The 56,451-nt window shown below is 61.6% G+C and carries 57 protein-coding genes (2 of these 57 only partly in view); 35 read left to right on the forward strand and 22 right to left on the reverse strand.

Features of this window, described 5'->3' with window-relative positions:
* Positions 1–1,028, forward strand: partial view of an FtsW/RodA/SpoVE family cell cycle protein gene (locus HOC_RS06330; protein ID WP_241766923.1) — the 3' portion only. It extends 124 nt beyond the left edge of the window; 1,028 of the gene's 1,152 nt are visible here — the last part of the coding sequence; its start codon lies off the left edge, out of view; it ends in the stop codon at positions 1,026–1,028.
* A complete protein-coding gene (locus HOC_RS06335; RefSeq protein ID WP_035536818.1) occupies positions 1,021–2,121 on the forward strand; it encodes a UDP-N-acetylglucosamine--N-acetylmuramyl-(pentapeptide) pyrophosphoryl-undecaprenol N-acetylglucosamine transferase in 1,101 nt (366 codons plus the stop codon). The genes HOC_RS06330 and HOC_RS06335 overlap by 8 nt, the downstream gene beginning before the upstream one ends.
* Here HOC_RS06335 and HOC_RS06340 read toward each other — a convergent pair.
* On the reverse strand, positions 2,118–2,606 hold the full coding sequence (locus HOC_RS06340) for a DUF3291 domain-containing protein (RefSeq protein ID WP_035536820.1): 489 nt from the start codon (positions 2,604–2,606) through the stop codon (positions 2,118–2,120). The two genes, HOC_RS06335 and HOC_RS06340, sit on opposite strands and share 4 nt — an antisense overlap.
* Positions 2,607–2,794: 188 nt before the next feature.
* On the opposite strand from HOC_RS06340, the gene murC reads away from it, so the two are divergent.
* Together murC and HOC_RS06350 are read left to right on the forward strand one after the other, a co-directional pair.
* Positions 2,795–4,216, forward strand: coding sequence for a UDP-N-acetylmuramate--L-alanine ligase (gene murC, locus HOC_RS06345; RefSeq protein ID WP_035536916.1), 1,422 nt, complete (start codon positions 2,795–2,797; stop codon positions 4,214–4,216).
* 121 nt (positions 4,217–4,337) lie between these two features.
* Positions 4,338–5,855 carry an MFS transporter gene (locus tag HOC_RS06350; protein ID WP_241766925.1) on the forward strand — a complete coding sequence of 506 codons (1,518 nt, stop codon included), beginning with the start codon at positions 4,338–4,340 and terminating at the stop codon, positions 5,853–5,855.
* A gap of 68 nt (positions 5,856–5,923) precedes the next feature.
* Here the strand turns inward: HOC_RS06350 and HOC_RS06355 are convergent, their stop codons facing one another.
* From HOC_RS06355 to HOC_RS06365, 3 genes are all read right to left on the reverse strand, one after another.
* The gene (locus HOC_RS06355; RefSeq protein ID WP_035536823.1) at positions 5,924–6,535 is read right to left on the reverse strand and encodes a TadE/TadG family type IV pilus assembly protein; all 612 of its coding nucleotides are present in this window, start codon (positions 6,533–6,535) and stop codon (positions 5,924–5,926) included.
* 3 nt (positions 6,536–6,538) lie between these two features.
* Positions 6,539–7,099, reverse strand: a complete 561-nt coding sequence (locus HOC_RS06360; protein ID WP_084146167.1) for a TadE/TadG family type IV pilus assembly protein — start codon at positions 7,097–7,099, stop codon at positions 6,539–6,541.
* 134 nt (positions 7,100–7,233) lie between these two features.
* Entirely contained in the window at positions 7,234–7,677 is a 444-nt protein-coding gene (locus HOC_RS06365; RefSeq protein WP_035536824.1) for a pilus assembly protein N-terminal domain-containing protein, read from the reverse strand.
* Positions 7,678–7,939: 262 nt separating this feature from the next.
* Here HOC_RS06365 and HOC_RS21720 point away from each other — a divergent pair, with 262 nt between their 5' ends.
* From HOC_RS21720 to HOC_RS06405, 9 genes are all read left to right on the forward strand, one after another.
* Entirely contained in the window at positions 7,940–8,104 is a 165-nt protein-coding gene (locus HOC_RS21720) for a Flp family type IVb pilin (protein WP_084146169.1), read from the forward strand.
* Between the two features lie 162 nt (positions 8,105–8,266).
* A complete protein-coding gene (locus HOC_RS06370) occupies positions 8,267–8,782 on the forward strand; it encodes an A24 family peptidase (RefSeq protein ID WP_035536825.1) in 516 nt (171 codons plus the stop codon).
* Positions 8,783–8,882: 100 nt separating this feature from the next.
* Positions 8,883–9,725, forward strand: a complete 843-nt coding sequence (gene cpaB, locus HOC_RS06375) for a Flp pilus assembly protein CpaB (protein WP_051624584.1) — start codon at positions 8,883–8,885, stop codon at positions 9,723–9,725.
* 2 nt (positions 9,726–9,727) lie between these two features.
* Positions 9,728–11,296, forward strand: a complete 1,569-nt coding sequence (locus HOC_RS06380; protein WP_035536827.1) for a type II and III secretion system protein family protein — start codon at positions 9,728–9,730, stop codon at positions 11,294–11,296.
* An 11-nt stretch (positions 11,297–11,307) separates the two neighbouring features.
* Positions 11,308–12,018, forward strand: coding sequence for a CpaD family pilus assembly protein (locus tag HOC_RS06385; protein ID WP_051624585.1), 711 nt, complete (start codon positions 11,308–11,310; stop codon positions 12,016–12,018).
* 33 nt (positions 12,019–12,051) lie between these two features.
* Positions 12,052–13,449, forward strand: a complete 1,398-nt coding sequence (locus HOC_RS06390) for a CpaE/TadZ family protein (RefSeq protein ID WP_035536828.1) — start codon at positions 12,052–12,054, stop codon at positions 13,447–13,449.
* A 23-nt stretch (positions 13,450–13,472) separates the two neighbouring features.
* A complete protein-coding gene (locus tag HOC_RS06395) occupies positions 13,473–14,963 on the forward strand; it encodes a TadA family conjugal transfer-associated ATPase (protein ID WP_035536830.1) in 1,491 nt (496 codons plus the stop codon).
* A 3-nt stretch (positions 14,964–14,966) separates the two neighbouring features.
* Positions 14,967–15,995 (forward strand): type II secretion system F family protein, encoded by a 1,029-nt coding sequence (locus tag HOC_RS06400; protein WP_241766927.1) that lies wholly within the window; start codon positions 14,967–14,969, stop codon positions 15,993–15,995.
* Between the two features lie 12 nt (positions 15,996–16,007).
* Positions 16,008–17,036, forward strand: a complete 1,029-nt coding sequence (locus HOC_RS06405; RefSeq protein WP_035536832.1) for a type II secretion system F family protein — start codon at positions 16,008–16,010, stop codon at positions 17,034–17,036.
* An 80-nt stretch (positions 17,037–17,116) separates the two neighbouring features.
* Here the strand turns inward: HOC_RS06405 and HOC_RS21085 are convergent, their stop codons facing one another.
* A complete protein-coding gene (locus tag HOC_RS21085) occupies positions 17,117–18,085 on the reverse strand; it encodes a tetratricopeptide repeat protein (protein ID WP_051624586.1) in 969 nt (322 codons plus the stop codon).
* A gap of 116 nt (positions 18,086–18,201) precedes the next feature.
* On the opposite strand from HOC_RS21085, the gene HOC_RS06415 reads away from it, so the two are divergent.
* Complete coding sequence (locus HOC_RS06415) at positions 18,202–19,566, forward strand: leucyl aminopeptidase family protein (protein WP_035536834.1); 1,365 nt, start codon at positions 18,202–18,204, stop codon at positions 19,564–19,566.
* Here HOC_RS06415 and HOC_RS06420 read toward each other — a convergent pair.
* Positions 19,554–20,228, reverse strand: a complete 675-nt coding sequence (locus tag HOC_RS06420; protein ID WP_035536835.1) for a tetratricopeptide repeat protein — start codon at positions 20,226–20,228, stop codon at positions 19,554–19,556. The two genes, HOC_RS06415 and HOC_RS06420, sit on opposite strands and share 13 nt — an antisense overlap.
* Positions 20,229–20,289: 61 nt before the next feature.
* On the opposite strand from HOC_RS06420, the gene HOC_RS06425 reads away from it, so the two are divergent.
* Complete coding sequence (locus HOC_RS06425) at positions 20,290–21,144, forward strand: SDR family oxidoreductase (protein WP_035536837.1); 855 nt, start codon at positions 20,290–20,292, stop codon at positions 21,142–21,144.
* On the opposite strand, the gene HOC_RS06430 is transcribed toward HOC_RS06425, so the two are convergent.
* Positions 21,134–22,783: a diguanylate cyclase gene (locus HOC_RS06430; protein ID WP_162174810.1), complete on the reverse strand. Its 1,650-nt coding sequence runs from the start codon at positions 22,781–22,783 to the stop codon at positions 21,134–21,136. The two genes, HOC_RS06425 and HOC_RS06430, sit on opposite strands and share 11 nt — an antisense overlap.
* Before the next feature lie 405 nt (positions 22,784–23,188).
* Here HOC_RS06430 and HOC_RS06435 point away from each other — a divergent pair, with 405 nt between their 5' ends.
* Entirely contained in the window at positions 23,189–24,925 is a 1,737-nt protein-coding gene (locus HOC_RS06435) for a tetratricopeptide repeat protein (protein WP_206741544.1), read from the forward strand.
* Here the strand turns inward: HOC_RS06435 and HOC_RS06440 are convergent.
* Positions 24,922–25,677, reverse strand: a complete 756-nt coding sequence (locus HOC_RS06440) for an alpha/beta hydrolase (protein ID WP_035536840.1) — start codon at positions 25,675–25,677, stop codon at positions 24,922–24,924. The genes HOC_RS06435 and HOC_RS06440 overlap by 4 nt on opposite strands.
* A gap of 58 nt (positions 25,678–25,735) precedes the next feature.
* Here HOC_RS06440 and HOC_RS06445 point away from each other — a divergent pair, with 58 nt between their 5' ends.
* From HOC_RS06445 to HOC_RS06510, 14 genes are all read left to right on the forward strand, one after another.
* On the forward strand, positions 25,736–26,896 hold the full coding sequence (locus HOC_RS06445) for a glycosyltransferase family 4 protein (RefSeq protein ID WP_035536842.1): 1,161 nt from the start codon (positions 25,736–25,738) through the stop codon (positions 26,894–26,896).
* Positions 26,897–26,913: 17 nt separating this feature from the next.
* A complete protein-coding gene (locus HOC_RS06450; RefSeq protein WP_241766928.1) occupies positions 26,914–27,951 on the forward strand; it encodes a glycosyltransferase family 9 protein in 1,038 nt (345 codons plus the stop codon).
* Between the two features lie 97 nt (positions 27,952–28,048).
* Positions 28,049–28,588, forward strand: a complete 540-nt coding sequence (infC, locus tag HOC_RS06455; RefSeq protein ID WP_035536844.1) for a translation initiation factor IF-3 — start codon at positions 28,049–28,051, stop codon at positions 28,586–28,588.
* Entirely contained in the window at positions 28,585–28,950 is a 366-nt protein-coding gene (locus HOC_RS21090) for an I78 family peptidase inhibitor (protein WP_051624587.1), read from the forward strand. Before infC ends, HOC_RS21090 begins: the two co-directional genes overlap by 4 nt.
* 117 nt (positions 28,951–29,067) lie before the next feature.
* Positions 29,068–29,994, forward strand: a complete 927-nt coding sequence (locus tag HOC_RS06465; protein ID WP_035536846.1) for a hypothetical protein — start codon at positions 29,068–29,070, stop codon at positions 29,992–29,994.
* A 469-nt stretch (positions 29,995–30,463) separates the two neighbouring features.
* A complete protein-coding gene (gene rpmI / locus HOC_RS06470) occupies positions 30,464–30,667 on the forward strand; it encodes a 50S ribosomal protein L35 (protein WP_034741433.1) in 204 nt (67 codons plus the stop codon).
* A 42-nt stretch (positions 30,668–30,709) separates the two neighbouring features.
* Positions 30,710–31,072 carry a 50S ribosomal protein L20 gene (gene rplT / locus HOC_RS06475; protein WP_035536848.1) on the forward strand — a complete coding sequence of 121 codons (363 nt, stop codon included), beginning with the start codon at positions 30,710–30,712 and terminating at the stop codon, positions 31,070–31,072.
* Between the two features lie 125 nt (positions 31,073–31,197).
* Positions 31,198–32,274: a phenylalanine--tRNA ligase subunit alpha gene (pheS, locus tag HOC_RS06480; RefSeq protein ID WP_035536849.1), complete on the forward strand. Its 1,077-nt coding sequence runs from the start codon at positions 31,198–31,200 to the stop codon at positions 32,272–32,274.
* Complete coding sequence (locus HOC_RS06485; RefSeq protein ID WP_206741545.1) at positions 32,271–32,750, forward strand: ASCH domain-containing protein; 480 nt, start codon at positions 32,271–32,273, stop codon at positions 32,748–32,750. Before pheS ends, HOC_RS06485 begins: the two co-directional genes overlap by 4 nt.
* Positions 32,747–35,140, forward strand: a complete 2,394-nt coding sequence (pheT, locus tag HOC_RS06490; protein WP_035536850.1) for a phenylalanine--tRNA ligase subunit beta — start codon at positions 32,747–32,749, stop codon at positions 35,138–35,140. Before HOC_RS06485 ends, pheT begins: the two co-directional genes overlap by 4 nt.
* 33 nt (positions 35,141–35,173) lie before the next feature.
* Positions 35,174–36,028: an ion transporter gene (locus HOC_RS06495; protein WP_051624588.1), complete on the forward strand. Its 855-nt coding sequence runs from the start codon at positions 35,174–35,176 to the stop codon at positions 36,026–36,028.
* 29 nt (positions 36,029–36,057) lie between these two features.
* Positions 36,058–36,891, forward strand: a complete 834-nt coding sequence (gene dapB / locus HOC_RS06500; RefSeq protein ID WP_035536852.1) for a 4-hydroxy-tetrahydrodipicolinate reductase — start codon at positions 36,058–36,060, stop codon at positions 36,889–36,891.
* A 99-nt stretch (positions 36,892–36,990) separates the two neighbouring features.
* Positions 36,991–37,395 (forward strand): PTS sugar transporter subunit IIA, encoded by a 405-nt coding sequence (locus tag HOC_RS06505; protein ID WP_034741666.1) that lies wholly within the window; start codon positions 36,991–36,993, stop codon positions 37,393–37,395.
* Entirely contained in the window at positions 37,395–37,700 is a 306-nt protein-coding gene (locus tag HOC_RS06510) for an HPr family phosphocarrier protein (protein WP_241766929.1), read from the forward strand. Before HOC_RS06505 ends, HOC_RS06510 begins: the two co-directional genes overlap by 1 nt.
* Before the next feature lie 28 nt (positions 37,701–37,728).
* Here the strand turns inward: HOC_RS06510 and HOC_RS21095 are convergent, their stop codons facing one another.
* Entirely contained in the window at positions 37,729–38,340 is a 612-nt protein-coding gene (locus HOC_RS21095; protein ID WP_051624589.1) for an EF-hand domain-containing protein, read from the reverse strand.
* A 199-nt stretch (positions 38,341–38,539) separates the two neighbouring features.
* Here HOC_RS21095 and HOC_RS06520 point away from each other — a divergent pair, with 199 nt between their 5' ends.
* Complete coding sequence (locus tag HOC_RS06520; RefSeq protein WP_241766930.1) at positions 38,540–40,990, forward strand: sensor histidine kinase; 2,451 nt, start codon at positions 38,540–38,542, stop codon at positions 40,988–40,990.
* A gap of 4 nt (positions 40,991–40,994) precedes the next feature.
* Here the strand turns inward: HOC_RS06520 and HOC_RS06525 are convergent, their stop codons facing one another.
* The 3 genes from HOC_RS06525 to HOC_RS06535 all read right to left on the reverse strand — a co-directional run bounded on the left by HOC_RS06525 (position 40,995) and on the right by HOC_RS06535 (position 43,899).
* Positions 40,995–41,819: a GGDEF domain-containing protein gene (locus HOC_RS06525; protein ID WP_156950403.1), complete on the reverse strand. Its 825-nt coding sequence runs from the start codon at positions 41,817–41,819 to the stop codon at positions 40,995–40,997.
* 264 nt (positions 41,820–42,083) lie between these two features.
* Complete coding sequence (locus tag HOC_RS06530) at positions 42,084–42,902, reverse strand: methyltransferase domain-containing protein (protein ID WP_051624590.1); 819 nt, start codon at positions 42,900–42,902, stop codon at positions 42,084–42,086.
* Between the two features lie 25 nt (positions 42,903–42,927).
* Positions 42,928–43,899: an oxidoreductase gene (locus tag HOC_RS06535; protein ID WP_035536854.1), complete on the reverse strand. Its 972-nt coding sequence runs from the start codon at positions 43,897–43,899 to the stop codon at positions 42,928–42,930.
* Positions 43,900–44,054: 155 nt separating this feature from the next.
* Here HOC_RS06535 and HOC_RS21100 point away from each other — a divergent pair, with 155 nt between their 5' ends.
* Entirely contained in the window at positions 44,055–44,654 is a 600-nt protein-coding gene (locus tag HOC_RS21100; protein WP_156950404.1) for a tetratricopeptide repeat protein, read from the forward strand.
* 4 nt (positions 44,655–44,658) lie between these two features.
* Here HOC_RS21100 and HOC_RS21105 read toward each other — a convergent pair whose 3' ends face one another.
* Positions 44,659–45,168: a bactofilin family protein gene (locus HOC_RS21105; RefSeq protein WP_051624592.1), complete on the reverse strand. Its 510-nt coding sequence runs from the start codon at positions 45,166–45,168 to the stop codon at positions 44,659–44,661.
* A 155-nt stretch (positions 45,169–45,323) separates the two neighbouring features.
* Here HOC_RS21105 and HOC_RS06550 point away from each other — a divergent pair, with 155 nt between their 5' ends.
* A complete protein-coding gene (locus tag HOC_RS06550; RefSeq protein ID WP_051624593.1) occupies positions 45,324–45,998 on the forward strand; it encodes a GH25 family lysozyme in 675 nt (224 codons plus the stop codon).
* Positions 45,999–46,025: 27 nt separating this feature from the next.
* Here the strand turns inward: HOC_RS06550 and ilvC are convergent, their stop codons facing one another.
* From ilvC to miaA, 6 genes are all read right to left on the reverse strand, one after another.
* Entirely contained in the window at positions 46,026–47,045 is a 1,020-nt protein-coding gene (gene ilvC / locus HOC_RS06555; protein WP_035536856.1) for a ketol-acid reductoisomerase, read from the reverse strand.
* A gap of 52 nt (positions 47,046–47,097) precedes the next feature.
* On the reverse strand, positions 47,098–47,751 hold the full coding sequence (locus tag HOC_RS06560) for a hypothetical protein (protein WP_035536859.1): 654 nt from the start codon (positions 47,749–47,751) through the stop codon (positions 47,098–47,100).
* Positions 47,748–48,314, reverse strand: a complete 567-nt coding sequence (gene ilvN / locus HOC_RS06565) for an acetolactate synthase small subunit (protein ID WP_034741467.1) — start codon at positions 48,312–48,314, stop codon at positions 47,748–47,750. The genes HOC_RS06560 and ilvN overlap by 4 nt, the downstream gene beginning before the upstream one ends.
* Complete coding sequence (locus tag HOC_RS06570; RefSeq protein ID WP_035536862.1) at positions 48,311–49,048, reverse strand: hypothetical protein; 738 nt, start codon at positions 49,046–49,048, stop codon at positions 48,311–48,313. Before HOC_RS06570 ends, ilvN begins: the two co-directional genes overlap by 4 nt.
* Positions 49,048–50,844, reverse strand: coding sequence for an acetolactate synthase 3 large subunit (locus HOC_RS06575; protein ID WP_035536864.1), 1,797 nt, complete (start codon positions 50,842–50,844; stop codon positions 49,048–49,050). The genes HOC_RS06570 and HOC_RS06575 overlap by 1 nt, the downstream gene beginning before the upstream one ends.
* A 172-nt stretch (positions 50,845–51,016) precedes the next feature.
* On the reverse strand, positions 51,017–51,967 hold the full coding sequence (miaA, locus tag HOC_RS06580) for a tRNA (adenosine(37)-N6)-dimethylallyltransferase MiaA (protein ID WP_035536867.1): 951 nt from the start codon (positions 51,965–51,967) through the stop codon (positions 51,017–51,019).
* A gap of 56 nt (positions 51,968–52,023) precedes the next feature.
* Here miaA and serB point away from each other — a divergent pair, with 56 nt between their 5' ends.
* Both serB and HOC_RS06590 read left to right on the forward strand, forming a co-directional pair.
* Entirely contained in the window at positions 52,024–52,947 is a 924-nt protein-coding gene (serB, locus tag HOC_RS06585; RefSeq protein WP_051624594.1) for a phosphoserine phosphatase SerB, read from the forward strand.
* 209 nt (positions 52,948–53,156) lie between these two features.
* A complete protein-coding gene (locus HOC_RS06590; RefSeq protein ID WP_035536869.1) occupies positions 53,157–54,344 on the forward strand; it encodes a pyridoxal phosphate-dependent aminotransferase in 1,188 nt (395 codons plus the stop codon).
* 67 nt (positions 54,345–54,411) lie between these two features.
* Here the strand turns inward: HOC_RS06590 and HOC_RS06595 are convergent, their stop codons facing one another.
* The 3 genes from HOC_RS06595 to hflC form a co-directional block, all read right to left on the reverse strand.
* Positions 54,412–55,863 carry a Do family serine endopeptidase gene (locus HOC_RS06595; protein WP_035536871.1) on the reverse strand — a complete coding sequence of 484 codons (1,452 nt, stop codon included), beginning with the start codon at positions 55,861–55,863 and terminating at the stop codon, positions 54,412–54,414.
* 78 nt (positions 55,864–55,941) lie between these two features.
* Positions 55,942–56,142, reverse strand: a complete 201-nt coding sequence (locus HOC_RS06600) for a DUF2065 domain-containing protein (protein ID WP_035536872.1) — start codon at positions 56,140–56,142, stop codon at positions 55,942–55,944.
* Positions 56,143–56,154: 12 nt separating this feature from the next.
* Positions 56,155–56,451: the 3' end of a protease modulator HflC gene (gene hflC / locus HOC_RS06605; RefSeq protein ID WP_035536875.1), read on the reverse strand. 600 nt of this gene lie beyond the right edge of the window; only the last 297 of its 897 coding nucleotides appear in the window; its start codon lies beyond the right edge, outside the window; it ends in the stop codon at positions 56,155–56,157.

The following is a 56,451-nucleotide window of genomic DNA, read 5'->3' on the forward strand; positions in this document are numbered from 1 at the left end:
TCATGTCGCTGGCAGCCGGGCCAACCGCCGCGATCCGCATCGGCTACGACAACGAATATTATTTCATCATCCGTCAGGCCGTGTTTGCGGCGGCGGCTGCGGTGATCCTCGTCTCGATGAGCCTGCTGGACCAGTCCTGGGCCCGGCGCGTGGCGGCGGTGATCTTCTTCGTGTCGCTGGCGCTGATGATCTGGATCCTGGTCTTCGGATACGAGGCCAAGGGCGCCCAGCGCTGGATCCGGATCGGCAGCTTCTCGCTGCAGCCGAGCGAAATGGTGAAGCCCGCGCTGATCGTGCTCAGCGGCTGGCTGCTGGCCCAGCGCGAGGCCTACCCGAGCGGGCCATGGGCGGTCATCGCCTTCCTGTTCTATGCGGTGACGCTTGGCCTCCTGCTGTTGCAGCCGGATGTCGGCCAGTCCGTCCTGCTGACGGCCGCCTTTGTCATCACCTTCTTTATCAGTGGCCTGCCATGGCGATGGGCGGCGGCCTTTGCCGGGGGCGGCGCGGGGCTTTCGGGCCTGCTCTATGCGCTGCTGCCGCATGTGCGTGCGCGGGTGAACAGCTTCTTCAACCCGACGCAATACGACACCTACCAGATCGACAAGGCGGCGGAGGCCATCGGGCGCGGCGGCCTGTTCGGTGTCGGCCCGGGGGAGGGGCTCGTGAAAGCCAGCCTGCCGGACGCCCATACAGACTTCATCTTCTCCGTCATGGTGGAGGAGTTTGGCCTTGTGGCCGCGATTGTCCTGCTCGCGGCATTCTCGCTGATGGTCCTGCGCGGGTTCAGGGCGGCGGCCCGTCTGGATGACGGGTATGCCCGCGCGTCGGCGGCCGGATTGTTTTCATTGTTCGGCCTTCAGGCCGCCATAAACATTGCCGTAAATGTGGCCTTGATCCCGCCCAAGGGCATGACACTGCCTTTTGTATCGTATGGAGGCTCTTCTATGATCGGCACGGCATTGACACTCGGGCTTGCACTGGCACTTGTGCGCGGACAAGGTACGCGCACAAGGGGACGGTATGGGTGAGGGTAGCTCCGACAAGCTGGTAATCATCGCGGCAGGCGGAACCGGGGGACATATGTTTCCCGCGCGCGCCTTCGCCGACGAGATGCGTGCGCGCGGATGGACCGTGGGCCTGATCTCCGATTCCCGCGGGCTGCGCTATGCCGCTGACTTTCCGGCCGTCTGGAAGGAAGAGGTCAAAGCCGCTTCGCCGAACTTCCGCAAGCCGTGGACGCTTCCCGCAGCAGCCCTGAAGATCAATGCCGGTATCAATCGTGCTTCCAAGCTGATGAAGGCAAGCCGTCCTGCGCTTGTCGCCGGCTTTGGCGGCTATCCGGCCTATCCCGCGCTAGCGGCGGCCAAGCGCCTCTCCGTGCCGATCATCATCCATGAGCAGAACGCGGTGCTCGGCCGGGTGAACCGCCAGTTCGCGCGCCATGCCAAGCTGGTGGCCAGCGGCTTCAACCGGCTCGACTTCCTGCCGCCCGGCGCCGCCCATATGGCCATCGGCAATCCGGTGCGCGCGCCCATCATCGCGATGCGTGATGAGCCTTACCCGCCCACCGATGGCAAGCTGAACCTGTTCGTCACCGGCGGGAGCCAGGGCTCCAGCATTATTGGCGACACTGTGCCTCTGGCGATTGCCGATTATATCCCCGCGCCGCTGCGCGCCCGGTTGAAAGTGGTTCAGCAGGTGCGCGAAGAGCAGATGGAAGGCGTGCGCAACCTCTACCGCCGCGCCGGCGTCGATGCAGACCTCGCGCCCTTCTTCAGCGACATGCCCGAACGCCTCGCGGCGGCGCACCTTGTCGTGGCGCGCTCCGGCGCGGGAACGGTCAGTGAACTCGCTGTTGTGGGGCGGCCGTCGATCCTGATCCCCCTCGCCATCGCCATGGACGACCACCAGGCCGCCAATGCCGAAGCGCTGACGGATGTGGAATCGGCCGACATGGTGCTGGAGTCCAATCTCTACCCAAAACTGCTGGGCAGCCTGATCGCTGTGCGTCTGGAACACGGCGATGACCTGCGCAAACGTGCAGCGGCGGCCAAATCGGTCGGCAAGATGAATGCAGCATCAGACCTCGCCGACATGGCCGAGCGGGTCGCGGAACTTTAGGCAGCCGAAGGGCGACAGCCGTGGGTCTTGTGCATGTGGGCTGCGCGAAGCCAGTCCCAGCCGAAAGCCGCGTCTGAATCGCCATCGCGCTCGCGGGCGGCGAGGCGTTCCAGTGCTTCGTCCAGCGTCGGTTCGTGACTAGCTGGCACCCACCACATGACGAAATGCATGCCGCCGAGTATCTCGAACCATTCCTCGCGCCGCTCATAGAACTTGCGGTGCACCGTGCCCCAGACGAAGCGCTCAAGGCTTTCCACGTCTTCCCAGACGGTCATGTTGGCAACAAATTGCGGGTCGCCGCCGATCTTGGCTTCGGTATTGCCCGTGCCCGGCTCGCCTGAGCCCTCCATCATCCAGACAAAGCCCGGCATCGACTTGCCAAGGCCGTTGATGAAGTCGAGATTGTCCATGAAGTCCTTGACGCGCGGGTCGTCGGTCGGGGCGAGGAGGCGGCCGATATTCAGCTGGGCAAGATGCATCGTCATCGGCAGGTCCCCACGTCGCGAAAGCGCCCCAAAGCGCCTCTGATTGCGTCAATCAATCGCCACGATTGGTGGCGAACTTGCAGCTTGCCGCGCCGGGCGGGCAATTTCAATGGGCACGGGTCCTTGCCTACGGAATGCGCAGCAAGGTAACGCTATCGCTCACACTTTCTGATGGATCGGTCTACTTCATGGCTTCACCCACCCCTTTCGACCTCGGCCCGGCGCATATTGTTGGCATCGGCGGCATCGGCATGTCCGGCATTGCCGACGTGATGCTGACCATGGGCTATCAGGTACAGGGCTCGGATATTTCCGAGAGCGCCAATGTGCAGCGCCTGCAGGAGAAGGGCGCGAAAGTGTTCATCGGCCACAAGGGCGAGAACGTGAAGGGCGCAGGGACCGTCATCATTTCCTCCGCCATCAAGAAGGACAATCCGGAAGTGCTGGCCGCGCGGGCTGCAGGCATCCCTGTTGTGCGCCGCGCCAATATGCTGGCCGAGATCACGCGGCTTAAATACACGGTCTGCGTGGCCGGTACGCATGGCAAGACGACGACGACCAGCATGGTGGCCTGCCTGCTCGATGGTTGCGGCATCGACCCTACCGTCATCAATGGAGGCATCATCCATGCCTATGGCTCGAACTATAAAGCCGGCGAGAGCGACTGGATGGTGGTCGAAAGCGACGAGAGCGATGGCACGTTCGCCAAGCTGCATCCGACCTGCGCCATCGTCACCAATATCGACCCGGAGCACATGGACCATTACGGCTCCATGGATAAGCTGCGCGAAGCCTTTGATACATTTGTCGAAAACCTGCCTTTCTATGGGTTTGCCGTGCTGTGCACAGACCATCCCGAAGTGCAGAACCTGGCCGCGCGCGTCACCGACCGCCGCCGGATCAGCTATGGCTTCAATCGTCAGGCCGATGTGCGCGCGATCAATCTGAACACCGATCTGGACGGCGCCCATTTCGACGTCGCCTTGCGTCGGCCCGGCTCGGCCACGCCGCGCATCATTCCAAACCTCACCTTGCCCATGGCCGGCGAGCACAATGTGCAGAACTCGCTGGCGGCCATCACCGTCGCGCTGGAGCTTGGCGCGACCGATGACCAGATCCGCACGGCCCTTGCGGGCTTTGGAGGGGTCAAGCGGCGCTTCACAACGGTCGGGGAATGGTCACCGAAGGGGCAGGACGCGGCCCCGGTGCGGATCATCGATGACTATGGCCACCACCCGGTCGAGATTGCCGCCGTGCTGAAGGCGGCCCGCGCAATGCTCGGGCAGGGCCAGCTGATCGCCGTCTGCCAGCCCCACCGCTATACGCGTCTGCGCGACCTGTTCGACGATTTCTCGCGCTGCTTCGATGCCGCCGATGAAGTCCATGTTGCGCCGGTCTATGAGGCTGGCGAATCGCCCATCGACGGCATTACGAGCGAAGCACTTGTCGCGAGTATCAAGCGCCATGGCCACAGGGGCGCGCATGTCCTCGCCTCGCTGGACGACCTGCCGGACATGGTCCGCAGGGTGGCCCAGCCCGGCGCAATGGTCGTCTGTCTCGGGGCAGGGGACATCACCAAATATGCTGGCGAGCTTGCTGCGAAACTGTAGCAGTCATAGCAGCTGACGCGACGCAAAGTGGCTTGATCGCTGTCAAAGACCTTTCCTCGCGCTGCGGAATGTCGCACGGTTGTCCCTGAGCGCCGCTCAGAGCGCACCGGGAGAGCAGTCTATGAGTAGCGACATTACCGAACCGACCTTACCAGCGACGGAGGGCCAGATGGCCGAAATCGAAGATGCCCAGCTGGGCTTTGTTCGGGGTGGTGAAGGGGGCGCAACCGGCAAGACGGGCCTTGCATGGGCCTGGTTCGAATGGGCCCGCAATCCGTACTATATTCTTATCGTCATCTATATTTTCGCGCCTTACTTCGCGCGTGACATCATCGGCGGCAACCTGCTGGCGAGCGGCGCGCTGGACGGCATGGACCCGGCCAAAGCGCATGCCGTAGCGGGTGCACAGGGCCAGGCAACTGTTGCGGCTGTCACCAAGTGGGCCGGCTTGATCGCAGCGCTGACGGCGCCCTTCCTCGGCGCAGCCTTCGACCGTGGCCTGAAGCGCAAGCCGTTCATTTTCATGAACATGGCTGTGATGGGCGTAGCGAGCTTCATGCTCTGGTGGGCGATACCCGGCAATGCAGGCCTCTCGATTCCGATGATCATGGGCCTGCTGATCATCGCCTATGTATCCTACACCTATAGCGAAGTGGCGCATAATTCGATGCTGTCGGATGCGGCGCGGCCCGAGGCCCTGCCGGGTGTGTCCGGCCTTGGCCTCGCGCTGGGTAACGGGGCCGCGACGCTCATGTTCATTGCAATCGTCTTGCTGTTCGCCCTGCCGGACGTCGTCCATTGGCCGTTCAAGACAGCCGCCTTTGGGATCGACACGTCAAAGTTCGAACAATTCCGCCTTGCCGGACCGCTGTGCGCCGTCTGGCTCGCGATCATGATCTTTCCTTTCTTTCGCTATGCGAAGGATACCGGCATCAAGGGCACACCGATCATTCCGGCATTCCGCGATGGTGTGCGCGGCGTGATCAGCACGGTGAAGCGCGCGAGCGAGCATCGCGAGGCGTTCAAGTTCCTGATTGCGCGTACGCTCTATGCCGATGGCATGGCGGCGCTGCTGGCCGTTGGCGCTGTCTATGTCAGCCTGTTTCTCGGCTGGGGCCTGATCGAGCTGACCGTCTATGCGATCTGGGCGTCCATGTGGGCCGTTGTCGGTGGCATATTCGGCGGCTGGCTGGACCGGCGCATGGGTCCGAAGAATGCGCTGATTTTCGAACTGTCGGGAATCGTCGTGATCATGTTCTATGGCCTGTCGATCACCAAGGAGACGATCCTCTTCGGCCTGATCCCGAACGTCGAACTGTTCGACTGGCCGTATTTCGGCACGCTGTCTGACCTTGCCTACCTCCTGCAGGGCATGCTGATCGCGATCTTTGCCACGGCAAATATCTCCTCCAGCCGATCCATGGTCGTGCATGTGGCGCCGCCGCATATGCGCGGGGAGTTCTTTGGCCTCTTCGCGATTGCCGGAACGATCACGGTGTGGATGGGACCGCTTCTTATCGAGTATTTCACCAAATGGTCTCAGGATCAGCGGATCGGCATGTCGGCGATCGCGCTCCTGTTCTTCCTGGGGCTCGCGATGCTGACCACGATCAACGCAAAAGACAGGCCGGCCTCCTAACGGAAGCCGGCTGTCGGCGTTTCCTCTTATGATGCGGTGTGCTGCGTCTTGCGCGCAGCCTATCCATCTTAGCTGGTTGGGCCGAACGGGTTGCCGTTGCCGTTCTTGTCATGCGTCCGATTGATCTCGTTGACGCGGCGTGGGCGCAGATAGAACGTATCCGACACTGTGCGTTCGTTCTGGAGCACGTAACCGAACGGGCTCCTATACTTGTAGTAGACTTCCGCCATTATGACTGAGCCGGGGGAGGGGATGATGCCCGGGGCGACGGTAATCTTCGTGCCCGGTGCATAGGCGGTGAGGTTATAGGAATCCGACCAGGCAACTTTCGGATTGCCGTCGCCATTGTCGACGACACTTGTGATACGGAGATTGGCAGAGGCCGCATCATAGGGCTGCATCATGACTTTGGCCGCATCGAACATTTCATGCATGTCCGTGTCGGTGACAGTCGACAAGCGGGCCGTAAGGTCACCAAGGCTGGCGCTGGTAGAGGTGACGCGGCGATCAATACGCATCAGGAAGCTGAGTTCGATACAGCCGAAATAGATCAGGATCATGACCGGGGCGATGAGCGCGAATTCAACCGCGGACACGCCCTGTTGATTATAGCAGATGCCCTTGATACCGCGCCATTTGCTACGTCGTGTCAGGCGGGAGAGAAACGATCTGGCTGACATCGACTAGTCTCCGAAGGGTTCGTTGCGGAACACGGCATTCGCCTGCACCAGGTATTTCGAGCCGGCCATATTGGCCAGCGGCGCTGTCATGAACGGCGTCATGAGACTCCACTCATAAAACACACGTACAGCGACGATGTCGTTCGGGCCGCCGGGATCATAGCTGAAGCCGTTGTCATCAAACTTGCCGTCATTATCGATCGGCATGTCTATATTGGCTGCTGAAAATCCGCTGAGGGCCTTAACGTCGATGTGCAGTTTGGCATCGCAGTCGAGCATACCCATGAATCTCTCACAGACGGATGTCCGAAAATTCTGTTCGTTAAAGCCGTTTTCCTGCGCCTGACCGGTACGGATCTGGCGGGAAGCCTCGGCAACGGCGTGTTCCATGATCGTCGAGATGACGAAGAGGATACAGACTTCGAGGAGGCCGAAAATAAGCAGGAAGAAGGGGGCGGCGACCATTGCAAACTCGACTGCGGCGATGCCGCGGCGGTCTGCCGTATACGCATGCCACGTACGCATGAGGCGAGGCGTAATGATGCCAAGGCCGGTATTAAACATGACGTCACCCCAATCAGACTAAAGTCTCAGCTTGAAAGGATAGCAGGTGTGAGTTTGCGCCGGATTGAGCGTTTCCATTAAATTTTACAGACTTCGCACTGCAGCTGACGCCAGCATAAAGGAGGGCGAGACGGTTAGTTCCCGTCATTCAGGGATTGAAGGCCCTTTTGCTGCCTGACGATCTGATCAAAATACTCAGCCTGGTCACCTGTGCTCATAACCGAGCGGCATCCTGGCGAGCAATCATATGTGTAGCTCGCGCCTGACTTGTTGATCGTAACAAGATTTGCCGAGTTGGACGTTACGACCACGTCTGACGACATGATCTGGTTGCCAGCCTTGTCAAAGATCATGATGTTCGTCGTGCCGAACGCCTTACCGGTAATAAAGATAAGGTGTTCGTCGTGTACGCCGACGTCGGCGATGTTCTTGTTGCCGATTACGATACTGGCGGCGCCGCCCGAAATGCGAACAGGAACTGTCTTGTTTGTTTCTACCGAGATATCCCGCGCAGCGGCAGCTCCGGCAAGCAGGGAGGCGGCAAAGGCGATCGTGCAGGACTTGGCAAGGATGTTCATTGTCGACGCTCCGCAGTGGGCTTGATGACAAGTCATTGTACGAAGAAGGTTGCTCGTTTCCTAATTGACCAGAAACCGTCCTTATATATAGGAGCGTGGATCATCATTTGCGACCTGCGAACAAGGTAAACGAATCACTCATTTACCTTCACGGATTATCTGGATTCCTTCACCTGATATTTGGAATAGTCCTGTAAATTCAGCAGTGTTCCAGAAAGAAAAAAATGTCTGGAACTTTTTTATCGCATGATGGGAGTTTCCAATGTTTGCACGTTTTCTTAAAGACGAATCCGGCGCCACGGCTATCGAATACGGCCTTATCGCTGCTCTGATCGCTGTTGCTATCATCGGTGGTGTTACCGCCCTTGGTACGAGCGCCAACACGACCTTCACGACTGTTTCGACGGCTCTTGATAACGCCAACTAAACATCGTTGAACCTCTAAGGTTCGTCGAAAGGCCGCCGGGGAAACCTGGCGGCCTTTTCTTTTGTACCTTCACTCGGCTGCATGCCTGATGCGTCAAAAGTAAAAACTTCCTTCAGTCTTTTGCGCGACATTCCCCGGCATATGCAGACCTGAGGGCGCCACATGATACTGAATATTCTCGCTGCGGCATTCCTGATCCTTTGCGTGGTTGCAGCGCTTCATGATATCAGTCGCCTGACAATCTCCAACTGGCTCAATCTGCTGATGGCTGGCCTCTTCATTCCCGCTGCAGCCGTCTCGGGACTGCCGCTTGAGCTGATCGGCGGGCATATAATGGTCGCAGCCCTGGCCTTCCTGATTGCGTTCGGTTTGTTCGCTTTCAACATTTTCGGGGGAGGGGATGCCAAGATGATTCCAGCCGTGATGCTTTGGCTGGGGCCGGACGCAGGGCTGCCCTTCGTGTTCTGGATGGCCCTGGTCGGCGGCGCATGTGCTCTCTTCATCCTCTTCGTTCGCCGCACCATGCCTGCAGCAGCTATTCCAGGATTAGTGCGTGCGCCCTTCGAAGAAAATGCCGGTGTTCCGTACGGGGTCGCCATCGCGGCGGGGGCGATCGCGGCGGCGTCAGCGTCACCATTCCTTTCTGATTTATTAAACCAAGTGAGTGCTTTGAGTTAACCAAGCCTTAGGCCCAATCGTGGAAGTCTTCCGATTGGACGGGGGTTCCGCATAGCTGCAGTACACCTACCGGGTTCAGTCATTACAGGGAGTGGCGCCTATGTCGCCCATGCGTCTCATTATTCTGGTTGGTGCTGCCATGGCGGCCATGGCGGCCGCTTTCCTGGTGCGCAATATGGCGAAGCCCACGACGGTTACGGAGATTGTCCCCGAAATCCAGACACAGGTGACCGAAGTCTCCGAAGTTCAGGTTCTGGTCGCGCGCCGGAACCTGGCGATTGGTGACCGGTTGGCAACCAGCGATTTCGAATGGGCGCCGTGGCCGAAAGCGAATGTTTCGGACGGCTACCTGACGGAAGCCAAGGCGCCGGATGCGATCGAGCAAGTCACGGGTGCCATCGTGCGCATACCCATTTTCGACCGCGAACCGATCAATCCCGCGAAATTGGTGCTGGCCTCGAACTCCAGCCTTATGGCGGCGATCCTGTCACCCGGCATGCGGGCAATGTCGGTTGAGATATCCACGGAGTCTGCCTCGGGCGGCTTCATCCTGCCGAATGACAAGGTCGATGTGATCCTCACCCATGACATTCAGGTCCAGACGGACCAGATGGTGACCGAGCGCCCATCGACATCGACGATCATCAAGAATGTGCGTGTTCTGGCAATCGACCAGGTCTTCAAGCCCGATGAAGATGGCGGCTCGTCCCAGATCGGCAATACCGCGACACTGGAACTCTCTGAAAAGGAAGCCGAACTGATCGCGCAGGCCCAGAGAATGGGCAGTCTCGCGCTCGCTCTCAGACCCTGGTCTGACGCAGGCGATGACCAGAGCCGGGATTCACGTACGGACATGCTGAATGGCGGATCCGGCATGCAGGGCGGAATTACAATTTTCCGGAATGGCATGGCGACGACAACGACGGGGCTTGGGGGAAGTTGAGAATGGTATTTCAGTCTCCCGTGAGGACTGGCCTTCTGCTGGCCGCGGCGGCCCTTGGGCCGTGTTTTGCGCATGCCGCGCCCAATGACATGGGAACCGTCATCACGGCGCCTGGTCAGTCCAACGTGTCGCAGCAGGTAACACTCGGGCTCAACAAGTCCCTGATCATTGACCTTGAAAATCCGGCGGCTGACGTTGTCATCACCAATCCGGCCATTGCCGACGCTGTGGTGCAGACATCCAAGCGGATCATCTTCCGCGGCGTTAAATATGGCCAGACAAATGCCTTCGTGTTTGACCGCGCCGGGAACCAGCTGCTGAATCTTGAAATCAATGTCGAAACCGACATGACCAGCCTTCACCAGTTGATTGAACGCCATGTTCCGGATGCTCGCGTGAACGTGGAAGGCCTCAATGGCAACGTCCTGATCACCGGCTCGGTGGACGACATGACGCAAAGCGATCAAGTCGAGCAGCTCGTCTCGGCCTTTGTTGGCGCAGACGAGGACACCAAGATCGTCAACATGGTCCAGGTCGCAGCCAAGGATCAGGTCATGCTGGAAGTGCGCATCGTTGAGATGCAGCGCACCGCAATCAAACAGCTGGGTATCAACCTGTCCGGTACGCCCGGATGGGGTGACTTTGCAAAACTCGTCGAGAAGCAGCTGTTCGCCGATGGGGATGGCGACGGTCTTCCAGAAGACCAAGGCACCACGGTCAAGGTGCCTGGAGCGCCACAGTCATTCGCTGGTGCCATTGGTTCCAGCAACAGCTTTCCGATTCAAGGCAGGGCGCTTGGCGGTTTGAACGGCGGCCTGACATACTCCAACTATGTCGGTGATACACTCCAGTCCAATGTAGGTGTTTCGCTAGATGCGCTGGAGCGTATCGGCATCGTCAAGACATTGGCCGAACCTAATATCGTTGCCATATCCGGGGAGAGCGCCAAGTTTCTCGCTGGCGGTGAATTTCCGGTCCCCGTCGGCCAGGACAAGAATGGCAACGTGACCATCGAGTTCAAGCCATATGGTGTGGGCCTTGGCTTCACGCCGGTTGTCCTGTCTGAAGGCAGGATATCGCTCAAGGTTTCCACCGAAGTGTCGGAACTGACGTCGCAGGGGTCCTTCCAGGGCAACACCCAGTCGGTGATCGACGCCAATGGCAATATCATACAAGTCGCCGGCATCACCATTCCGGCCCTGTCGGTTCGCCGCGCCGAGTCCGTCATCGAACTGCCGTCGGGCGGATCGATGATGATGGCGGGCCTGATCCAGTCCAAGACACGCCAGACGCTGGACCAGATTCCCGGGCTGAAGAAGTTGCCCGTCCTCGGTGCGCTCTTCCAGTCGCGTGACTTCCTGCAGGACGAGTCCGAGCTGGTCGTGATCGTGACACCATATCTGGTCGATCCGACACAGAAGGACCAGCTGCGCACACCTGCGGACGGCTATGCCAACGCGTCTGACGCGAAGACAATCTTCTTCGGCAAGCTGAACGAGCAATACGGCAAGGACGGTGCGCCCGTGGACGCAGAAAACTACCGTTCTCCCGTTGGATTTATTGAAGAGTAAGGGATATCCGAATGAACCCGAAGCTTAAGACAGCCAACACTCTGATCGCTGCCAGCCTCTGCCTGGCCGGCCTGACGGCCTGTGCGAGCCAGGCGCCGACGGCTGTGCCGGACTCGTACCTTCAGGGCACTGCGCTGGATCGCAATGCCATCGGCGTCACCAAGCGGACCGAATTCCTCGAGATCAGTATCGATCCCATGTCCAGCCAGCTCAGCCTGAAGGACAAGGCCCGCATCGAGGATTTTGTGCGCACCTATCGCACCAAGGGCCATGGCCCGATGATCGTTTCACTGCCCGAGACGAGCGAGAACTCCCAGCTCGCGGTCGAAGCCATTGTCACTGCGCGTGAGATCGCGTGGCAGAACGGTGTCGAATATGACGAGATCGCAGGCAGCAGCCACGGCGCTGATTCTGATGCGTCCGAGCCGATGATCATGGCCTTTCAGGTCTACGATGCGATCAAGCCAGACTGTAAGTCGATGGCAGAATATGATGTTGCCGACATCCGTTCCAACAATGAGATGCCGAGCCTGGGCTGTTCCATCCGTACCAATCAGGCGGCGATGATTGCTGATGCGGCCGACCTGCTGGGCCAACGTGAACTGGCGGCAGGCGACTCGATGCGCCGCAAGGTCATTCTCGAAAAATTCCGTATGGGCGAATCTACCGCCTCGGCCCGCTCATCGGCTGAATCGGGCGCCGTTTCCAGTGCGGTCCAATAGGCGCGACCTGTCGAATAGAAGGACGAAAGTACAATGTCGAAAGAGAAAGCACTCTTTGAAGACGAATTCGACGCAGACTTCGACGATGTGTTCGCTGAGGATCAGGGAATGGACGCACTGGATGCGCCAGCCAATGATGCGTTCGACAGCTTCATGAGCAGCGACGACCTGCTCGCCTCGCCCGAGCAGAAGCAGGTCGTAACAGACCAGCCGATCTTCACAATGCCCGACGTCAACGGCGGCGACGCGCCGCTGCCGGCGATCTCCATCAAGGTTTTCTACGAGCGCGAGGAAACGCGCATGATGATGGACGTGTGCGCACGCGACCGTCGCATGGGCCGGGCCACGCTCGAAGCCATTCCAGGCGGCATACCGGCAGCGATTGCCTATATGCAGGAAAATCCGACGCCAAACCTGCTGATGATCGAGTCCTCGGCGAACGCGCAGCAGATACTGGGCGAAATCGATTCCCTGGCCGAGCATTGCGATGAGAACGTCCAGGTCATGGTGGTTGGCGTGGTCAATGATATCAAGCTCTATCGCCAGCTCGTGGCGCGCGGCGTCAGCGAATACCTGGTGCCACCTTTCGAGCCAATTCAGATCATCCGGTCCATCTCCAGCCTGTTCGTCGATCCGGACCGGCCCTTTGTCGGCAAGCAGATTTCCGTGATCGGTGCGAAGGGCGGGGTAGGGTCTTCCACCATCGCGCACAATCTGGCCTGGGCCTTGGCCGAGAACACGCTGGTCAATACGACGCTTGTCGATCTTGATCTTTCTTTCGGCACGACGGCGCTCGACTTCAACCAGGAGACGCCGCAGACCATCGCCGATGCGCTGCTTGCGCCGGAACGCGCCGATGACGCCGTTATCGAGCGCCTGCTCGCCAAGGCCACGGACAGACTTTCGCTTTTCACGGCGCCCGCTTCGATCAACCAGATCATGGATATCCCGGACGAGGCCTTTACAACGGTCATTGAAAGCGTTCGCCGGAACGTGCCCTACATGGTGCTCGACCTGCCGCATACGTGGAGCCGCTGGGTGCAGCGTACCCTTGTGGCGTCGGACGAAGTCATCATTGTTTGCCAGCCAGACCTTGCCTCGCTTCGCAACGGCAAGAACTTCATCGACCAGCTGAAGGGCCAGCGTCCGAACGATAACCCACCGCGCCTTGTGATCAACATGAGCGGCGTGCCGAAGCGTCCGGAAATTCCGATCAAGGATTTCGCGGCAGCCATCGGTGTCGAGCCGGAGATCATCCTGCCATTCGAGCCGGAACTGTTCGGCACGGCGGCAAACAATGGCCAGATGATTTCAGAAACCGACGCTGCGTCGCGTTCCTCCATGGCAATTGATCACCTGGCGACCGTCCTAACCGGGCGGGTTGTCGCAAAGCCGGCCAAGTCTTTCCTCAACAAACTCCTCGGCAAGTAAACTCAATTGAAAGGGCCCCTTAGATGGCCTTCGGCAAACGTTCAGGATCACCAGATGCGTCAGCGCCAACGGCGCCAAGACCTGCTGCGCCCGCCCCGCAGCCGCGTCCGCAGGTGGCGAAGCCGAAAGTGCCTGATCCGGTACAGGTGAAAGGGGCGCCAAAGCCGACCGCCGCGACACCCGTCAAGGTCAAGAAGCCGGAACCAAAGCCCGAGCCGGTCCGCAAGGTCAACCAGCAGTCCGAGCAATATTACGCAACAAAGACAACGGTTTTCAACGCACTCATCGACACGATCGACCTGTCGCAGCTGGCCCAGCTTGATGCCGAAAGCGCGCGCGAAGAGATCCGCGACATCGTGGTCGAGATCATCAGTATCAAGAATGTGCTGATGTCCATTTCCGAGCAGGAACAGCTGCTCGACGATATCTGTAACGATGTGCTTGGCTATGGCCCGCTGGAGCCGCTTCTGGCACGCGACGACATTGCCGACATCATGGTCAACGGCGCCGACACGACCTATATCGAGGTCAACGGCAAGATCGAACGCACAAATATCCGCTTCCGCGACAATGCCCAGCTGATGAACATCTGCCAACGCATCGTGAGCCAGGTTGGCCGCCGCGTGGATGAAAGCTCACCGATCTGTGACGCGCGCCTGCTCGACGGCTCGCGTGTGAACGTTATCGCGCCGCCGCTGGCGATTGATGGCCCCACGCTCACCATTCGTAAGTTCAAGAAGGACAAGCTGCAGCTGCAGGACCTCGTGAATTTCGGGTCGATCAGCGAAGCCGGCGCCGAAGTGCTGCGCATCATCGGTCATTCGCGCTGCAACGTTCTCATCTCCGGCGGTACGGGCTCGGGGAAGACCACGTTGCTCAACTGTCTCACCGCTTTCATCGAGCCGGGCGAGCGGGTCATCACCTGCGAAGACTCCGCCGAACTCCAGCTCCAGCAGCCGCACGTCGTGCGTCTTGAAACGCGTCCGCCGAACATTGAAGGTTCCGGCGAGATCACCATGCGCGAACTGGTCAAGAACTGCCTGCGTATGCGTCCTGAACGCATCATCGTCGGCGAGGTTCGCGGACCTGAAGCGTTCGACCTCCTGCAGGCCATGAACACCGGTCACGATGGCTCGATGGGTACGCTCCACGCCAACAGCCCGCGCGAAGCCCTCAGCCGTGTGGAATCCATGATCACGATGGGCGGCTTCTCGCTGCCTGCGAAGACGATCCGCGAAATGATCGTCGGTTCGATTGATATCGTCGTTCAGGCTTCGCGCCTGCGTGACGGTTCGCGCCGCATCATGTGCATCACCGAAGTGATGGGCATGGAAGGCGACATGATCGTGCTGCAGGACGTGCTCAAGTTCGAAATGGATGGCGAGGACGAAAACGGCAAGATCATCGGTGCTCACCGTGGCACGGGTGTCGGTCGTCCGCGCTTCTGGGAGCGCGCCTCCTATTACAATCTGGAGCGTGAACTGGCTGCAGCGCTCGACGCGTTGGGGAACTGATTCATGGATAGCAGCCTGATGATCTACGCCGTCGCCGGTCTCGCATTTCTTGCGCTGGCTGGCATCGGCCTCGCTTTCACCAGTGGGGAAGGGGACGCCGCCAAGAAGCGCGCCCGGGCCATCGGCGCAGGGGCGACATCCGGCAAGGTGCGCGGCAAGGTTCAGGACGAGAATTCGAAGCGCCGCGCCAAGACTGAGGCAATGCTCGATAACCTGCGCAAGCAGGACAAGGAGCGCCGCCGGTCCATCGCGCCGCGCGACATTGGGTCCAAGATGGCGCAGGCCGGTCTCGAACTGCCCGTCTCAGCCTTCTGGATCGGCTCTTTCGCACTCGGTGTCGTATGTGCCTTCCTCATCTACCTGTCTGGCGCAGACGGACTCGTCATTTCCGGCATTTCTTTCAAGAGCAAGCCGGTCATGATTGCCGGCGCGTTTCTCGCCGGTGCGCTTGGCCTGCCACGGTTCATTCTCGGTTTCCTGACCAAGAGACGCTACAAGAAGATGATCAACCAGTTCGCCGACGCGCTTGATATTATCGTGCGCGGTGTGAGATCGGGCCTTCCGCTGAACGAGTGTATTCGCATCATTGCGAAGGAAAGCCCGGAGCCGCTACGCAAGGAATTCATCTCGCTGGCCGACAACCTGGCCATGGGCGCCGGCCTCGAACGGTCCGCGAACAGTTTCTACAAACGTGTGCCCATGCAGGAAGTGAACTTCTTCGTGATCGTGCTGCTGATCCAGGCCAAGGCAGGTGGCAACCTGTCCGAAGCCCTGGGCAACCTGTCGACCGTTATCCGTGCGCGCAAGATGATGCGGGAAAAGGTCAAGGCGCTGTCATCCGAAGCCAAAGCTTCCGCCGGCATCATCGGGTCTCTTCCGTTTGCGGTCGGTATCATGGTCTTCCTCACTACGCCTGATTACATCATGCAGCTCTTCACCACGGAGACGGGTCACGTCATTCTCGCCATGGCGGCGGGGATGATGGGCATGGGCATCATGGTGATGCGCAAGATGATCAACTTTGACATGTAGGGGGAGCAGACGATGTATGATTTTCTTGTAAGCTTCACCCATCCCGACACGCTGGCAGCCTATCTGGTCGCCGCCGCCGTGTTTGCGACCTTCGTCACCGTCTTCCTGCCTTACCTGAAAGGCGACAAGCTGGAGACGCGCCTCAAGGCCGTGTCCAACCAGCGCGAAAAACTGCGCAAGCAGAGCCGGGCGGCCCTCGAAACCAAAGGCCTGCGCCGCGAAGACAAGAGCATGATGGGGGCAGTATCCTCCAAGCTTAACCTGGCAAAGGCCCTTGAGGATCCGAACGTCGTCAAGCTGATGAACCAGGCTGGCCTGCGCGGCCCCGGCCCGATCTCGGCCTTCTACTTTGCCCGGATGGCGATGCCCTTTGTCGGGCTTTTGCTGACCTTCCTCTATATCTTCTTCGTCAATGACTTGGGCCTCAACCCGACCATGAAATACGGCTCGCTCGCCTTCGGCATGGCGGCCGGATTCTATGCGCCGAACCTCTATGTCAAAAATCTTGCCGCCAAGCGCCAGAAGTCGATCATGCTCGGTTTCCCGGACTCGCTCGACATGCTGCTGATCTGCGTCGAGGCCGGCATGTCGATCGAACTGGGCTTCAACAAGGTCAGTCAGGAGATCGGCACGGCCTCGCCTGAACTCGCTGAGGAATTCGGGCTCACCGTGGCCGAACTGTCCTACCTGCCGGACCGTCGCATGGCCTATGATAATCTGGCGGCACGTACAGGCCACGAAGGCGTCAAGGCGGTCTGCATGGCCCTCTCGCAGGCCGAACGCTACGGTACGCCGCTTGGCGATGCGCTGCGCGTGATGGCCAAGGAAAACCGCGAGATGCGCATGTCGGCTGCCGAGAAGAAGGCCGCCGCCCTGCCTGCCAAGCTGACCGTGCCGATGATCCTGTTCTTCCTGCCGGTCCTGTTTCTTGTCGTGCTTGGCCCGGCCTACATCAAGTACCAGGCAATGAAGGGTAATAATTCTGCGGCACCAGACGTTGCTAGCATGCAGGTCGAGCGCCCCTGGCAGGATGCAGGATAAACCAGTCGAGAGACGGATGACTGAAAGCCCGCTTGCAATACGCAGGCGGGCTTTCGTCATTCTGGCCTAAGGGCTTGAGCCTAGTTGGCGCGGCGCAGGCGCAGGCCGGTGTCGCTGCTGTCCGGCATGGCGGCGGGGGCGTCGGTGACCGGTATCGAGGTTGCCGCCTGTGGGCGCTCTGAGTCGGAGCCCGCTATGCGGGGCGGCATCGGGGCAGGAGGCAGCTTGCCCAGCTCGGCATGTTCTGCGAGCGCTTCCCACGTCCGGGTCGGCTGCACCATTTCGCGCAACAGCTCTGCATTCTGCTCGACGATGCGGGGCGGTGCATTACCGCCGCTGGCTTCTTTCATTTCGGCATACTTGCCCTGAAGACCGAGCACGAGGGCGAGGTTTTCCTTCACGCGCGTATTGGTGTCCGGCTGGGCATCGGCTAGCCGCAGCTTGGCTTCGGCGCCGGCAAGATCACCGGCGAGCGCCAGCGACAGGCCGTAATTGGTGAGTGTCGAGGTCCGGTTCGGCTCGATGCTGAGCGCGCGGTCATAGGCCGCCTGTGCATCGGCGTGCCGGTCGATCTGGTCGAAGGCCGTGCCCATCGCTGCCCAGGCCTCGGCCCGTTCCGGCTCCAGCGTGGCGGCCTGACTGTAGGCCTGGATCGCGGCAGAAAAGTCCTGCTTGGTCGAGAGGGCACGCCCCAGCACCATCAGGAGTTCCGCGCTATCGGGATGAACGACCAGAACCTGCGAGAGCACATCAACGGCGCGGTCGTCGCTGCCGATATCCCGCAGCGCCTTGGCGAAGGTGATGGCGGTTTCGAGGTTTTCCGGATCCTTGGCATGTTCCTTGGACCAGAAATTGGCCTTGGTCAGCGGATCGGCGCGGTTGGCGGCCGCGACTTCTTCAGGCCCGGCTGGCTTCATCGCTTCTGCCATTGCCTTTTCAAGCTCGGCCTTCTGGGCCTTTTCCTCTTTCGACCCCGTGCTTGCGCAGCCTGTCGTCGTCGCTGCCAGGACAAGCGCGAGGATAGCCAGTGACGTTTTGACTCTGGACATGGGAAGGCTCCAAGTATGTATCAGGTGCATGTGAGGCCGAGTCTGGCCTGCCGAGGTCAAGGTTCAGTTAACGAAACCGGCCACCTAATTAACAAATCGCCCGGAGAGGCACGTAAATGCACAAGAGTTTCACCGCCGAAGGGGCCAACGCGGCCGCAATCTACCTGTTCACGCCATCGGGATTCGACAGCCTGAAAGATGATCCTTTTCCCGGCGCTCGTGCGCTGGCCAAGGGGCAGGGGTTTACCGGTGCGGCGGGGCAGGTCGTGTACCAGGCGGGCGAAGATGGCACGCTGAGCCATGTGCTGGCGGGCATCGGCAAGGGACAGGATGCGCTGGCCGTTGCGGCCATTTCCGCGAAACTTCCCGAAGGGGCCTATGCCATTGCCGGGGATGGCGGAATGGCCTTCGCCCATATTGCAGCCGGTTGGGCCGATGGTGCCTACCGTTTTGATCGCTACCTGAAGGACAAGGCCAAGCCACCACGTCTGGTCATTCCTGTGAGCGCTGATGCCGACGCCCTGTCGCGCGAGGCCGATGCCTGCGCCCTGCTGCGCGACCTCGTCAACACGCCTGCAGCCGACATGGGCCCGCAGGATGTCGACGCGACGATTGCCACTATCGCAGACCAGTATGGCGCGACGCTGACGACAATCGTGGGTGATGACCTGCTGGAAGAGAATTATCCGCTGGTGCACGCGGTGGGCCGGGCTGCTGTCTATGCGCCGCGCTTTATGGAACTGGAATGGGGTGACCCGTCGCATCCGAGCCTGGCGCTGGTCGGCAAGGGCGTGACGTTCGATTCCGGCGGCCTCGATATCAAGCCGGGCAGCGGCATGCGGATCATGAAAAAGGACATGGGCGGCGCCGCGCATGTCATCGCGCTCTCGCAGCTGATCATGAGCGCGAAGCTGCCGGTGCACCTGAAGCTCTATGTGCCATCGGTCGAGAATGCCGTGGCGGGGGATGCTTTCCGGCCGGGTGATATCCTTGCCAGCCGCAAGGGCCTGACCGTGGAGATCGACAATACGGACGCGGAAGGACGCCTGATCCTCGCCGATGCGCTGGCGCGGGCCTGTGAGTTCGAGCCGGACGTGCTGATTGATTTCGCCACGCTGACCGGCGCGGCCCGCGTGGCGCTGGGGGCCGATCTTGCGCCGTTCTATACGGATGATGAGGATATGGCGGGGGCCATTGAGGCCGGGTCTGCCATGTCCGGCGATCCGGTCTGGCGCATGCCGCTCTGGGATCCTTATCTCTCTGATCTGAAAAGCCCGATTGCCGATCTTGTCAATTCAGGTGGCCGGTTTGCGGGATCGATCACGGCCGCATTGTTCCTGAAACAGTTCGTCGATGCGAAGAGCTGGACGCACCTCGATGTCTGGGCGTGGCGGCTGGGCAAGTATGGACGGCCCGAGGGCGCAGCTGCGTGCGGCCTGCGCGCTGTGTGGCAAATGCTGCAGGACCGCTATTCGGTCTGAGGCGCAATGATCTTCACATCTGCGAGGCGGATGGCCTCGCGGATGCGGCCGCGCAGGACCAGTGTGTCGATATTGTCGGGCTCGGCGGCCATGGCGGCCTTCACGTCGGCGAGGGCCGGCTGGAGGTCGTTCATGTTGAGGCGGGCTTCAGCGCGCAGCTGGTGGGCGGCGGCAAGGCCGGGCAGGGCTTCCAGCGCCCTGTCGAGATCCTTGATGGCCTCGGGCCATTTTTGGAGCATGATGCGGGCGCTGGCGCGGTCGACGAGGAGATCGGGCTCGTCGGGCATGATCTTGAGGGCATTTGTCAGCGTCACGATAGCCGCTTCGGGGGCGCCGGCGACGAGCCAGGCATTGCCGGCTTGCGTCAGGTAAAGGGCGCGCTGTTCCATTGTGCCGCCATCGGTCGCATTGGCCAGTTCTTCAAGTCTTGCTGCACCTTCAGCCTCCTGGCCGAGGGCAATCAGGGCAAGGGCAACGCACTGGCGGGCACCGGGCCGGTTGCCTTCAAAACTCCAGGCGAGAGCGTCTTCGTAGGCCTCTTCAGCATCGACATCGATGCGGGCGATGCAGGCGTCGAGGCGGGTGGCTTCGCGCTGGGCGAAATCAGTGCTGACATTCTGCAGCATGGCGATTGAGATCGCCGTGGCGGCAAGGATAGACATGGATAAGAAGCTCCGGGACCTGTAGTGAGGTCTATAGTCATGACTGGGAGGCCGAGCGCAAATGACAGTTCCGCCATCACTGCTTTTTGTCTTTGGACTGGGCTATTCGGCGCGGGCACTGGGCGAGCGCCTAGTGGCGCGGGGCTGGGACGTCATGGGGACTTCCCGGACCATTCCCGGACCATTCCCGGACCGCTTAGAGGTTATTCAATGGGACGGTAAGGACCAAATGGTGCCCCCCGAGGGCGCGCACTGGCTGATCACGCTGCCCCCGGACGCGGACGGCTGCCCGGCGGCGCGCGTGGCGGGGCATCTCGCCGGGCAGGCGGCATCGGTGACCTACCTTTCGACGACGGGCGTCTATGGCGACCTTGGCGGCGGCTGGGCGATGGAGTGGAGCCCGGTCAATCCGGGGTCGCAAAGATCGAAGCAGCGTGTGCTGGCGGAGACGCAGTGGCGCGAGGCGACAGATGGCGCGGTGCGCGTGGTGCGGCTGCCGGGCATCTATGGTCCCGGCCGGTCACCGTTCGAGAAACTGCGGAATGGCACGGCGACGCGTGTTGTGAAGCCGGGACAGGTGTTCAGCCGGGTTCATGTCGATGACATTGCGAGCGGGCTGGAAGCGCTGATGCTGCGGCCAGAGGCAAGGGGCGTGTTCCACCTGTGCGACGACCTCGCGGCGCCGCCGCAGGATGTGACCGCCTCCGCCGCCGGCCTGCTGGGGATTGAACCGCCGCCCGAGACGCCGCTCGATGAAACCGACATGAGCGCGATGGCGCGCAGCTTCTATGCCGAGTGCAAGCGTGTCTCCAACGCGCGGGCCAAGGCGGCTTTGGGCTGGCGGCCGGACTATCCGTCCTACAGGGAAGGGCTCGCCGCCGTGCTGGCCGCCGAACAGGCCAGCCCTAGCCGTTGACCACGACAGGGCGGAAGCCCGGCTGACCGAGGGGCGGCTGGACGGCGGATGGCTGGCCGACGGGCGACTGGCGCTGGTCGAACAGGCGCACGACGCCTTTGCCTTCGCGCTTGGCGGCATAGAGGGCCGCATCGGCGCGGGAGATGCTTTCCCGGAAATCCACATGATCGTCGATGAAGGCAACGCCGACACTTGCGCCGACACTCAGCAGGGTTCCCCGGTAGGCGATGGGGCGATTGATGACCGTGATGCACTGGGCGCCGAATTGCTGGATATCGGCGCGCGCATCACGATTGGAATAGACGATGAGGAATTCGTCGCCGCCGGTGCGGAAGGGCTTTGCCCGGCCTGCGCCGACATTTTTCAGGCGGCTGGCAATGACCTGGAGCACAAGGTCTCCGGCATCGTGGCCATGCGTGTCATTGATGGCCTTGAAGCCGTCAAGATCGATCGCGAGGACTGCCGTGCAGGCCGGTGTGTTGCTGCGCGTGAGGGCGGCGAGGGTGGTGTCGAGGTCGCGGCGGTTGGAAAGGCCGGTGAGCGGATCGGTTGCGGCGCTGGCTTCGGCATCCTTGACGCGGTTACTGATTGCCCAGCTGAACTGGAACACGGTGAAGCAGAGGCCCAGCGGCACGATATAATGGTTGATCTCGAAATAGGGCGTGATCTCGAAGAGGCGGAGATAGAGCCAGACCGTGGCCATGATCAGCGGAGCCCAGCCGATCAGGACGGCGCCGGCACCGGGCGCGCCGCGGCGATGCATAACCCACACACCGACCAGTACGACGATGGGGCCGATGCCCGAGCAGATCATGTATACGGCGCGCGACAGGAGGCTCGGGAAAAAGCCGCCGATGCTGCTGAGGACGCAGAGCGCAATAAGTCCGTTGATCACGATGTAGAAGGATGGCCAGCGACGACGGATATCCAGGAAGTTGGAGATAAACACGGCGCCGAAGGCCGTGACGGCGCCCTGAAGGATGTAGACGAGCGTTATCGTGCTGACATTCGATTGCGGCCAGAACAGCGATTTGCCCATGCCGGTCGAGAAGATCACATAGGTGATGGCCGTGACGCAGAACCAGAAATAGAGTCGATAGGCTGGCGTGTCGGATTTGCGGGCGATGGACCAGGCGTAGAACGTAAATGTGCAGGCGATACCCATCAGAAGCGCGAAGATGCCGACCGAGCCCTGAAACCATGACTGATAGTCGGCGCTGGTGTGAAACCAGACCGGCATGACCACCATCGGGCCGCCACTCGCACGTATATAGACTGTGCGGGTTTGTCCGGCAGGAACATCAATTTCGAAAGTCGGGAAGGGGGCGGGCAAGGCAATGCCGGAAAGAGCCACACCCGAACCGGCCGTGCCTGTTCGAATGTATCCCTCCGTGTCGAGAAGATAAGCATCGACACGCTGGAGATAAGGAAAGCGGACGACAAGGTCGCCATGCATGTCGGTCACGCCGGAATTGCGTAATTGCATGCGCATCCAGACGTCGCCCTTCCGGCTGCTCGCCTGGAAAGCATCCGCGTGGTTTTTGACGAAAGCAATCTCACTGGTCGGGCTGAGGATGTCTGCCATCGTGATGGCGGCCGGCACATCCTTGGCAACCGTCGCATGCCGGCTGATATTCATGCGGCCGTCCATACGACCCACGTCAATGGCCTGTGCATCGGAGGGGAATGTCAGTGAAACCCATACGACGATGAGAAGGCTGACAAATCGGCCCGCAAAATTTAGAAAGTCGCCCCGCAAGGTATGTCCGCCCGATGTTTCAAACTACTGCCGGGGCTTATGACAGAGAAAGCGATATTTATGCTTAGGGCGGGGCATCAGATTTACGGAAGAGCGTACACAGATTGTTAAGGAGGGCTTTCTTTGGCCCGTCTTTCGTTGGTTGAGCGCCTGTAGTCTGGGGGTTGAAAGGCCGGCGCAATTAAGAGGGGTCACTTGCGAGGCAATTCGTGCTAAGGGGGATTATTAACAGAAGGGGGCAGGTGGCCGTCTGGCTGGCAAGCCCCGGTGATGAGGGGACGAGCAATGAAATACCGCATTTTCACAATGGCGGTCAGCGCCATCGCATTGACCGGCTGCAGCCATTTCAAGACTTCAGGGCACGCCGCAGATGGCCTGGCCATGGAGCCGACATCTGAACTGGCCGCCACACCGCCTGAAACGGAAAAGATGGACGTGGCCGCCACGGCGGGCGCGCCGCTGTTCGAGGGCATGGGTGACTTCCACCGCGAGATATCCACGTCCAGCGCGGACGCGCAGAAATATTTCGATCAGGGCATGGTGCTGGCTTTTGGCTTCAATCATGCCGAGAGCATCCGCTCGTTCAAGGCGGCACAAAAGCTCGACCCGGAATGTGCCATGTGTTTCTGGGGCGAGGCGATGGCCACGGGCCCGAACATCAATGTCACCAGCAAGGGCAAGGCGGTGATGTCTGATGCCGACCGGGTGGCGGCCTTTGCCGCGATCAACAAGGCGCTGGAGCTGAAGGATAGTGCAACGCCTGCTGAACAGGCGCTGATTGAGGCGATGGCGGCGCGCTATAATGGCGACCCGTCGACATCGCGCGAGCCGCTGGATGTCGCCTATGCCGAGGCGATGGGAGACTATGTGAGGGATCATCCGGACGATTACGATGCCGAGGCCATGTATGCCGAAGCCTGGATGAACACGATGCCGTGGGATTATTGGTCGGCTGATGGCGCGCCAAAGCCGGAGACGGTGAAAGTGATCAGCGCGCTGGAGGACATTATCGCCAATGCGCCGGAGCATCCTCTGGCGCTGCACCTTTATATTCATGCGGTGGAAGCCTCGGCCAATCCGGGGCGGGCCGAGGATGAAGCCGACAGGCTGGCGGGCCTCGTGCCGGGGTCGGGGCATCTGGTGCATATGCCGGCGCATATCTATTGGCGCGTCGGGCGCTATGATGATGCGGCCAAGGCCAATGTTACGGCGGCCAAGGTGGACGAGGACTATATTGCGCAGTGCAATGCGCAGGGCTTTTATCCGGCGCTCTATTATCCGCACAATATCCACTTCCTGTGGGCGGCGGCCAGCATGTCTGGCCAGCAGGACATGGCGATCAGTGCCGGGCAAAAGGTAGCCGACAATGTGCGCATGGAGCAGATCGAGGAATTCCCGACGATCGAGTTCTTCAAGACGATCCCGCTATTGTCGCTGGTCCAGTTCGGCCAGTGGGACACGATACTGGAGGCGGAGCAGCCGCCGGAATCGCTCGATTACTCGAATGCGATCTGGCATTACGCGCGCGGCGTTGCAGCGGCGCGGAGCGGCGATGTCGCAGCAGCCACGGCCGAGCGTGAGGCGCTGGCGGCGCTGACGGGCAGTGTGCAGATCAGTTTCATGGATACGGCGGATTATCCGGCCAGCACACTGATGACGATTGCGGACGAGCTGTTGCAAGGCGAGATTGCCAGCGCAGATGGCAAGCATGATGAGGCGATTGCGCATTTCACCGCCGCCGTGGAAGCGCAGGACTCGCTGCCCTATATGGAGCCGCCTTTCTGGTATTACCCGACGCGGCAATCGCTGGGTGAGGCGCTGATCGCGGCGGGCCAGTATGGTGAGGCGGAGGCCGTCTACCGGAAAGACCTTGAAGAGTACCCGCACAATGGCTGGTCCATGTCCGGCCTGATGAAGGCGCTGGAGAAGCAGGGCAAGACCGAAGAAGCGGCGATGATGAAGCCCATGTTCGACATTGTCTGGCGTAATTCGGACGTGACGCTGGACGGTTCGCGCCTCTAGGCGAGGGTGCGGGCGATCTCGGTGCAGGTGTCGAGCAGGCGGGCGATATCCTGCTCGCGGCTGAGGCGGTGGTCGCCATCCTTGATGAGGGTGATGGTGAGGTCAGTCGCGGTCATCGCGTCGACGAGGCGGGCGGCGTGGGTCCATGGCACGTCCTTGTCTTCCATGCCCTGGAGGATGCGGACGGGGCCGTCAAAGGCGATGGGCTTGTCGAGGATCTGCCATTGGCGGCCATCCTCGATCAGCGCGCGGGTGATGACATAGGGTTCGTCATAGTCTGACGGGCGCAGTGTCTGGCCGGTCTCCATGATCTCGGCCTGCGCCTCGGGGGAGAATTCGGGCCACATCAGCTTTTCGGTAAAGTCCGGCGCCGGGGCGATCAGGACGAGGCCTTTGACGCGTTCCGGGCGGGCGAGGGCGCAGAGCAGCGCCATCCAGCCGCCCATGCTGGAGCCGACGAGGACGAGCGGGCCGTCTGTCTGGGCGTCGATGGCGGCGAGGGCGTCGGCGCGCCATTGGCTGACCGTGCCGTCCGCGAAGGCGCCTTCGGACTGGCCATGCCCGGAATAATCGAAGGCGAGGAAGCCGTGGCCCGCCTGATTCGCCCAGTCTTCGAGACGCACCACTTTGGTGCCGGTCATGTCGGACTTGAAGCCGCACATCCAGACAAAGGTGAGATCGCCCGTGCTGGCGTTGCTGCGGCGAAAGGCGAGGCGGTGGCCGTTGGGGCCGGTGAAATAGGACGTTGTCATTACCTCTCCGTTCCGCCATCTGTCTCCCCTGTCAAGCGAGCGAGGGACGAGAGCAGCTTTGGACGATTTTCCGGATCTCAGCGGCAAGACCATCCTGCAGGTGGCGCCCGAACTCTCGGCTGGGGGCGTCGAGCGCACCGTGCTGGAAGTGACCGAGGCGATTGTGGTCGCCGGTGGCCGGGCGCTGCTGGCGAGCAAGGGTGGGCGGCTGGAGGAGGAGTTTGCGGCGCTGGGCGGCGAGCTGTTCCGGATGGATGCGAAATCGAAGAACCCGCTGGTGCTGAAAATGAACGAGGGCAAGCTGAAGAGCCTGATCGCGCGCGAGGGCGTGAGCCTTGTGCATGCGCGGTCGCGGGCACCGGCCTGGAGCGCCTATTGGGCGGCGCAGGCGACGGGCCTGCCGTTTGTGACGACCTATCATGGCGCCTATTCGGGCACGAGCGGCCTGAAGCGGCGCTATAATTCGGTGATGGCGAAGGGCGATCTCGTGATTGCCAATTCCAACTGGATCGCAGCGCATGTGCACGATGTGCACGGGCTGGACAGGGCCAGGATCGTCACCATCCCACGCGGCGTGGACCTTGGCGTGTTTGACCCGGTGGCTGTGGCGCCGTCGCGGATCGAGGCCGTGCGGGGGCGCTGGGGCATTGCGGGCGACAAGCGCGTGACGCTGTTCCTGCCGGGGCGCCTGACCGAGTGGAAGGGCCAGCTGGTGGCGATCGAGGCGCTGGGCCTGATGTCGGTTGAGGAGCTGCGGAAGCTGGTTCTGGTGCTGGCCGGCGATCCGCAGGGCAGGGCGAATTATGTGACGCGGCTGGAGGATGCGATCCTTGCGCACAAGCTGGGCGGCACGGTGCTGCTGGCCGAGCACGAGCGTGACATGGCGGCGGCGTGCCTCGCTTCGGATATCGTGATGACGCCGTCCATCAGGCCGGAAGCCTTCGGGCGGGTGGCGGCTGAGGCCTCGGCCATGGGGCGGCCGGTGATCGTGGCTGACCATGGCGGCGGGCGCGAAACGGTGATCGAGGGCGAGACCGGGGCGCGGGTGGAACCGGGCAATCCGGCCGCGCTGGCGGGGGCCATACGGGCCCTTCTGGATGTGGGGCCGAGTGCCCGCGCAGGCATGGGAAAAGCCGGTCAGGCGCATGCCAGGGCGCATTTCTCCAAGCGGGGGCTTCAGGCCGCGACGCTTAATGTCTATAAGCGGTTGTTGGAGTAGGGATTTATACCGCAGACATGGCCAGGACCGAGACCACGATGAGCCCGGTGAACCCGGGCGCCAGCGCAAAGGAAGTGCTGATCATCAAGCTGAGCGCGCTCGGCGACTTCGTGCTGTCGCTGGGGGCGATGAAAGCTGTGCGCGAAACGCACCCTTCGGCGCGGATCACCCTGCTGACGACGCCTTTCTTCGAGGAATTTGGCAAGATCTGTCCCTATGTGGACCGGGTCGAGACCGATGGCCGACCCGAGGGCATGAAGGCCACGGCGGCGCTGATCCAGCGCATCCGCAAGGCCGATTATGACATTATCTATGATTTCCAGACCAGCGGACGCACCAAGAACTATTTCACGGCGCTGAGCCGTTCGGGCAAGACGCCGCTTTGGTCGGGCCACCATGAGAAGGCGGCCTTCTTCCACGACAATGCCGAGCGCGGGCGGATGCACTCGATTGACCGGCTGGCGGAGCAGTTGGAGGTGGCGGGCGTGCCGCCGGAGGGCCGTTGGCTGGGCACGAGCGCGCCCTTCCCGGACCTTTCATGGGTGCGCCACAAGCTGGGCGACACGCCGCGCCTCCAGCCCGCCTATTTCTCGCTGGAACAGCCGTACATGCTGCTGATCCCCGGCGCCTCAGCCCACCGGGAGGCCAAGCGCTGGCCGGAAGAGAATTATGCCGAACTGGCGTCGCGGGTGGCTGATGCAGGCATCCAGCCGGTGATCATCGGCGGCAAGGCGGAGGGGCCGCTGGCGCATGAGATTGTACGGCGCGAGCCACGGGCGAAGAGCCTGGTGACGCGGACAGACCTGTTCCAGATCGTGACGCTGGCCGAGAAGGCGCTGTTCGTGGTCGGCAATGATACCGGGCCGATGCACATGGCGACGCTGGCGGGCGCGCCCGGCATTGCCCTGTTTGCGCTGACCGAGAGCAATCCGGATCATGCCGCGCCGCGCGGACCGAAACAGCCGGTGATCATCAATTCTGCCCCGACACTGAAAGAGCTGAGCGTCGACGATGTCTGGCAGTCAGTTCGGGCGCTTGGGCTGTTGCCTGCTTGACTTGAAAGAAAATTGGGAACAACCGACGCGGCTTGATGATTAGGCCAACGAATGGCATATTCACCAAGCCTATGAACAGCCACAAAGGAGACAGGCCATAGCTCGCAGACCAGACGCCGACGCCCCGCCGAAACAGACCGGCCCGCGCACCAATGAAGATATTCGCGCCGCCAAGGTTCTACTCATTGATGAGAACGGTGAAAAACAGGGCGTGATGCCCCTTGCAGCAGCCCTTGATGCGGCGCGCGAGGCGAGCATGGACCTTGTTGAAGTGTCCCCCGATCAGGAAGTCCCGGTCGTGAAGATTCTCGACTATGGCAAACTCCGCTTTGAAGAGCGCAAGAAGAAGGCTGCTGCCAAGAAGAAGCAGCGCTCCAGCGAACTCAAAGAGATCAAGATGCGCCCGAACATCGACACGCATGACTATGAAGTCAAAGCGCGCGCGATGCAGCGTTTCTTCGACGATGGCGACAAGGTGAAGGTGACCCTTCGCTTCCGTGGCCGCGAAATGGCTCACCAGCATCTCGGCATGCAATTGCTTGAACGCGTGAAAATCCAGTTCGAAGAGACCACGAAAGTCGAAACCGAACCCAAGCTGGAAGGCCGTCAAATGACGATGGTATTGGCACCGCGATGAAGATACGTGCTGGACTGATCCTGGGCCTGGCCCTGATGGCAGGGGCCTGTTCGGCGCCTGCACCGGAAACCGCGCCCGAAGCAGCAGAGCCTGCGCCGGTCGAAACGCCGGATGCTGCGACCGAGACCGACACGGCGGTGCAACCGGAAATGAACCCGATCGACACAACGGACGACACCTGCGGCATGGCCGCACTGGAAACCTATGTGGGCCAGCAGGCCAGCGAGATTCCCGAAGCTGAAATGTCCGAGAACACCCGCGTCGTCGGCCCTGACGATCAGGTGACCATGGACTATGTGCCAACGCGCCTGAACGTGCTGACCGATGCCGAAGGGGTGGTGCTCAGCCTGAAGTGCGGGTGAGTTCGTCGCTAAACCGCTAGATTCAAAAGCCGGATGGTCATGGGCCTTCCGGCTTTTTTGTTTCCAGACGCCGCCTTGTTCATCTAAAGGTAGATTTTGAAACGCGTGAGAGGTGCCATGCGAATTCAGGTCTCATTGCTGGCTTTCGGTATCTGGCTAGGCGCTTGCGGCGCGCCCTCCGAGATTGTTCAGCCTGAAGCGCTGGAAAGTGATGTGTCAGCCGAGATATCTGTTCTTGGGCAGGTGGCCGCTAAAGACTTTGACTGCCCTTACTATGATGGGATTCAGCCTATCGCTGCCGTGGCGCCGTCGTATATCATCATACTCGGCGAAGCGATGCACGGCACGAATGAGTCGCCGGAGGCGTTCTACGCGCTGGCGTGCCATCTCGCGGAGCGGGGGGAGCCGATCCGGATCGGCCTTGAGGCGCCGCACACGCAGAGTGCGGGACTGGAAACGTTCCTGAGCCATCCTGACGACACCAGTGTGTTGCGTGTAGGGGCCGACAACTCGTGGTCCTCGCATGATGGCAGGTCGTCGGAAGCGATGCTTCTGCTCCTGCAAAGACTGGCCGACCTTCGTGCGAAGGGCGTGGATGTGTCTGTCTTTGCTTTTGATTCCGACCCTCAAGAGACGATGGGCGCTGAAAACGTGAGTATTGCCCGGGATGCGGCGATGGCGCGGCACGTGAATGACGCCGTCGAGGGATATGAAGGGGCGGTCCTCCTGCTGACCGGCGACTTCCACGCACGCAAGGAGGCGTTCAGTTTAGGCGAATATGACATCGTCCCGATGGCGACGGGGATCACGGTGCGCCCGGTTCTCTCACTCAATATGCTGCATGCGGGTGGAACGGCCTGGATGATCGGGGAAGTCGACGGCGAGCCGTTCAAGGGCGTTATGACGCTTCAGAACCTGTTGCCGAGCGATGCGCTCGACAAGGCTTTCCGTCTGGAGCGGATTCGGCAGGGGTATGACGGCGTGTATTATACCGGGCCGATCACGGTGTCGCGTCCGGCCTTTCCGGACGCATCGGATCCCTGAGCGACAAGTAGCTCCTGCACCGAAAGCCGGACGGGCCGTTTGGCCCTCCGGTTTTTCTTTTTGTGGCGGGCGGAGGGAAGAAGGCCGCATCGCTTTATGAAGATGACACAGGAAAACACCGGGTCGCGAACCCTGTTTCCCTCCGCTTGCCGAGGCTTGTCGCCCCCATGACAGCTGCCTGGGAAAACCAGCTGTCATGACAGGGACATCATGGCCCCGCCGGGCTTGCGGTCGGACAGGTTTTCGGGGATCTGGCGGGGCAATTGGGGCCGGGCCGGGGAGACAGGCTGCGCTTTCCCCCGTTTCCGGCGCAAATCGCCTGCTGAATCGGGCATCTGGCCCCTTGATTCTCTGTTCCTGATCCGTCATAAGCCGCCTCTTCCGAGCGGTGCGGGCGAACGGCATGCCCCTCTGCTCATGAACGACCAAGGGCCGCCCAAGGGTGAGAGCTCATATAAGGAGACAAGAAATGCCGAAGATGAAGACCAAGAAAGCCGCTGCAAAGCGGTTCAAGATCACCGCTACGGGCAAGCTGAAGCACGGTGTCGTGGGTAAACGCCACCGTCTGATGAGCCACAATGCCAAGTACATCCGCCAGAACCGGGGCACGAAAGTCGCTTCGAGTGCTGATGTCGCGCGCGTCATGAAGAAGTTCCTGCCGTACGGCCTGTAGGCTTTTCCCGTTTTTCCCCCGATCTTGACTTAGGAGGCCACCATGCCCCGTTCACGTAACAAAGTGCCAGCGCACGCTCGCCACAAGAAAATCATCAAGCAGGCCAAAGGCTTCCGCAACCGTTCGAAGAACACGTTCTCGAACGCGAACGCAGCTGTCTGGAAAGCCGGCCAGTACGCCTATGTCGGCCGCAAGGTCAAAAAGCGTACGTTCCGCTCGCTCTGGATCCAGCGCATCAACGCCGCTGTCCGCATCCATGACGACGAACTCACCTATAGCCGCTTCATCGACGGCCTGACCAAGGCCGGCATCGAAGTCGACCGTAAAGTCATGTCCGACATCGCAATCCGCGAGCCGGAAGCGTTTGCTGCACTGGTCAAGCAGGCGAAAGCCGCGCTCGCCTAGGCTGCACACACCGTTGCTGCAATACAGGAGAGCCCGGCCCGCAAAGCCGGGCTTTTCCTTTGGGCGTTTGCATGTTGACCCGAAGCGACTAGAAAGCGCGCTGAATCGCAAGAGAGGCTGAAACCTTGTCTGATATCAAAACGATAGAGAAAGAGGCACTTGCGGCGATTGCCGCGGCGACGAGCCTCGATGCGCTGGACGCCGTGCGCGTGGCCGAACTGGGCAAGAAGGGCCGCGTCTCCGGCCTGATGGGCGCGCTGGGCAAGATGACGCCCGAAGAGCGCAAGGAAAACGGACCGAAGCTGAACGCGCTGAAAGTGACGGTGGATGACGCCGTTCGTGCTCGCAAGGCGGCGCTGGAAGGCGAGGCGCTTGAAGCGCAGCTCGCGACCGAGAAGGTCGACCTGACGCTGCCCCCTGCGCCCGGCCCGCGCGCAGGCACGCTGCACCCCGTGATGCAGGTGTTCGAGGAGATCGCGGCGATCTTCGGCGACATGGGCTTCACCGTGGCAGAAGGCCCGGACATTGAAGACGACTGGCACAATTTCACCGCGCTGAACTTTCCCGAAGGCCACCCGGCGCGCGAGACGCATGACACCTTCTTCCTCGACGCGCCCGAAGGCGGCACGCCGAAAGTGCTGCGCACGCATACGAGCCCTGTGCAGATCCGCACCATGATGAGCGAGAAGCCGCCGATCCGGATTCTCGTGCCGGGCCGCGTTTACCGCAATGACTGGGATGCGACGCACACGCCGATGTTCCACCAGGTCGAAGGCCTCGTGATCGAGGAGGGCATTCATATGGGCCACCTCAAGGGCTGTCTGATCGATTTCGTGAAGGCCTTCTTTGAAGTGGACAATGTCGTGTCGCGCTTCCGCCCGCACTTCTTCCCGTTCACCGAGCCCTCGGCCGAGATGGACGTGCAATGCCTGCGCGAAGGCGGCACGGTTGAAGTGGGCAAGGGCACTGACTGGCTGGAAGTGCTGGGCTGCGGCATGGTGCATCCGAATGTGCTGCGCAATTGCGGACTGGACCCGGCGACGCATCAGGGCTTTGCCTTCGGCATGGGCGTTGATCGCCTCGCCATGCTGAAATACGGCATGCCGGACCTGCGACCTTACTTTGAGGCCGACCCGCAATGGACGCGCCATTACGGCTTTGCGCCGTGGACGACACCGTCTGTGAGTGGGGGGCTGTCTTGACGGGCGAAGTGGATTGGAGCGGGCTGACGCAGTTCCGCTTTGGCGACAGTCCAGAGCTGGCTGACCGGCTTGCGTCCCTGGTGATTGTCGGCGTTAAAACGGCGACGTGCTCGGCAGCGTCTCATGGGCTGGAAACGTCTGAGGGCGAACAGCAGGTCGTGCTGTCGGGCGAGGGTCAGCCTGTCGGCATTATCCAGACATTAAGCCTCGACGTCCTGCCATTCGAGCAGGTTACGCCTGAACAGGCTGCACTGGAAGGTGAAGGTGATCTCAGCCATGCCTACTGGTATGACGCGCACAAGGCTTACTTCGAGCGCGAGGGCACCTATACGCCGGACATGGCGGTCATTTTCGAAACATTCCGTCTCGTCGATACGCTGGATGCATCCTTTGCAGCACGCGCAGGCGAACATTTGAAGGCCGAACGCGCGGAAGCGCGGGCTGCCGGGTATACAGCTGCTGGAGCAGTTTCATGAAGTTCACCCTTTCCTGGCTGACCGATCACCTGGCGACAAAGGCCGGGCTCGACGAGATTCTGGCACTGATGCTGAAGGCGGGGCTGGAGGTCGAGGAGGTTGTCGATCCGGCAGCGAAGCTCGCGCCGTTCACCGTGTGCAAGGTGATCGAGGCGGCGCCGCATCCGGATGCCGACAAGCTGCGCGTGTGTCAGGTGGAAACCGTTGACGGGATGAAGCAGATCGTGTGCGGAGCGCCGAATGCGCGGGCCGGCATGACAGCGATCTATGCGCCGCTGGGCGCCTATATTCCGGGGCTGGAATTTGCGCTCGACAAGAAGCCGCGCGCCATTCGCGGCGTCGAGAGCCAGGGCATGATGTGCTCGACCAAGGAACTGGAAGCGGGCGAGGACCATGACGGCATTGCCGACCTAGACGAGTCGATCCCGATGGGCACGCCAGCGGCAAAGGCCCTCGGCCTGACAGACCCGGTGATTGATTTCGAAGTGACGCCGAACCGACCGGACTGGCTGGGCGTGCAGGGCATTGCGCGCGACCTCGCAGCGGCAGGAGCCGGGCGGTTCATCCGCACCGATGTGAAGAAGGTTGCGGGCAGTTTCGATTGCCCGGTGGAGATCAAGCTGGAAGCGCCGGAAGCCTGCCCGATGTTTGCGGGCGCACTGGTGCGCGGCGTGACGAATGGTCCGTCGCCGGACTGGATGCAGGCGCGGCTGAAGGCCGTGGGCATCCAGCCGAAATCGCTGCTGGTGGACGTGACCAATTACATCTCGCTGGACCAGGCGCGGCCGCTGCACGTCTATGATGCGGCCAAGCTGCGCAGCACGATTGTGGCGCGGCGCGGCAAGGATGGCGAAACGCTCGATGCGCTGGACGGCAAGACCTACAAGGTGACGCCGGACATGTGCGTGATTGCCGATGCAAGCGGCGTGATCGGCCTTGGCGGCGTGATGGGCGGTGCCTCGACGGCGGTATCGGCAGAGACGACGGACGTGTTCATCGAGAGCGCGTGGTTTGATCCGCTGACGACGGCGCGCACGGGCCGCGCGACGGCCATTCATTCCGATGCGCGCTACCGGTATGAGCGGGGCGTTGATCCGCAGAGCTGTGTCGACGGGCTGAATATGGCGCTGGCGCTGATCCTTGAGCATGGCGGCGGCACGGCCTCGAAAGCCAACGTGGCCGGATCGATTGATGCGCGCATCAAAAAGGTGACGTTCTATCCGGCGGATGTTGAGCGCCTGACGGGGCTTGTGGTGAAGCTGCCGGAGATGCGCCGTATCCTGAAGGACCTTGAGTTCGATATCGAGGATGCGGGCGATGCCTGGTATCTGCTACCGCCGAGCCACCGGTTCGACATGGAGCAGTCGGCTGACATCGTGGAAGAGATTGCCCGGCTGATCGGCTATGACTCGCTGCCGGTGACCTCGCTGCCGGAACCGGCGGGTGGTCGCCGCGCGATCACGACGCCGATCCAGGAGCGCGTGCGCGTGTCGCGCCGTGTGTTGGCGGCGCGCGGATTCCTTGAGGCGGTGACGTGGAGCTTCATGGCGAAGGATGATGCTGCGCTGTTTGCCAAGCATGATCCGGCGCTGGCGGTGGCGAACCCTGTCGCGAGCGAACTCAATTACATGCGCCCGTCGATCATCGGGAACCTTGCTGTCGCTGCGCAGAAGGCGGCCAATCATGGCGAGCCGGGCGCGCGCCTGTTCGAAGTCGGCCCGATCTATCTGGGTGATGGTCCGAAGGACCAGCGCACAGTGGCAGCCGGTATTGTTCGGCCAGCTGTGCAGCGTCACTGGCAGGGCAAGCCCCCGGCTTATGATTCCTTTGCGGCCAAGGCGGACCTGTTCGCGATTCTCGAGGCGCTTGGCCAGCCGGGTGAGCGTTTCCAGGTGGGCGTGCCGACGCAGCCGAACTGGCATCCGGGGCAGGCGGCCTGCCTGAAGCTGGGGCCGAAGGTGACGGTTGGCCATTTCGGCGCGGTGCATCCGGGCGTGCTGAAGGCGCTGGGCGTGGACGGGCCGATGTTCGGGTTTGAGCTGAACCTCAATGCGCTGCCGCAGATGAAGGTGAAGTCGACCAAGACCAAGCCCGTGCTGCAACGCGCTGACCTGACGCCGATCCGCCGCGACTTTGCTTTCCTTGTCGATGACGCCGTTCCGGCCGCCGATCTCGTGAAGCACGCGACCGGCGCCGACAAGCAGCTGATCGTTTCGGCCGATGTGTTCGACATCTATCAGGGCACGGGCGTGCCCGAGGGAAAGAAGTCTGTCGCCTTCGAGGTGACGATCCAGCCGCGCGAGAAGATGACGGACGAAGACATCCAGGGCCTGATGGACAAGGTTGTCGCCTCTGTCGCCAAAGGCGCGGGGGGCGTGCTAAGAGGCTAATCAGACTGCATTTACGGGAAGGGGACCCTGTCGATGGTAGTGCATCAGATTGCTGTTCAGCAGGGCTTTCGCCACAAGCTCTATATGGAGCTTGTGCCGGAGGCGCGCGAACATGGCATTTCGCGTGTAAACTGGCTGATCATCGCAATTGTGCTGCTGAGCTTTCTGACGCTGGCGCTTGAGACCGAACCGACCCTGACCGCGCAGCCTGAATGGCGAGCGGCTTTCCATGCATTCAACGTGTTTGTCGTGACCGTGTTTGCCGTGGAATATGTGGTGCGCGTCTATATCCATGGCCTGAAAGAGGAATATTCCGGCTTCGCCGGGCATCTGCGTTACATGACGCGGTTCTATTCCATCGCGGACTTGCTGGCCTTCCTGCCGGAATTGATCGTGATGATCCTTGGTGGCGGCGTGCCGCTGGTGGCGCTGCGGGTATTCCGGCTGTTCCGGCTGATCAAGCTGGCGCGGTTCGTACCGGCATTTGACGTGCTGGGCGCGGCGGTGCGGCGGGCGGGGTCGCAACTCCTGACGACGCTCGCGATGGCACTGGCGCTGGTCTATGTCTCGGCAGTGGCGCTCTATTTCATTGAAGGTGTGGGCGGCAAGCAGCAGGAGACGTTCCAGTCGATCCCGCGGGCGATCTGGTGGGCCATCGCGACGCTGACGACCGTAGGCTATGGCGATGTGTACCCGGTGACGCCGCTGGGGCGGGCCTTTGCCTCGGTGATTGCGTTGGCGGGGATTGGTGTGGTGGCGCTGCCTGCAGGTGTGTTCGCGAGTGCGTTTTCCGACGAGTTGCGCGAGCGGGAACTTGCAAAACTGGAGCACAGGGTTGAGGTAGCGGAAGAAGCGGCCGGGATCACGCCTGATCCCGAAGATCGCTGACACGACAAGAGACTGCCGGAAGGACCGCAATGACCGATACTGAAGCCCGCGCCCCGTTCAGCGTTGCCATAGCTGGCGTGGCCGGCCGTATGGGTCGCCAACTTGTGGCCGCCGCGCTCGATGAGGGCCTTGTCGTGGCCGGTGGCACCGAGGCGCCGGGCAAGGGGCCGTTTGATCGCGACATTGGCGAACTGGCCGGGCGGCAGGCGCTGGGCGTTCGCCCGGTGACCGACCCTGTGGCCGCAGCGGCGAATGCCGATGTCTGGATCGATTTCACGCGGCCGGAAGCGACGCTGGCGGCGCTGAATGCGCTGAAGCATACGCGGGTCAGCGGTGTCGTGATCGGCACGACGGGCATGAGCGCCGCAGAAGAGAAAGAGGTGGCACGGGCTGCCGAGCATCTCGCCGTGGTCAAGGCAGGCAATTTCTCGGTGGGAATCAACCTGCTGCAGGCGCTGACGCGGATGGCGGCGAGCCGGCTCGGCGAGGGCTGGGATATCGAAATTCTCGAAACACACCACCGCCGCAAGGTGGATGCGCCCTCCGGCACGGCGCTGATGCTGGGCGAGGCTGCCGCCGAGGGGCGTGGCAGCATATTGGATGACCTCCGCGCGTCGCCCTATGACGGGCCGGACAGCGCTCGCGTGGCGGGGCAGATCGGTTTTTCGGTGCGCCGGATGGGCGATGTGATCGGCGAGCATTCGGTCAGCATTGGCTCGGACAGGGAAATCCTGACGCTGAGCCACCAGGCGCTGGACCGCGCGGTGTTTGCGCATGGCGCACTACAGGCGGCGGCTTGGGTTAACGGCCGGGCGCCTGGTCTTTACGGCATGGATGACGTGCTGGGGCTTTCGGGCAACTGAGCCGGACTGCCTGATTGTAACAGCTGAATCAGGGTTGACGCAAAACTGTTGCGTGGCAGCATGACATGTTCGTTAGGAACGGATGTGGAAGGTATCGGCATGATCGGCATTGTTGTCGTCAGCCATGGAAAGCTCGCGCGGGAACTCGTTGCGGCCACAGAACATGTGGTGGGCGAGCAGCCTTGCTTTCGTTCGATTTCCATTGAGGTGGAGGACGATATCGAGGCGCGGCGTGACCAGATCCGCGAAACGGCCAAGTCCTGCGACAGCGGGCGCGGCGTCATCATCCTGACTGACATGTTCGGCGGTACGCCGTCCAATCTCGCCATGTCGATCATGAGCGCGGGAAATATCGAGGTCCTGTCCGGCGTTAACCTGCCAATGCTGATCAAGCTGGCCGAAGTGCGCGAGACGCTTTCGTTGCCGGAAGCCTCCAAGGTGGCGGCCGAAGCGGGCCGCAAATATATCAGTATCGCCTCTGAACTGCTGGCGAAGACCAGCTAGTGCAGCCCGCCACCACATCTGCCAGCCAGCGCGTCATGATCGTGAACCGCAAGGGGCTTCATGCCAGGGCATCTGCGCGCCTGTCGCGGCTGGCCGGTGAGTTCGACGCGAATGTTGTGGTGCATCACGAGAACCAGAGCGCCGATGCGCGCTCGATCATGGACCTGTTGATGCTGGTGGCGCACATGGGCTGTGAAGTGGAGCTGACGGCCGAGGGCGCGGAGGCGGCGGAAGCTGTAACGGCACTGGCTGCCCTGATTGCTGAAGGCTTTGGCGAGCAGGGCCCGGACGACGTTGTCTGCTGAAGCCCTTTAGCGGCGGGCAAAGCGCCGGTTAATTGCGCGCGGCATCTTCTTCCCGGTCAAGATCGGTCATTTCCCGGTAGCGCTTGTCATTCTCTTTCGGCTCAGGCGCGGCGAGATTTGCGATCATGATCGTGCCGCCGGGGTCTGCATAGGCTGCGGCGAGCTGGGCGATCACGGCCACGAATTCGTCTCGGGTGACAAGCCGGTCGAGATTGGGGTCGAAGCGGACGGGATTCGCGAGCGTGTCGTCCCGCGTGGGCAGGTCGCGCGCCCAGTCCTGTTGTTCGAGCGCGCTGAGCGTGCCGTCCTTGTTGGCATCCGCGAGGATGAAGGCGGCATCAGCGCCGATGCGCAACTCTTCCCGCGTGACCTCACCATCATCATTGGTGTCAAAGCTCATGATGAGGCCGCCGCCGGGCACGAGGCGGTTGGCGGCGTGGCGGCCATGCGGCGCCTTCGGGTTCAGATGGCCCTGGCCCGGCAGAAGCACGAGTTCGTCGTCTGCTGCGGGCGCGTCACTGGTCATCGAAACGGTCTCGACGAGGCGCTCGGCCTCTTCCTCACTTACGCTTTCGGCTGCGGCAGGTGCGGACAGGCAGAGAAGCGCCGAGAGAGTTGTTGCCAGGAGGCGAAGGTGCATGGACGGTTTCCGTAAGGTGGCCAGAGGGGTAGACTATGCGCGTGTGGTTTATTTGCAACATGACGTTTCAGTTACCTTGCGTGCCCAGAGGGGTGGTCTTACCGTCTTGTTAACCCGGCCTTAATGGAAAGGGAGCATTCCGTTAACCACTTCCGGCTGCCAGAACGCGGCCGATTCGGGCAATGGAACTGGAAGATTTATGGCGATAAGTGCAGATCAGGTGCCAATCATCATGTCCGCCGGCGCGGCCTCGCTGGGCCTTGCGGCACTGTTGTGGGCATTGCGGGTTTCGGACGGCGCGCGCGGCGCTGCGCGGAAGTTTCGCGACCGGTCTTCCGAGCTTGAAACGGCGCTCGCCGAGCACCGATCCGTGCTGGGAGCGCACCCGGGTGTCATCCTCGTCTGGCAGGGCGACGCCATGGAAGCCGATGGTGATGAGATCATCGCGCCGGAACTTTATGGCTCTCCTGTCGCGCTCGCAGGCCTTCTGAGCTTTACCGATGACGCGATTTCAATGGATCCTGCGGTGAGAATAATCGAGGGCCTTGCAGACCTTGAGGCGCGTGACAGCGCCGGGCAGGACACCACATTGCGCATCCGTCTGCGCGAGCTGCGCGAGACGGGACAGGCTTTTTCGCTAACGATTATCGGGCCTTCCGGTCGCTTCCTTGAAGCGGATGGACGCACGGCTGGCGCCCGCGCCGTTGTGTGGGTGACCGATACGACGATCAAGGGGCTGGAGGAAAGCTCGGCCCGGGGCAAGCTGGAAGAGGCGCGGCAGGTTATTGCGCGCGACCCGACCGCCTTTCTCGACATGCTGGGCAAGTCGCCTTTCCCGGCCTGGCGTGTTTCGGGCATGGGCAAGCTGCAATGGGTGAACCCGGCCTATATCGAGGCCGTTGACGGCATCAACCTGGACCGCGTGCTGGACCGTCAGTTGATGCTGGACCAGGCCGCCGCCGAACAGGCGCGCAAGACGATTTCCGAGGGCGTCGATATCGACGAGACACGCCATATGGTGATCAATGGCGAACGCCGCGCGATGCGCGTGCTGACCTTCCCGTTGTCGGGCGGGGCAGGGGCCATGGCATTTGACGTGACCGCGCAGGAGAATGCGCGCGAGGAACTGAACCGCCATGTGCGCGCGCATGACGAGACGCTTAACCATGTGGCCGACGCAGTCGCCATCTTTGGCGCCGACCGCAAGCTGACCTTCTATAACAAGGCTTTCCGCGACATGTGGGACCTTGAAGAGACCTTCCTCCTGGACCGGCCGACGCATGGCCAGCTGCTGGACCGGCTGCGCGAGCGGCGCAAGCTGCCGGCGCGGACGAACTATGCCGAATGGCGCGCGGAAGAGCTGGCCTACTATCTCGATATTGACGGCGTGAAGGAAGATCTCTGGTCGCTGCCGGATGCCCGCACATTGTCCGTCACGCGTCAGCGCCACCCGATGGGCGGCCTGCTGCTGCTGTTCAAGGACATTACCGGCGAATTGGAACTGAAGACCAAGTTCAACGCCATCGTGAAGACGCAGACCTCGACGCTGGACAATCTGCACGAGGCGGTCGCCGTGTTTGGCGGCGACGGACGGCTGAAACTGTTCAACAAGGCCTTCGAGCGCCTGTGGAGCCTTCCGCACGAGCTGCTGAAGGACAAGCCAGACTATTCGGTCGTGGTGGAGGCCTGTGTGCCGCTGTTCCACGATGTCGAGATCTGGGAGGGCATCAAGGCCCACATCACCGATCCGTCCGCCCGCGCCCGCCAGTCGACCACGGGCGAAATGCGCCGGTCCGACGGGTCCATGCTGACTTACCTGACCCACCCGCTGCCGGATGGGAACACGCTGATCGCCTTTGCCGATGTGACGGCGACGCGGCGTGTGGAATCTGCCCTGCGCGACCGGGCTGAAGCGTTTGAAGCGGCCGACCGGCTGAAAACGGAATTCGTGCGCAATGTGAGCTATCAGCTGCGGTCTCCGCTGACGGTTATCTTCGGTTATGCCGAGCTGCTGGAAACCCAGCGCAATGGCCAGCTGACTGAGCGCCAGTCTGATTATGTCAGTGCGATCCTCTCAGCCTCTGACCATCTGTCAAAACTGATCGAGAATATTCTCGACCTCGCCATGATCGAAGCGGGCCGCATGGATCTCGACCTTGAGGACGTGCAGCTACAGGACGTGATCGAGGAAAGCATTGAGATGGTCGTCTCGAAAGCCGAAGACACGGAAATCAGTGTCCGGTCTGACGTCAAAGGCAAGCTGGGCGTCATTCGCGCAGACCAGCGCCGGATACGGCAGGTCCTGTTCAACCTGATTTCCAATTCGCTGCGCTTTACCGAATCCGGCGGCGAGATTGTCGTCTCGGCCCAGCGTATCGGCGACATGGTTACGCTATCGGTGCGCGACAATGGCAAGGGGCTTGAGGCCGAGAAGCGGGCGACGAGCTTTGACAGTTTCGTTTCCGGCGACCAGCGCGGCGCAGGCCTTGGCCTTGCGCTCGTGAAGCACTTTGTCGACCTGCATGGCGGCACGGTGGGCATGAAGCCGGTCGAAGGCGGTGGTCTGGAAGTGACATGCTGGCTGCCGGCACAGGCCGTTTTGCATCATGGCAATTCGCCTGAACTGATGCTGGCCGAGGCGCGCGCCTAGGCGATCAGACGGCAATCGAGAGGTCGCCGTCATCCTTGCGGTGACCGAGGATCGTGATGCCATTCTCAGGCCGACGCTTCAGGTTCAACAGGGCCTTGTCCGTTGCCACGAACATCTCCGATGCCGATTGGAATGCGTCGGGGTTGAGGCTGACGCTGACGCTGGACGGTGCATCGAGCGTCTTGCCATAATACGTGTGGGATTTGGCGAGGTCATCGCGCAGACGGCTCGCAAAGCTCTCGACATCACGTGCGTCATACGTATCCCATAGGAGGATGGCGAACTCGTCGCCGCCAAGGCGCGCGCCCAGTCCCGGCCGATCGGCAATGGATCTGCGCAGGCGCTGGGCGACGTGGCGCAGCACGGAGTCACCTGCATCATGGCCATAGCCGTCATTGATCTGTTTGAAATTGTCGAGGTCGAGCAGGATCAACGAGAAGGGCGGGCCGCCAAGACCGACGGCGCCGAACGCATCCGCAAAGGCCTGCTCAAATCGGCGCCGGTTGGCGAGGCCGGTGAGGAAGTCGGAATGCGCCAGTTCTGCGAGCTGCTGCTGCGCTTCTTCCAGTTCCTGATTCTTGGTGAGGACGTGCTCTGCATTGCGGGAGGCCAGGCGATAGGCGCGGCGGAACTTGCCGGAGAGAATGACATTCTCGCGCAGCACGATCGCATTGAAGAGAACGGCCGGGCCGGAAATCAGTGTGCCGAATATCATGCCGCGGGACAGGTCAACCCAGAGGTTGGAACCTGTGAGGCGCGACACGATCATCTCTCCGACAGCAATGGCTGACAGGATCATGATGGTCGTGCCGATGGTTATGCGCAGCACATCGCGGTGCGATTCAATTTTTGGATTCAGCCGTGCCCGCAGCCACCTGAAAAGGAGCCCCTCCCTGTTCACTTTGCGTCCCTCCGCGTCCTGCGTCACCTCTTTTACAGCGCGTGCGTTCAGACAGGTTGAAGCGGGTTCGATGAGTTTTTCGGAGGCTGTTAACACTTGCGAAGCCACGCGGATTCAGGCGTGCTTAATGCCATACAAACGGCCCGCCGCATGGGAGCGACGGGCCTGTAGTGTCAACTGCAGAAGGACGTTTCAGCCCTTGGTGAATTTCAGCAGGAAGCGGTTGGTCTTGCGCCGAATGGCCGGATCAAAAACATTCAGGCTGCCATCATCGTCCGCATTGGCGAGGAGGTCGCTTTCCTCGGAAAGTGTGAAGCCATTGGCTTCTGCCATGGAGATAATGATGGCCTTGTCGATACGGTGCGTCTCGCCGCCCGTCGTGGCCGGGGCGCCGACAGGGGCCATATGATCAAGCACGACAAAGTGGCCGCCGGGTTTGATGACACGGGCAATCTCGGCAAAGGTCGTGTCCGGGTCTCCAAGATCGCCGGGCTCTGCGCCTTCAGGCGTGTACCAGAGTTCGTGCGGGCCGAGCAGCCATGTGGCGACATCGACAGAGCCATCCGGAATGGCCGAGAGGTCGTCAAAGGGCGTGCGCAGAGGTGTAACATTCGCAAGGCGCCCGTCGACGCGCTGGGAAACAGAATCCCCGAGGAAGGCGTCAAAGGCGGGCGGGTTCTGCATGTAGACCCTGCCGCTGTCACCGACGACGCGGGAGAAGAGCTCAGTATACGTTCCGCCACCTGCTTCGAGGTCAAGCACGGTCATGCCGGGCAGGATGCCGGTGAAGATGAGCACGTCTTCCGACTTGCGCACTTCGTATTGTTCATAGTCGGCGGCCGGGCGGTCGTCCTTTCCGAAGACGCTGGCATAGGAAAACTTTGCAACCGACACGTCAGTCGCAGGTGCTTCAACGGGCGCCAATGCGGTGCTGTCATCAGTAGTGGGGGGCGTTGTACAGGCGGTGGCGAGGCCGCCGGCCAATAGTGCGGCAAATATGTATTTCATCATTCTGTCCTCCTCATGCGCCCTTGTATCAGGCGTCAGCCAGCATTTTCTCACTCATGGTCCAGAGGCGTTCTGCCTTTTCGTCATCGCAGATCCAGGGCCGGGCGTGTTCCCAGCGCTGGCTGTTTTCGTCAGCGAGCTTGGCGATGTCGCAATCCTCGCAATAGACGCCGCCGCGGCCGTTGAGCTGGGGCGATGTGGCGGCCCAGACGCTGGTGGACGCGCCTTGTTCCGGCGTCTTGAACATGGCCTGCACTTGCGGCGGGATTGAGCCGTCGGGGGCTTTCCACCCGAGCTGGACCATTTCTTCCTCACTGAGGTGGCGCTGCAGGGGCGTGAAGATGCCACCCGGATGGACTGAAAAAGCCCGCACGCCGACATCGCGGCCTCGATGGTCCACGCCGAGGGCAAAAAGCGCGTTGGCCGACTTGGCCTGTCCGTAGGCGTCCCACTTGTCATAGGGCGTATTGTTGAAGTGCGGGTCGTCCCAGTGCACGTCCGAGCGCACATGGCCGGTCGAGGAGAGGCAGACAACGCGGGCCGAATCGGCCCGCTGCATGGACGGGGCGAGCGCGAGGCTCATGGCCATGTGGCCGAGATGGTTGGTGCCGAACTGGCGTTCCCAGCCGGGGCCGACGCGGCCTTCGGGGCAGGCCATGATGCCGGCATTGTTGATGAGAATGTCGAGGCCGCGCTTGGTTTCGTCATATTCGCGGGTGAATTTGTCGACGCTGCGGAGGTCTGCCAGGTCCATTGAGGCGATTTCGATATCTCCGGCGACGCCAGCGAGCGTGTCTTCGGCGACTTCGACGCGGCGGGCGGGAACGGTGACGCGGGCGCCCGCTGCGGCCAGTGCGCGGACCGTTTCGAGCCCGATGCCGGAATAGCCACCTGTCACGATCGCGTTCCGGCCGGTCAGGTCAATGCCGACGAGCACTTCGCTGGCCGTCGTCTTTCCACCAAAGCCTGATCCGATGGGTTGCTGGTCTTGCGCTGCCATGTGCCTGATGTCTCCCGAACTGTTTTGCCGAGTTTGCGCCGAGAGGGCCATGGCGGCAAGGGGAGGTTACGATTCCTTAAGCAGCCCGGCTCATGGACGCCGTGCCCGGCGAGGCTTATATTGAATGTTACAGAATATCATTGGAGATTGCTGCCATGCGCTTCCTGACGAGTGTTGTTTTTATCGCCGCTGCCGGCCTGATGGCCGCGCCAGCCTCTGCGCAATACGGCCAAAAGGTCGAGCGTACGCAGGCCGAGATCGCGCTCGAGCAGGCGACCCAGAACCTGGAGAAGGACCGCGCAGGCCGGACTGAGGCCATTAAGGCTTGCGGCACCAAGGATTATGAAGCCTGCACCAAGCTTGGCGACTATTACCGCAAAGGCTGGGGCGGGATGCAGGATTACAAGCTGGCCGGCGAAGCCTATCGCAAGGCTTGCAACGGCAAGAATGCGGCAGGCTGTGCCTCGCTCGCCTACCTGACCAACAAGGGCGACGGCGTGGAGCAGGACCTCGCGCAGTCGCGCCTGCTCTACAAGAAATCGTGCGACCTGGGCGAAGTGAGCGGCTGCGCCGGTTATGGCAACATGGTATTCGCGGGCAAGGGCGGCGCGAAGAACGTGGCCGAGGGCACGCGCATTCTCCAGTCAGCCTGTGATGACGGATATAAATGGGCCTGCGACCGGATCACGGGGCTCGCTGCCTATGACCCCAATGATGACACGTGGGAACGCCTGAAAGACGGCGCGGGCCGCTAGGGCCTCAGCTGCCCGAGCTGGTCTTGGCCGGCTGCGAGAACATGGTGTTGACGAAAGGTGGCAGGGGCGCAGGCGCCGGAATGTCTGCCTGAACCGGTTTCGGGCTGGGCTGTGGCCGGACCTGTTGCGGACCCGGGGCGGCCTGTTTCGGGGCGTTCCAGTCAGCAGGACGAACCGGTGCAATCAACAGATCGGCCAGCACAGTCGCGCCGCCATCAACGCGCATGCTGGGCGCGTAGGCCCGCCCCTCGATACGGCAACCGGGAAAGGCTTCGATCATATCACTGGCGCTGATCGTGCCGGTGAGCGTGCCGTGAACCACAATGAGTGTGCCGTCGATGCTGCCGTCGACAATGGCCCCGGCCTCGATAACCAGAAGGCCATCTGCGATGACGTCGCCTTTCAGGTGACCGGACACGATGGTCGGGCCGGTGAAGGCGATTTGGCCTTCAAGGCGCGTGCCTGCGGCGATGAAGCTGCCTTCGCCTTGCTTGGCGGAGAGTTGGTTTACCACTGGTCACATCCCCTGGTGACTGAAATACAAGGGATTTCAGAGCAAAATACATGCCATGAGGCCGTTTGGAGGGCCTTCATCTCGCCTTGAGGCCGCCGCCGGAGCGTAAGCATTTCGACGCGACGGCGCCTACTTTGCATGCCAGATTGGCCCTCATGGACCTTCGATTCCTCCTGTTCTGCGTATTCCTGGTCCTTTCCGGGTGTTCGGCAGAGCCGTCCGCGGCCCTGCCTGAGCCCGGCCTGCTGGCGCCGGGGGCCAATGGCATCGACCTGTCACATCATAATGGCGCGGTGAACTGGGACCTGCTGGAAGGGGCCGGGGTCGACTTCATCTATCTGAAGGCCACCGAGGGGCGCGACTGGACGGACGAGGACTTCCAGCAGAACTGGATCGAGGCAACGCGGCGGGGCTATGCCGTTGGCGCCTATCATTTCTATATTTTATGCAAGCCGTGGGAGGCGCAGGCAGTGAACTTCATCCGCGCGGTCGAGGTGCGCGAGGGCACGCTGCCGCCAGCGGTGGACCTGGAATATGCCCATAATTGCAAGCCGTTCCGGGATGAGGCTGGCACGAAGGCTGAGTTACAGGCCTTTCTGGAAAGGCTGGAAGCGGAATATGGCGCGGTGCCGGTGCTCTACACGACAAAGGAATTCTACGCGGACTGGGTCGCGGGATCCTTCGACCGCTACCCGCTCTGGATACGCAGTGTCGAGGGCGCGCCAGACATGCCCTATGCCATCTGGCAGCATTCGATGCGGGGTAATGTGGCGGGCGTAAAGGGCGATGTGGACTTGAACGTGGCCGCAGGCGGCATGCCGGACGAATAGGTCCGGCATGCCGTATATGGGCGAAGCCTAGTTGCGGGCTTTGTCGACCAGGCGGTCGTTCTGGGCCCAGTGCATCATGCCGCGCAGTTTTTCGCCGACTTCCTCGATGAGGTGATCGTTCATGCGGGCGCGTTTTGCGTGGAAGCTTGGGGCGCCGGCCTGGTTTTCGAGAACCCAGTTGCGGGCGAACGTGCCATCCTGGATGTCGGTCAGAACGCGCTTCATCTCGGCCTTGGTTTCCGAGTTCACAATGCGCGGGCCGGAGACATATTCGCCATACTCGGCCGTGTTCGAGATCGAGTAGTTCATGTTGGCGATGCCGCCTTCATAGATCAGGTCGACGATCAGCTTGGTTTCGTGGAGGCATTCGAAATAAGCCATTTCGGGCGCATAGCCGGCTTCAACCAGTGTTTCGAAGCCAGCCTTGATCAGCTCGACGATACCGCCGCAAAGGACAGCCTGTTCGCCGAAGAGGTCGGTTTCGGTTTCTTCGCGGAACGATGTCTGGATGACGCCAGCGCGCGTGTTGCCGATGGCTTTCGAATAGGAGAGCGCAACATCGGTTGCGGAGCCCGAAGCGTCCTGATGGATGGCGATAAGGCCCGGCAGGCCAAAGCCCATCTGGTATTGCGCGCGCAGCGTGTGGCCCGGGCCTTTTGGCGCGGAGAGCGACACGTCAACATCAGCGCGTGGGCGGATGAGATTGTAGTGGATGTTGAAACCGTGGCCGAACATGATGTGCTGGCCAGCGCGCAGGTGTGGCTCGATTTCGTTGGCGAAGAGAACGGCCTGTTTCTCGTCCGGGACGAGGATCATCAGCACGTCAGCCCATTTCGTGGCTTCTTCGACCGTGGTGACTTCGATGCCTTCTGCTTCGGCTTTCTTGCGGCTGGCGGAACCAGCAGCGAGGGCGACCTTGAGCTGCTTCACGCCGCTATCGCGCATGTTCAGGGCATGGGCGTGGCCCTGGCTGCCATAACCGACGACTGCAACTTTCTTGTTCTGGATAAGGGAAAGATCCGCATCCTGCTCGTAGTAAACTTTCATTGGCTTCAAAAAGCTCCGCTTTGGGGTGGGGGTTGATTGGAAGGGTGAGGGTTCAGTTGGCGTCGCAGACCCAGCTGTCGCTGAAATTTGCGACGCCGATGATGGTCTGGTTGAGCCGGGCGATCTCGTCAGAGGCGCGGGCGTGGCGCGAGAAGTGCCGCGTGCCTGCTTCTGTTTCGACCGTGGTGATGATGTCGTGTGTATCGAGGAGAAGGACGACGCGCTTCGATCCGTCAGGATTGACCTGAATGTCCTCGCGCGCGCCATATTCCGGCAGCGCTTCTGAGGCTGCAGATGTCAATTCGCTGGAGATGAGTTGTGAGACGTCGGCTGGAATGTTCGTGCCCAGTGTGCAGGCAGGCACGCGGGTGCGCTCGCTGTCGTCGCCGGGGACGTTGCGGGCCTCAAGCCAGTAATTGGGCAGTGTGCCGATCACGTCATAGATATAGGCCGTGCCGGAGGGCGAAGCCGTGTCAACAACGCGCACGACGGGGCGGGGGGCGGTTGCAGAGCGGCGTTCGGAACGGGCGGCGAGCTGGGCAGCGCGATCAATATCGCATTGCAGCTGTGCGCTCTCGGCGTCGCCTGCGAGCGCAAGCGCCGTGCCCGCCACTTTGGGGCGGCAGCTTTCCGGAGTTTCTTCCACTGCACTGGCAGCGCCTGCGACAAGCAGGCCGGACAGGAGCAGAAGGCCGAGCCTGCTCATCCCTGTTCCTTTCCCCGTTTGATCGAGAGAACGCCTGTGCGGCTGACTTCGACGAGACCGAGCGGGCGCATCAGGTCGATGAACTGGCTGATCTTGTCGGAGGCGCCGGTGAGCTCGAAGATGAAGCTCTCGTTCGTGGTGTCGATGACGCGAGCGCGGAAGATTTCGGCGATGCGCAGGGCTTCGACGCGGACTTCGCCTGTCCCGGCCACTTTGATGAGGGCCAGTTCGCGCTCAATGCCGCGCTTGGACTTGGTGATGTCGATGACTTCGCCGACGGGAACGATGCGCAGCAGTTGGGCCTCGATCTGTTCGAGAATGTGCGGCGTGCCCTGCGTGACGATGGTGATGCGCGAGCGATGCTGGCTGGCATCGACCTCGGCCACGGTCAGGCTGTCAATGTTGTAGCCGCGGCCCGAGAACAGGCCGACGACGCGGGCGAGAACGCCCGGCTCGTTATCGACGAGCACGGCAAGCGTGCGCCGTTCGACTTCCTCATCGGCATGCGAGAGGAAATAGGCTGATTTGGGATTGCCGGGGGCGCCGCTGGTGCCGTCGCTCATTGTTTCGTCTCCGTTTGGGTGCCCGGCACGTCGGATGTGTCGAGGATGACGCCGGGCCTGCGCGTTTCGAGGCGGGCTTTCAGCGCCTTGGCGCGGTTGATGGCATCGCGTCGGTTGTCTTGGGTCTGGTCATTATAGCGCTCAACGATCTTGTCGAGTCGGCGCGGATCGAGGTGGGCCTGCAGTTCCGACACCATGAGGCGACGGCAGTCTTCGATGAAGTCAGCGCTGTTGTCTCCGGTCGGGCCGCCATCGCGGGTCATCGCCTGCAGCTCGAAATAGGCCCACATCACGGCATCGAGGATGGGCGGACGGTGGCCGCGATAGGCGCTGTCCTTGTCGACGCCCTTATTATCGGCATCGAGATTGGGGAAGAACATGCGGCCGCGCTCAACCAGGGCAGATAGACCGATCAACTGGCTGGTCTTGCCGCCGACAAAGCTGCCCTCATTGGCCTGCAAGTGGCGCGTACGGGCGAACATGGCGGCCCGGCCGAGCGCATCAATGGCGTGATTGCCCCATTCGAGGCTGGCCGCATCAATGCTCTGGCGCAGGCGCTCGGTCTGCAGGCGTCGCTGGCGGCGGGTTTCGGCGCGCGAGGCAAAGGCGCTGACGAGGGCGACGAGCGCAGAGCCGAGCGCGATCACCACATCAAGGTGCTCGCGTAGCAGGGCGAGAATCTCGCTCGTACTCATGTCTCGGTCCGTCCCATAACCCAATGCCTGTCCGGTCATCAGACCAGCTTCTTCCCGGCGTCGCTGACTTCGTTACCAGTTATCTCGCCGAGGATCATCTCATTATGCGCAGAGCCCGAGGGAATCATCGGCAGGCAGTTTTCGGCCTTTTCGACGCGGCAATCGAACAGGACAGGGCCATCATGGGCGATCATTTCCTTGATCTTGCCGTCGAGTTCAGTCGGGTCGTCGCAGCGGATGCCATGGCCGCCGAGCGCTTCGGCCAGTTTCACGAAATCCGGGATGCTTTCGGAATAGGAATGCGAATAGCGCTCGCCGTGCAGCAATTCCTGCCACTGGCGGACCATGCCCATCCATTCATTGTTCATGATGAAGACCTTGACCGGCAGGCGGTGCTGAACGGCGGTCGAGAATTCCTGCATCACCATCTGGATCGAGGCTTCGCCGGCAATGTCGATGACCAGCGCGCCCGGATGGGCAACCTGAATACCGACGGCGGCCGGCAGGCCATAGCCCATCGTGCCGAGGCCGCCACTGGTCATCCAGTGGTTCGGCTCCTCGAAATGGTAGAATTGGGCGGCCCACATCTGGTGCTGGCCGACTTCGGTCGAGATATAGGTCTCGCGGTCCTTGGTCAGTTCATAGAGCCGCTGGACCGCATATTGCGGTTTGATCACCGTGTCGGAGTTCTTGTAGGCAAAGCAGTTACGGTCGCGCCATGCGGTGATCTGCTTTTTCCAGGCGGACAGGTCCGGGCGCTTGCCCTTGCGTTTCGCCAGTTCCTTCAGGATCGCGTCCAGCGTCGCGGCGCAGTCACCGACGACAGGCACGTCAACGCGGACGATCTTGTTGATCGAGGAGGCGTCGATATCGATGTGGACCTTCTTGGAGTTGGGCGAGAAGGCGTCGACACGGCCGGTGACGCGGTCGTCGAAACGGGCGCCAACGCAGATCATCAGGTCGCAGTCATGCATGGCATGGTTGGCCTCATAGGCACCGTGCATGCCGAGCATGCCGAGCCAATCCGGGTGTGAAGCCGGGAAGGCGCCGAGGCCCATCAGCGTGGAGGTGACGGGGATACCGGTCACGGCCTGCAGTTCGCGCAGCAGTTTCGAGGCGCGCGGGCCGGAATTTATGACACCGCCGCCGGTATAGAAGACGGGCGATGAGGAGGTCATGATGAGATCGACAACCGCCGCGACCGCATCAGCGTGTGGCTGGGTCTGCGGCTTGTAGGTCGATTTATGGATGCCGTCCTTGCCGATATAGGCGCCCGTTGCGAACTGGACGTCCTTCGGGATGTCGATCACGACCGGGCCGGGGCGGCCGGATGTGGCAATCAGGAAGGCTTCGTGCATCACGCGCGCAAGATCGTTCACGTCGGTGACGAGGTAATTGTGCTTGGAACAGGTGCGGGTGATGCCGACCGTATCGCATTCCTGGAAGGCATCGGTGCCGATCAGATGGGTCGGAACCTGACCGCAGAGGACGACCATGGGAATGGAGTCCATCATCGCGTCGGTAATCGGCGTGACCATGTTGGTGGCGCCGGGGCCGGATGTGACAAGGGCAACGCCGCATTTGCCGGTGGAACGAGCATAGCCTTCGGCAGCATGGCCCGCGCCCTGTTCATGGCGCACCAGGATGTGGCTGATATCAGGCGCCGAGAAGAGCGCGTCATAGATGGGGAGGACAGCTCCGCCAGGATAACCAAAGAGCGCGTCTACACCCTGCTCACGAAGCGCCTCGATGACAATCTCGGCGCCCGTCATAATGCGGGGCTCTGTCGGTGCCGGGTTAGCGGCGCGCGTCTTGGTCTTTGTGGCAGTGGTCATGGGGGCTCTCGGACTGTGTGGGAAATTCGGGCTAGGGCTGAAATGAAAAAGGGCCCCCTGAGGAGACCCTTATGTGCGCGCATCCGCAATCGACTGTGTGATCAGTCGACTACGGATGCCTAATAACGAGTACTAGTGATGTGCGCACGGTGCGTTTCCTCCAACGTCGGGCTCAGGAATAATCTGCCTCTTTGACCGTGTCAATCTCCCTATAAAGGGCATGAATGACCCTGAGTCGGTTTTCAGGCTCCGGTGAGGGAATTCTGGGCCAGAATGGGAACTGCCTGCCGATCCAGGTGAACTGCCTCTTTGCATAGCGGCGTGTATCGCGCTTGGCGTTCTCGGCGGCGAGTTCTGCGGTGATCTCGCCGCGGGCAAAGGCGGTGAGCCAGGGCATGCCATGGGCCTTCATGGCGGGAAGCTCGGGGTCGAGGTTGCGCGCCATCAGCGCGCGGGCCTCATCCATGGCGCCCTGCATCAGCATGCCTTCAAAGCGCCGGTCGATCTTCTGATAGAGGCGCGCCCGGGGCGGGGTGAGGGCAAAGCCGATCCATTCGCCATCATTTAGGACAGGCGGCTGACGCTCGTCGTGGAAGTGGCCGAGGGGGCGACCCGTGGCGAGCCAGACTTCATAGGCCCGCGCGAGGCGCTGGCGGTCGCCCGTGCCGAGCCGTTCGGCGGTGTCGGGATCGACGGGGGCGAGGCGGTCGCGAAGGCCTTCGGCGCCTTCGGCCTCGGCAATAGCGCGCACTTCGGCGCGGATGTCTTCAGGCACGGGCGGGATGCTGGACAGGCCTTGCGTCAGAGCGAGCAGGTAAAGACCTGTGCCGCCGACAAGGATGGCGCGCTTGCCTTTCAGCTCGACGCGCTTGATTTCGCTGCGGGCTTCTTCCAGCCAGTCGCCGGTGGAATAACGCGTTGCCGCATCGACATGGCCGAAGAGATGGTGTTCGACACCATCCATCTCCTCTGCGTCGGGGCGGGCGCTGATGACTTGCAGGTCCCTGTAAACCTGCATGGAATCAGCATTGATGACCTCACCTCCCAGTCGCCGGGCGACGGCGATGGCGAGGGCGGTCTTGCCGCTGGCAGTGGGGCCGTGAATGAGGATTGCCGGATGCATGCTCTAGACCTAAGGGCTAGTCGGGTAAGTTGGAAGACACCAAGAGACGGAATAACATGAGCCAGAACCCGGATAAGTCCCGCAATTTTTTTGCTGCAACTGCCGTTGCGGCGCCATCGCGTGCCGATCTGGCTGCAGAACTGGGTGAAATACTGGTGTCTGCGGGCGTACGGGATGCGCAGCTGAGAATACTCGCTGACGGCGCACCCTGGCAGGCTTGCGAGTATGTTTTTGCGGCGTCTGAGGCGGACGTTGAGGGACTTCGTGGACCGTTGAAGGGACTTTCCGGGGTGGATGTGGCCCTTTTGCCGGTCGAAGCGCGGCGCAAGCGGCTGCTGATCTCGGACATGGACTCGACCATCATCGGGCAGGAGTGTCTCGACGAGCTGGCCGACTTTGCCGGGCTCAAGGCGGAAGTCTCGGCGATCACCGAGCGGGCGATGCGGGGCGAGCTGGATTTCGAGGGCGCGCTGACGACGCGGGTGGGCATGTTGAAGGGGCTGGAGCTGTCTGCGCTGGAGGCCGCCTATAAAGAGCGCATCACGCTGAACCCCGGTGCCAGGACGCTGACGGCGACGATGAAGGCAAACGGGGCACATGCGGTGCTTGTCTCCGGCGGGTTCACGTTCTTCACGTCACGCGTGGCCGTGGCGTCGGGCTTCGATGCGCATCGCGGCAACACGCTGGTGGATGATGGCGCGGTGCTGACCGGCCAGGTGGGGCAGCCTATTCTCGGGCGTGAAGCGAAGCTGACGGCGCTGGACGAGGCGGCAGCGGCGTACGGCCTGACCCGCGCCGACGCGCTGGCCCTTGGCGACGGCGCGAACGATCTCGACATGATCCGTGCGGCGGGCCTTGGCATCGCCTTCCATGCCAAGCCGATCGTGGCCGAGCAGGCCACGGCAGCCATCCAGCACACGGACCTGACGGCGGCGCTGTTCTTCCAGGGCTATGCGGCGGACGAGTTCGTCACCGGCTGAGCCTGCACGTTTTCAAGGCCATTTGCGTGCATTTCGCTTCAGGAGCGAGCCAGCCTGACTGATTGATGTGCAAATTTGTCCCATTTTATGGGGCTTGAATAATAATCGTTGCGCCAGAAGAGGAGCCCGTTGCGTAGTGCACTCATTCCAGCGGGTGAGGTCAGTAGAGTTTTCGCCACAAGCCCGCCCATTTCCCAGAGGGCATTGCAATGAAAAATCCTGACTACGACCAGCTGATCTCGCCATCCCGGCGTAATCTGATGAAATTTGCCGGCGTTGGTGCGCTCGGCGCAGCGGCGGGCCTGGCTGCCTGTTCCGACAGCGCCAGCGCGACGGCGCCAGCGCCTGCCACGGCGGCGAACGTTACAGCACCTGCCGTCAATCCCGACGGTCTCGCGATCATGTCGGCCAACGAGAACCCCTATGGCCCGTCGCCGATGGCTGTCGCAGCCATGTCGAAAGAACTGAACAACCTGAACCGTTATGCCTATCCGCTGACGCAGGCTTTCGCCGAGAAAGTGGCCGCCCGTGAAGGCGTGCTACCGGAGCAGGTTCTGGTGACCAATGGCTCCTCGCCAATCCTGGCGGCCTTCTCTGACTATGTGAACGTCAAGGGCGGCGAGATCGTCACCTCGGCCATCACGTATGAAGGCGTTCCACGCGTTGCCGAACAGGCCGGGACGAAAGTGGTCTACATGCCGCTGACGCAAGACCTCGGCTACGACCTTGAAGCCATCTCTGCCGCCATTGGCCCGAACACCGGCGCCGTATACATCTGTAACCCGAACAACCCGACGGGCCGCACGATCGAGCCTGCCAAGCTGAAAGCCTTCATCGAAGATGCTTCCAGCAAAGTGCCGGTCTTCATCGACGAAGCTTATATGGACATGGCCGACGATTTCCCGGCTGGCGTGATGAGCGAGTTCGTCGCCGCAGGTAAGCCGGTGATCGTGGCGCGCACATTCTCCAAGATCTACGCGATGGCTGGCCAGCGTCTCGGCTATGGCATCATGCCTGCCGACATGGCGATGGCGATGCGCAAGACGGGCCGTCTCTCGTCGGTCAACCATCTCGGCCTCGTGGCTGGCATGGCCAGCCTCGACGACACGGCCTATTTCAATGACATGCGCCTGAAGATGATCAAGGGCCGCGAGAAACTGATCGCCATGGCGAACGATCTCGGTCGTCCGTATGCGCCAAACCCGCAGGGCAACTTCATCTACATGGACCTTGGCATGAACAACCAGGAGTTCGCCGACAAGATGCTCGAGAAGGGCGTCAAAGTGGTTGGCTCGCGCTGGGCAGACAAGCCGGAATGGACACGCATCTGCGTTGGCCTCGATCACGAGATCGAAAAGTGCCACGCCGCCGCCAAGGAAATCCTCACCGCGATCTAAAGCGGAATGGACTGAATGAAGAAAGGCGCCGCTGGATGAGCGGCGCCTTTTTTGTTTGGGCGTTTGATTATTTCCTGGTCAGTTCTATCGACAGGAACTGGTCAAACCAGCCGGCATCCCCCCGGCGCTTGACGCGCAGGAGGAGGGGCTGTTGCGGCGTGGTCATCGCCGTTTCCACACGGGAGACGGTGTCGGTGACCGAGGCGACCTTGGTAAAGTTCACTTCCACGATCACGTCACCGCGGTTGAGCTTGCCGAAAGAGCGCCCGCGCGCGCTGACGCCGGTGACGACGACGCCGTCAACATCTTTCGGGATGCCGAAGCGGCGGCGGGCGTCATCATCGATGCCGGCAAGCTCGGCGCCGAGATCATTGCTGCTGGCCGGGCCATCGGGGAGGGTTTGAGCCGGTGTGGCTTCGTCATCATCCTGCAGTTCGCCGAGGGTCACCGAGATCGTGCGGGCCTTGCCATCACGGATGATGGAGAGCGGCACGGTCTTGCCAATCGGCTCGTCGGAGATGAGGCGGGTCATTTCACGTACGCTGGCGATGGCCTGGCCGTCGAAGGCGAGGACGAGATCGCCGACTTCGAGCTTGGCTTTGTCAGCCGGGCCGTCATCGGTGATGCGTGTGATGATGACGCCGCCCTTGCCCTTGGCCTTGTAGGCCTTGACGAGGGCTTCGTCTGCATCCTGAACGTTCACGCCGAGCCATGAGCGGCGGACTTTGCCATGCTCGATCAGCTGTTGCGAGATGCGCTTCACGAGATTGGATGGCACCGAGAAGCCAATGCCGACCGAGCCGCCAGTCGGCGAGATGATGGCTGTGTTCACGCCGACCACTTCGCCGCCGAGATTGAACAGGGGACCGCCCGAGTTGCCGCGGTTGATGGCCGCGTCGGTCTGGATGAAGTCGTCCGAGCGACCGGAATTGAGGTCGCGGTTGCGGGCCGAGATGATGCCGGCCGAGACTGAGCCGCCAAAACCGAACGGGTTGCCGATGGCGATGACCCAGTCGCCGACTTCCGCATGGTCGCTGTCGGCGAGATCGACGAAAGGCAGGGGCGTGTTGCTCTTGACCTTGAGCACGGCAATGTCGGTGTCGCGGTCGCGCCCGATCAGGATCGCGTCAAGCACGCGACCGTCGGAGAAGTTGACCTCGATCTCGTCGGCATTGTCGATGACGTGATTGTTGGTGATGATGATGCCGTCGGCGCTGATGACGAAGCCGGAGCCGAGCGAGCCCTGGCGCTGGAAGCCATCTTCGTCGCGCCCGAAGAATTCATTGAAGCGCTCCATGGGGGAACCTTCAGGGAAGGTTGGCAGGCCATTGGGCGCGATTGTCTGCTGGGTCGAGATGTTCACGACGGCGGGCATCAGGCGCTTCGACAGGTCGCGAAGGCTGCTCGGCTGCACTTTCTGGTCAACACCATCGACCGCTTGCGACAGGCTCTGTTGAGCAGAAGCCGGCAGCCCGGAGGCAAGAATGAAACCAAGGGCGGCGAGTGCCGGAATGCGCATGTGAGAAGAGGCTCCTGAGGATCGGATGTTGCTCGTATCCTGAGCAGTATGGCGCTTTGCGCCCCTGTTGCAACAGGCTCAGGCGCCTCGCACTGCAAAGACAACCAGAAGGGCGCCGAGGACGGCCGAGGCCAGCCCGGCAAAGGCGACGTCGCGGCTGGACATTTCCGCAAGTCGGGCGGCCATGCGGCGCATGAAGTCGGGGGCGATCGCGTAGATCGCCCCCTCCAGAAAGAACCATAGACCGGCCGCAGCCAGTATCAGGTAAAGCTTTGACACAGGCCCGATTTCCTAGCGGGAACCGCCATTGATACGGGCGCTTTCGATGAACTCGTCACATATGCCGAGGCTCTTGGGTGCCACGATGATCTGCGTGCCTTGCTGAATGGCCTTGTCACAGGCAATCAGCGCGCGCTGGAAGCGGAAGAATTCCGGGTCCTTGTTGTAGGCATTGGCATAGACTTCCGTCGACTTGGCATCGCCTTCACCGCGAATCGTCTCGGCCTGTTCCCGGGCCTGAGCCTCGATAACCGTTTTCTCGCGGCTGGCCTGGGCGCGGATAAGGCGCGCCTTTTCCTCGCCTTCAGC

The sequence above is a fragment of the Hyphomonas oceanitis SCH89 genome (assembly GCF_000685295.1).
Lineage (GTDB): Bacteria > Pseudomonadota > Alphaproteobacteria > Caulobacterales > Hyphomonadaceae > Hyphomonas > Hyphomonas oceanitis.

Bases quoted from the DNA above. Each gene is read 5' to 3' on its own strand.
- HOC_RS06335 (WP_035536818.1), top strand. From the start codon at position 1,021: ATGGGTGAGGGTAGCTCCGACAAGCTGGTAATCATCGCGGCAGGCGGA.
- HOC_RS06340 (WP_035536820.1), bottom strand. From the start codon at position 2,606: ATGACGATGCATCTTGCCCAGCTGAATATCGGCCGCCTCCTCGCCCCG.
- murC (WP_035536916.1), top strand. From the start codon at position 2,795: ATGGCTTCACCCACCCCTTTCGACCTCGGCCCGGCGCATATTGTTGGC.
- HOC_RS06350 (WP_241766925.1), top strand. From the start codon at position 4,338: ATGAGTAGCGACATTACCGAACCGACCTTACCAGCGACGGAGGGCCAG.
- HOC_RS06355 (WP_035536823.1), bottom strand. From the start codon at position 6,535: ATGTCAGCCAGATCGTTTCTCTCCCGCCTGACACGACGTAGCAAATGG.
- HOC_RS06360 (WP_084146167.1), bottom strand. From the start codon at position 7,099: ATGTTTAATACCGGCCTTGGCATCATTACGCCTCGCCTCATGCGTACG.
- HOC_RS06365 (WP_035536824.1), bottom strand. From the start codon at position 7,677: ATGAACATCCTTGCCAAGTCCTGCACGATCGCCTTTGCCGCCTCCCTG.
- HOC_RS21720 (WP_084146169.1), top strand. From the start codon at position 7,940: ATGTTTGCACGTTTTCTTAAAGACGAATCCGGCGCCACGGCTATCGAA.
- HOC_RS06370 (WP_035536825.1), top strand. From the start codon at position 8,267: ATGATACTGAATATTCTCGCTGCGGCATTCCTGATCCTTTGCGTGGTT.
- cpaB (WP_051624584.1), top strand. From the start codon at position 8,883: ATGTCGCCCATGCGTCTCATTATTCTGGTTGGTGCTGCCATGGCGGCC.
- HOC_RS06380 (WP_035536827.1), top strand. From the start codon at position 9,728: ATGGTATTTCAGTCTCCCGTGAGGACTGGCCTTCTGCTGGCCGCGGCG.
- HOC_RS06385 (WP_051624585.1), top strand. From the start codon at position 11,308: ATGAACCCGAAGCTTAAGACAGCCAACACTCTGATCGCTGCCAGCCTC.
- HOC_RS06390 (WP_035536828.1), top strand. From the start codon at position 12,052: ATGTCGAAAGAGAAAGCACTCTTTGAAGACGAATTCGACGCAGACTTC.
- HOC_RS06395 (WP_035536830.1), top strand. From the start codon at position 13,473: ATGGCCTTCGGCAAACGTTCAGGATCACCAGATGCGTCAGCGCCAACG.
- HOC_RS06400 (WP_241766927.1), top strand. From the start codon at position 14,967: ATGGATAGCAGCCTGATGATCTACGCCGTCGCCGGTCTCGCATTTCTT.
- HOC_RS06405 (WP_035536832.1), top strand. From the start codon at position 16,008: ATGTATGATTTTCTTGTAAGCTTCACCCATCCCGACACGCTGGCAGCC.
- HOC_RS21085 (WP_051624586.1), bottom strand. From the start codon at position 18,085: ATGTCCAGAGTCAAAACGTCACTGGCTATCCTCGCGCTTGTCCTGGCA.
- HOC_RS06415 (WP_035536834.1), top strand. From the start codon at position 18,202: ATGCACAAGAGTTTCACCGCCGAAGGGGCCAACGCGGCCGCAATCTAC.
- HOC_RS06420 (WP_035536835.1), bottom strand. From the start codon at position 20,228: ATGTCTATCCTTGCCGCCACGGCGATCTCAATCGCCATGCTGCAGAAT.
- HOC_RS06425 (WP_035536837.1), top strand. From the start codon at position 20,290: ATGACAGTTCCGCCATCACTGCTTTTTGTCTTTGGACTGGGCTATTCG.
- HOC_RS06430 (WP_162174810.1), bottom strand. From the start codon at position 22,783: ATGAATATCAGCCGGCATGCGACGGTTGCCAAGGATGTGCCGGCCGCC.
- HOC_RS06435 (WP_206741544.1), top strand. From the start codon at position 23,189: ATGAAATACCGCATTTTCACAATGGCGGTCAGCGCCATCGCATTGACC.
- HOC_RS06440 (WP_035536840.1), bottom strand. From the start codon at position 25,677: ATGACAACGTCCTATTTCACCGGCCCCAACGGCCACCGCCTCGCCTTT.
- HOC_RS06450 (WP_241766928.1), top strand. From the start codon at position 26,914: ATGGCCAGGACCGAGACCACGATGAGCCCGGTGAACCCGGGCGCCAGC.
- HOC_RS21090 (WP_051624587.1), top strand. From the start codon at position 28,585: ATGAAGATACGTGCTGGACTGATCCTGGGCCTGGCCCTGATGGCAGGG.
- HOC_RS06465 (WP_035536846.1), top strand. From the start codon at position 29,068: ATGCGAATTCAGGTCTCATTGCTGGCTTTCGGTATCTGGCTAGGCGCT.
- rpmI (WP_034741433.1), top strand. From the start codon at position 30,464: ATGCCGAAGATGAAGACCAAGAAAGCCGCTGCAAAGCGGTTCAAGATC.
- rplT (WP_035536848.1), top strand. From the start codon at position 30,710: ATGCCCCGTTCACGTAACAAAGTGCCAGCGCACGCTCGCCACAAGAAA.
- pheT (WP_035536850.1), top strand. From the start codon at position 32,747: ATGAAGTTCACCCTTTCCTGGCTGACCGATCACCTGGCGACAAAGGCC.
- HOC_RS06495 (WP_051624588.1), top strand. From the start codon at position 35,174: ATGGTAGTGCATCAGATTGCTGTTCAGCAGGGCTTTCGCCACAAGCTC.
- dapB (WP_035536852.1), top strand. From the start codon at position 36,058: ATGACCGATACTGAAGCCCGCGCCCCGTTCAGCGTTGCCATAGCTGGC.
- HOC_RS06505 (WP_034741666.1), top strand. From the start codon at position 36,991: ATGATCGGCATTGTTGTCGTCAGCCATGGAAAGCTCGCGCGGGAACTC.
- HOC_RS21095 (WP_051624589.1), bottom strand. From the start codon at position 38,340: ATGCACCTTCGCCTCCTGGCAACAACTCTCTCGGCGCTTCTCTGCCTG.
- HOC_RS06520 (WP_241766930.1), top strand. From the start codon at position 38,540: ATGGCGATAAGTGCAGATCAGGTGCCAATCATCATGTCCGCCGGCGCG.
- HOC_RS06530 (WP_051624590.1), bottom strand. From the start codon at position 42,902: ATGATGAAATACATATTTGCCGCACTATTGGCCGGCGGCCTCGCCACC.
- HOC_RS06535 (WP_035536854.1), bottom strand. From the start codon at position 43,899: ATGGCAGCGCAAGACCAGCAACCCATCGGATCAGGCTTTGGTGGAAAG.
- HOC_RS21100 (WP_156950404.1), top strand. From the start codon at position 44,055: ATGCGCTTCCTGACGAGTGTTGTTTTTATCGCCGCTGCCGGCCTGATG.
- HOC_RS06550 (WP_051624593.1), top strand. From the start codon at position 45,324: ATGGACCTTCGATTCCTCCTGTTCTGCGTATTCCTGGTCCTTTCCGGG.
- ilvC (WP_035536856.1), bottom strand. From the start codon at position 47,045: ATGAAAGTTTACTACGAGCAGGATGCGGATCTTTCCCTTATCCAGAAC.
- HOC_RS06560 (WP_035536859.1), bottom strand. From the start codon at position 47,751: ATGAGCAGGCTCGGCCTTCTGCTCCTGTCCGGCCTGCTTGTCGCAGGC.
- ilvN (WP_034741467.1), bottom strand. From the start codon at position 48,314: ATGAGCGACGGCACCAGCGGCGCCCCCGGCAATCCCAAATCAGCCTAT.
- HOC_RS06570 (WP_035536862.1), bottom strand. From the start codon at position 49,048: ATGACCGGACAGGCATTGGGTTATGGGACGGACCGAGACATGAGTACG.
- HOC_RS06575 (WP_035536864.1), bottom strand. From the start codon at position 50,844: ATGACCACTGCCACAAAGACCAAGACGCGCGCCGCTAACCCGGCACCG.
- miaA (WP_035536867.1), bottom strand. From the start codon at position 51,967: ATGCATCCGGCAATCCTCATTCACGGCCCCACTGCCAGCGGCAAGACC.
- serB (WP_051624594.1), top strand. From the start codon at position 52,024: ATGAGCCAGAACCCGGATAAGTCCCGCAATTTTTTTGCTGCAACTGCC.
- HOC_RS06590 (WP_035536869.1), top strand. From the start codon at position 53,157: ATGAAAAATCCTGACTACGACCAGCTGATCTCGCCATCCCGGCGTAAT.
- HOC_RS06595 (WP_035536871.1), bottom strand. From the start codon at position 55,863: ATGCGCATTCCGGCACTCGCCGCCCTTGGTTTCATTCTTGCCTCCGGG.